This window comes from Rhizobium sp. P2_G9 (assembly GCF_056403475.1).
The window spans coordinates 1-54,851 of record NZ_JBFUFK010000056.1 but is presented as its reverse complement, the minus strand read 5'-3'; the positions used below and the strand labels follow the sequence as shown (position 1 = coordinate 54,851).

Sequence of the window (54,851 nt, the reverse complement as noted above, 5' to 3'; positions counted from 1 at the left end):
CCGCTGCACATGCGGGTGGAGATGGGCTTCCGGTTCCTCGACGACGAAAAACGTATGGTCCCGCTCGCCGTCCGTGACGAGCCGGTCGAGTTCAAGGCTCTTCAACGCGAGGAAAATCAGGTTTGCCGTGCCCAGACTGGCGTCCCCGATACCGCGCGCACCATTGTCGATCAGCAAGCGCAAGCTACGCAGCAGAGCATCGACCCGCGTGGGCGCCAGACCGAGCGTCAATGGGACCGCGTGCTGCTCGCCGGCGATCGCAATCAGACGCTCGCCTATCCGTTGCGCTGTAGCGACCACCTCGGCACGGCCCACCAGGTCGGCCTGCGCTTCGCTGACCAGCTCCTGAATTTCCTCCCGCGCATCCTCATCGAGCGATGTCGCCAACTGCTCGATCAACGGTCGCAGCGGCGAATTGCGCCAGCTCGCCAGATCCTTCTCAGCATCGCGCAGAGCGACCTGCACGTCGAGCGGCAGCATCCGGCGCAGCGAAGATCCGATCGACATCTCCGGATCGTCGCCGCCGAAAATGATATATTCGTAGTCGGCAAGACTTTCCGGATCGCCTCCAAGATTGGCTTTCGGTTGGAAACGGTAGGTCAGACGCGCGACCATCGGCGGACCTGGGTCCACGACGCAATCGCCCAGATGGGCCATCAATCGCGGATCGTCGGTGAAGTCGGTTAGCTCGACAGAAATCTCGATAGTCTCTCCGAGCTTATCCGCCCCCAGCCCATCCCAGAAATGTTCAAGCCCGAGCTGTCGGTCGCGCTCGGACAGACCGGGATCGAGGATCAGTTGTAGAGCGCGGATGAAGTTGCTCTTGCCAACCTTATTCTCGCCCACAATGACGATGCTGTCGCCAGTCTCTACGTCAAGGTCCGAAAAGTTGGCGAAGTTTTTAATTTTGATCCGCGAAATTCGCACGGCACCGTCCCCCCATATGTTCTTTTTTCAGCTCGCGGACGCTGTTAGCGAACTCGCGATGTCGATACATCTCCACGCGCAACCGCATGCCAGTACCGACCTCATTCGCTATGCCACTCATGGCTTCTCAGAGACGATTGATAGCACGGCCAGTTGGAAGCTGACCGGCACAAGTCCCGAGGTCCCCGGCGTCAGCCCCATAGGCGTCCTGCCGGTGTTCGGCTCGCTATAGAGCCGATGGGTGAGCGATCGGACCTGCATGGTAGTCACCGAGGCCTGCTGACCATGGGCTTGGAGAATATCCGCGCGCAGCAATGGCGTGTCCGGTGCCACACCTCGATCGCCGACCTGAAGGACACCACCGGGTCTCAGAACCGAATCGGCCAGTTCGTAGGTCGCATTCTGAACGTACAGCCTATGAGCACCGTCGCTGTCGATCCCATGCGCTAGCACGTTCACATTCTCTTGGCGAAGCATGTGGACGCCAGTCAACCAAATGGTGACCGCGTCGAACGGTCCCGAAGCCAATAGTGCCGGGATCAGGTGAGGATCATTGCAGACATCGGATTCGATGAGCACACATCCGGCGTCCGAAGAGAAATCCAGCGCCTCGGCGACGTGATCGTATCCTCTGGGTGTGCGAGAAATCGCCATGCGGGTGACGACTTGGGCCTCGACTCCGCGCCGCCCCAGTGTCTCGCGCGCTTCCTGCAGACAGGCCCGGTTCTCGTCGATCGCTACAATCTGAACGTCGGGGCCGAGTACCTCGCGCATCGCGAGTAGACCGTGACCGCTCCCGCATCCCACATCTAGGATGCGTTTCGGCTTCGAGTCTGCCAGCTGTTCCGCCAGCCAATGATAGACTTGACCATCGAAGTGATGCTGCGCCGTTCCCTTCCAATTGCGGGCGTACACTGCCTGTGATGCAGCATATTTCTGGTCGTCTGGCGCAGTATCAATTTGGTAATGGCAATGTTTGTACTTCCGCCGGCTTCCACACCAGCAGTCTTCGTTACGCTTTGGCGCCATGTGTCTGACCTCCCCCGTCGACGCGTCTTCTGTTCCAGCGCGCTTAAGCACGAGATATGGTCAGAGAAGCACCCCTATTCAATGCCGTTCAATTCGAGATCGACGGGAAAGACCTTTTCATGAGGCTATCGGAGAGCCACTCGAAAAGTATCGTCATGGAACAGGTTAGCCTCGACTAAGACCGTGGAATCCTAGAACGATGTGATGGCAACGGAATGGCGTCGGGTAGAACTTCCCCACTGGAACATCTCGAGCGTGAAGCGTGCTTCGGTGAGGACGATTTGGGTCGATCGGCGTCGTCTCGGTGAAAGAGACGGCCAAGCGTTGAGCTATGTTCTCAAGCGCCTCGTCTGCCTGGCCATCGAGCAAGTAACCGAGCATAGCTCCAGAGCTAGAGAACGGTGCATACCGACACGTCAGGTACTGCTCGCGCACATCAGCAAGATAGTCCGCCAGAGCCTTGGCCGAGGTCAGGACTTTCGCCTCGGCCGGCCACATCACTCGCGGATCAGCCCTCAAAACGAAGGCCAGATCATATGCAGGTGGCTGGGCTGGCGGTGCGAGCATAGTCTCCCGCTCATAGGGGCCATGCTGCACGTAGTATGGAGCCTCTCCCGGCACGACATCGTCGATCGCGGCCTCCAACAGCTGTGTGATACTTCGCTCTAGGTCCCGCCCGTTAAACGAGGCGCTTAATTTCTTCAGCCGCTCGAAGCCGGCCCAAATGTGGTCGACGAACTCTGGCTCGGCATCCCCTATCCACCGGGTTGCCAAATCAATGAAGGCCGCGTCAGCAGGCGGCGTCCGTGACGTCCATAAGAATATTCCCTCCGTCATCGAGCGCTGGCGCTCCTGGAGGTCGCGGTCCACTGGAACAAATCGACAGCGACCTGATCGGCATCGTTCAACGCCATGCTGCGCGTCCAGTATCGCACCGCATCAGGCTTGAGCATGAAGATCGTCGGCGTTCCGGAACTGGCGTCGTAGAACCGAGCGAGGCGTTGCCCTAACAATCGACCGCTTCCGGCCGCGTCAGCTACGCTAAGGCGCCGCAGTTCGTCGATAAGCCCAATATGGCCGATTGGCTCTATGCGAATGCCACGCTCTTGCGAGCCGGCATCTAGCAACTGAATCGCTACGAGCCGATACGGAACGGGCTCGTCCACTGGGGATGCAAAGATCGTGGCGCCAAGTTTCCTGGATCCACCGAAGCCGGACTTCAACACCTTGAAGAAGGTCTGACAATAGAGAGTGAGAGTCTCCTCGCGGCCGGAAATATCGTGCGTTGTCCTCGAGCCAGGAGACGGACGATCCCCTCGAAAATCCGGAATGGTGATCGCGGCCATGTCCTCAACGAGAACTCGCTCAGCATCCTTCAAACCGAAGCCATCGAACACGGCCCGATCGATATCGCCTGGCGTCAGAGCGGACGTCCCATCCATGGCCTCAGACGGAGGAAGGGGCACGTCCAGGATTTCATGCACATTCGCTTCGGGGCGGTAAGCAGCCATGCGACCGCTCCGGAGCTGCATGAAGTACGTCGCAACCAAGCTGTTGTAAGTGAGACAGGCTGCTTTCATTAGCGGCAAGGGGCCTGTCGCGCTGATATAGCTCTTGCTGCAGATGACGCCCTTCCCTTCGCGATTCACGACCATCCGAGCTTGGAAGCGACCCAGTGAGGCCTGGAAGCCCTGTTTGATCAAAAGCTGCGGTGCGTCGAACGCGCGAAAATCCGTCGAATCTTTGGAGTGGACCTTAAGGTCCACGATCCGAGGAAGCTCGGAAGCGTCGAGTGCCAACGGCTGTCCTTCAGGGAAGTGCGTCGCCACAAACAACCGGCGCCCGTCCAGCTCAGGAACCAATCGCTTTTGATCGCCGAAGACCACACCCTGGCGCGTCCGGACGTCATCTTTGCCCCTCAGTGTCGCCAGCCTCGAGAAGCGGTCCAGCTTTCGCAACAACTGCGCGTCGCGCGGCGTCCCCCACATTAGTGTCGTCCAGATCGCAGGATCCTCGCGAGCGACGTCGACCGGTACGCGATGGATATGATGCGGCTCAATAACGATCGTGAAATCGTCAATCTGAAGGTCCAGCGACTTTGGACTTGCGTAGAGAAGCATGCCCTGGGCATGCGCATCAGCCGGACGTAGCACTACGACGCATGCGGGAGCGATTGAAGTCTTCGTCGTGTGCGTTTTTCGCTTGAAAACCTTAAAGCGCAAGGCAGATAGATTGAACACCGCGTCCACGCGGTGGCGCGTGAAGAGCTGACTACGGAAACGCCGTGCCGGTCCGCTCGCATTAAATAGAAGGGCGTTCGCCGACTGGATCATGGCGACGCGACCGCCGGGGTGAAGCAAGCGCGCGCCCTTGGCGAGAAATAGTCCCCCGATGTCTTTGTTCGCGACCTCCCAATCGTTCTTGGTCGCCCAACTATTCGACAGCACCGTGGCTAAGCCGTCACCCCAGGGGGCATTGCCAATCACGAGATCATAGTTGCCCGCAACCGAGGCGTCATCAAAGCCCTCGCCCGTATCGAAAAAGTCAGAGCAAATCAGTCGCCGGTCCCGCATGGTCGGAAAGCGGATTTGCGTCCAGTAGTGCCGCGGTTCTATTTCGTCGCACATGGCGAGATAGAGGCTGAAGCACGCAACGCGGACCGCGTGCGGATCCTTGTCCACACCCAACAGATTATCGGTCAGCAGCCGACGAAGAATCTCGGCTTTGATCGTCTCACCAGGATGGGCCTGCTTCCAGCGATGCACGAGACGTTGGAACGCTTTGACGAGAAATACCCCCGAACCACATGCCGGATCTAGGATCTTTAAGTTCCACTCTGTACCGCGCCACGGCAGCACTTGGTCCAGCACGAAATCGACGAGATGTGGCGGGGTGTAAAAGATTCCGTCTCTGGCAGCGCGCTCTGTAACAAAGGTTTCGTAGATGCTGCTGATGAATTCCAGCGGGATGACATCGAAAGAGTAGACCGGCCATAGGCACCCTTGGCCCAATGGCATATCCAGATCACCCCTGATGAAATCCGCCAATAGAGTCAGGTGGCGCGGCTTCACAAGTTCTTGCTCGCGAGCCCAGCCCGCCGCGCGCTCGTCAACGGTGTCGCCTTTCCCCGGAAAGAGATCGCCGTTGAAGCGCAGGTTCAACCAGGCGAACAGGCGATAGCTGTCGTCGTAATCAGACAGGATCGCTGCGAAAGCGTCGTAGGGCCGTGACAGGACGCCGTCGGCGTGCAGCCGCTTAAGGCTTTCGGCGTTGAGAGCCGGTTTCCCGTCAGCGTCGCGGCGGTCGAACAGGAATTGGACAAATATGACGCGCGCCAGCAAGTCATGGCAGACATCGTCGTCCTCAAGGCCTTCCGCTGCAAGGATTGCACGAATGTGCCTCAGGTTTCGGAGCAGGAGCTGATCGGCCCGGCCGTCGCGATCGAAGCGTGGGGCGCGTTGAGCGAAGAACTCGCCGGAGATGAGGTTCAACCAATGCAGCGCTCGCGCCGCATGCTGTTCCAAGGCGGTGCTCGCGCTTGCCAACGCCTCCGCACGTATCTCATGGACGATGAGCGGATCAATCGGCTGATCAGGCCCGGGCGGCACTTCGCAACAGGTCCAGACCCTAACAAGATCAGGTTCGATCGTAATGAGCGTCGGACTGTGGGAGAAATTCCAAGCAAGTCGATGCGCCTCGCGTAAAATCTCCGGGCCGGCGACCAAAGAGAACTCGATGACGATGGCCAGCGGCGTTTCGGTGCTCTCCGCTTCAGGGGCGGCGATCAATATCCCGGTGCGAAATGCACCGGGCGCCAGCAGGTGCGACAGTCCCCGTCCGATTTTCTGACGCGCAAGCTCTGCTAGAACGGACGGTCCGCCGCCCGTTGGTGCGAGAAGTATCTCGGCCTCAGGCCAATCCAGGCAGGCAGCTACATGTTCAAGCGAAAGCGGTTGCCTTTCCATGTCAGAGCCCCAGCCGCCCTTGCGGATTGCCACCAAAGCGGCCCGGCTCGGCCCCGCCGCGTGGCCGCTTAGCCGCTATGCGAATACGTGCAAATATGGGCTGGTGGTCGATAGCATTCCTTCGAAGCTCCGCGAGCAAAGCTGCGATTACGGCAAGATGTGTTGGCACCTCGCCTGCGCGCGCATAATTGGAGACGGAATTGGGGTGCATATGCACAAGCGCAGCGAACTCGCGCACCGTCAGCGCGGCCTGCTCCAGCTCAGCGAGAAACTCCCCATAGGTCAATGAACGCCATCTCTCGATCGAAGCACATGTCTTTATGAGACCGTACACATAAAATAGTGAGGTTCCAAGGCCGTTGCGCTGTTGTTGCATAGCGATATTCCCCGCGTGTCATCGTTGCGGAAGGCAGCAGCTCAGCATCCTCCCCGATTTGGCTTGACTCGTTTGCCCGAAAGATAGAACAAATAGAGAACATGATGCTGAACTCGCCCCCGGAGGTCAACGAAGAAGTTGCGGCCCGAGCCCGCCATAGAGTCGCTGCGCGCGCAGATCGAAAAGATCGAGGGCCGAAGCCGGCGCGCAAAATCGGTGCTCCCATTCGGAATCGCCGACGTCGACTCGCGCCTTCCAGGCGGTGGCCTGACGCTCGGCGCGCTGCACGAGGTCGCGGGCGGCGGTAACGGCGCTATCGACGGCGCGGCCGCCGCTCTGTTTGCGGCCGGCATTGCCGCCCGTACCAAGGGCAAGGTGCTTTGGGTGATCACTCGCCCGGACCTGTTCGCACCAGCGCTGGCCCAGGCGGGCCTTGCCCCCGACCGCGTCATCTATGTCGAGGCCGGCAACGACAAGACCGTGCTCGCCTGCATCGAGGAAGGTTTGCGACATGGCGGCCTCGGAGCCGTCGTCGGCGAAGTCGCAAGACTCGACATGACCGCGTCCCGACGGCTCCAGCTCTGCGCCGAGGAAAGCGGCACGATCGGCGTCGCCCTGCGCCGCTGGCGGCGACAAACCGATGCGGCCGATTTCGGCCAGCCCACAGCCGCATCAACGCGATGGCGTGTCTCAGTCATGCCGTCGGGCGTGCTGCCGGTGCCAGGCGTCGGCCGACACCGTTGGCTGTTGGAAGGCGAGGCGGCGCCTCCGGCTGAGGCGCCGCTCGCTCTGATAGGCCGTGACGGGAGAAAGCATGTGGTGCTGGCGGCGGACGCTGCGGCCCATCGAGCTGGCGTGCGCGTTGGAATGCCCGCCACGAAGGCGCGCGTCATTGTGCCCGGCCTGATCGTCCATGATCATGATGCGGTCGGCGATGCGGACGCTCTCGACCGGCTCGCGCTCTGGGTGCTTCAGCGGTACGCGCCGATCGTCGCCGCCGACTCCGGTGATGGGCTCGTGATCGATTCCACCGGCACCGACCATCTCCATGGCGGCGAAGAGGTCATGCTCGCAGGCTTGGTCGACCGCCTCGCGGCTTCAGGCGTGCGCGCCCGGGCCGCGATCGCCGACACCTGGGGTGCGGCTCACGCACTTGCGCGTTTTGACGCCCAGCCGGTTTTGGTGACCCCGATCGGCCATGGCGCATCGGTCCTCGCCGGGCTGCCGCTCGCGGCGCTGCGACTGCCGAGCGACACCGTCTCCGGCCTGCAGATCCTTGGCTTCGAGAGGATCGGAGATCTCCTCGCGCAACCGCGCGCGCCGTTGACGCTGCGCTTCGGCCCGCAGCTCGGTCGCCGCATCGATCAGGCGCTCGGTATGCTCAGCGAGCCCATCGAGCCCGTGCGGCCCGACGAATTGATAGAGGTGAGGCGGAATTTCGCCGAGCCGATCAGCGCGGCTGAAACTATCGCCCGCTACATCGGAAAGTTGGTCGTCCAGCTCTGCGCCGAGCTTGAGGCAAAAGGTCTTGGGGCCAAACGGCTCGACCTCATCTGCCATCGCGTCGACAACCTGAAACAGGCAATCCGCGTGGGCACGGCGCTCCCCGTGCGCGACGTCAAACGCTTGACCCGACTGCTTGCCGACAAGATCGAAACCATTGAGCCAGGCTTCGGCATCGAGATCCTCAGCCTTACCGCGACTCTGGCCGAACCTCTCGCCGAGAAGCAGACCCTGGCCGTTATGGTCGACGAAGGGGTTCCGGATGTCTCCGACCTGGTCGACACCCTTATCAACCGCGTGGGCGAGCGAAGCCTCTATCGTGCTGCGCCCGTTGCAACCGAGGTGCCGGAACGCTCGGTCTGCCGGATTGCGCCGATGGCTCCGGAAACGGGAGCTACCTGGCCAAGCCGCTGGCCGCGGCCCTCGCGGCTGCTGGCGCCTCCCGAGTCGATCGACACCGTCGCGCTTCTGCCAGACCATCCGCCCGTTTCCTTCACCTGGCGCGGTATCCGTCGGCGCGTCCGCCGGGCCGATGGCCCAGAGCGCATCCGTGKCGAATGGTGGCGGCGCGACGCCGAGCTGGCCGCGGTTCGCGACTATTTCAGGGTCGAGGACGATGCGGGCGAGCGCTACTGGATTTTCCGCTCAGGCGACGGCGAGGACCCCAACACCGGCTCGCAGCGCTGGTTCATGCATGGGGTGTTCGGATGACCGTGCAGCGGTATGCCGAGCTGCAGGCGACGTCGCATTTCTCTTTCTTGAGGGGCGCGTCCTCTTGCGACGAATTGTTCGCGCAGGCCGCTGCGCAAGGCGTCGAAGCGCTGGCCATCGTCGACCGCAACTCGCTCGCCGGCATCGTACGCGCCTTCGAGGCCGCCAAGGCGACCGGCGTGCGACTGATCGTCGGCTGTCGCCTCGATCTCGCCGACGGCATGTCGATCATGGTCTATCCAACCGACCGCTCGGCCTATGGACGGCTCTGCCGCCTGCTTTCCCTCGGCAAGAAGCGCGGCGGCAAGGCCAAGTGCATTCTCACCTGGGAGGATGTCGTCGCGTACGGCGACGGCCTCATCGCCATCCTCGTGCCGGACGAGGCCGACGAAACCTGCGGCCTCCATTTGCGACGCCTCCGGGACGCTTTCGGCGACCGGGCCTACATGGCGCTGACCCTTCGCCGTCGGCCGAACGATCAGCTCCGCGTTCACGAGCTATCGAACATGGCGACGCGAATGCGGGTGCCAGCCGTCGTCACCAACGACGTGCTCTACCACCAGCCGGCGCGGCGCATTCTCCAGGATGTGGTGACCTGCATCCGCCACGGCATCACCATCGACGAGCTCGGCGATCGCCGTGAATTTGGCGACCGCTACCTCAAGCCGCCGGAGGAAATGTACCGGCTCTTCCCCCGCAATCCCGAGGCGGTCGCGCGGTCGATCGAGATCGCCGCGCGTTGCCGCTTTGATTTGAAGGAACTGGCCTATCAGTATCCCGAGGAGCGCGACGACCCGACGCTCACCCCGCAAGAGACGCTGGAAAAACTGACCTGGGAGGGCGCTGAGACGCGCTATCCTGAAGGGTTGCCAGACAGCGTACGGGCTTCGCTCGACCACGAGCTTCGCCTCATTGCGAAGCTTGAGTATGCGCCCTACTTCCTGACCGTAAACAGCATCGTCCGCTTTGCGAGATCCAAGGACATCCTGTGCCAGGGCCGCGGCTCGGCAGCCAATTCGGCCGTGTGCTACGTCCTCGGCATCACCTCGATCGATCCGGGCCGCAACGACCTGCTTTTCGAAAGGTTCGTCAGCGAAGAGCGTCGCGAACCGCCGGACATCGACGTCGACTTTGAGCATGCCAGGCGCGAAATTGTCATGCAGTGGGTGTTCGAGACCTATGGCCGCGACCACGCCGCGCTGTGCTCGACCGTCATCCGCTACCGAACCAAGGGCGCGATGCGCGATGTCGGCAAGGCGCTCGGCCTCACCGAAGACCTTATCAAGACGCTATCGAGCCAGGTCTGGGGCTGGTCGGAAGGGGTCGAAGCCAAGCACGTCGAAGCTCTCAATCTCAATCTTGGCGACCGCCGCCTGCGCCTGGCGCTGGATCTCGCGCGGCAGCTCATGGGCGCCCCCCGTCATCTGTCACAGCATCCCGGCGGCTTCGTCCTGACCCATGACCGCCTGGACGAGTTGGTCCCGATCGAGCCCGCGGCGATGGCCGACAGGCAAGTGATCGAATGGGACAAGGACGACATCGACTCGCTCCGCTTCATGAAGGTCGATGTTCTGGCCCTGGGAATGCTCACCTGCATGAAGCTCGGCTTCGACATGCTTGCCGATTACAAAGGGATCAATCTCGATCTCGCTTCCATCCCGGCCGAGGACCCGCGCACCTACGCGATGATCAGAAAGGCCGACACTCTAGGGACCTTCCAGATCGAAAGCAGAGCGCAGATGTCGATGCTCCCGCGGCTGAAGCCCCGAACCTATTACGACCTCGTGGTCCAGGTCGCGATCGTCAGGCCCGGCCCCATCCAGGGCGACATGGTCCATCCCTATCTGCGCCGCCGCGAAGGCTTGGAGCCCGTCGTCTATCCCAAGCCCGAGCTGGAAAAGGTGCTCGGAAAAACCCTCGGTGTTCCACTTTTTCAGGAGCAGGCCATGAGGGTGGCGATCGAGTGCGCCGGTTTCACGCCAGGCGAAGCCGATTTGCTGCGCAAGTCGATGGCGACGTTCAAGTTCACGGGCGGTGTCTCATCGTTCAAGGCCAAGCTGATCGACGGCATGGTCGCTAACGGGTACGAGCGCGATTTCGCCGAGGCGACCTTCAAGCAACTCGAAGGCTTTGGAAGTTACGGATTTCCGGAATCGCACGCAGCCTCTTTTGCGCTGATCGCCTACGCCAGCGCCTGGCTGAAATGCTGGCATCCCGACATCTTCTGCGCAGCGCTCCTCAACGCCCAGCCGATGGGCTTCTATGCGACTGCCCAGATCGTGCGCAATGCGATCGAGCACGGCGTCAAGGTCCGTCCCGTTTGCGCCAATGCGTCAAGATGGGATTGCACGCTGGAGCCGACCGAGGACGATAGCCGCTTTGCCGTCCGTCTCGGACTGCGCATGGTCAAGAACCTTGCCAATGCCCATGGTGCGGCGATCGTTGCGGCGCGCGCCGACCAGCCGTTCGCGTCGATCGATGATCTCTGGCTCCGCGCCGGCGTTCCGTCTGCAGCGCTTGTGCAACTCGCGGAGGCTGACGGATTCCGGCCTTCCTTCGGGCTCGCCCGCCGCGAGGCGTTATGGGCGATCAAGGCCTTGCGGGATGAACCGTTGCCGCTTTTTGCAGCCGCCGCCGCTCGTGAGAATGAAATCGTGCCCGAGGTAAACGAGCCCGCCGTTGCGCTCCGGCCCATGACCGCCGGCAGCGAGGTGGTCGAGGATTACGGCCATGTCGGGCTGACCTTGCGTGATCATCCGCTTTCATTTCTCCGCGAGGACCTGCGGCGCCGCCGCATCGTGACGTGCGCCGACGCCATGGCAACGCGCGACGGCCGCTGGCTCGAGGCCGCCGGCATCGTCCTTGTCCGCCAGCGGCCTGGCAGCGCCAAAGGCGTCATGTTCATCACGCTGGAAGATGAGACCGGCATCGCCAATCTCGTTGTCTGGGCCAAGGTCTTCGAGGCCAATCGGCGTGCCGTCCTATCGGCCAGCATGATGGCGGTACGGGCCGTATCCAGCGTGAGGGCGACGTCGTTCATCTGGTCGCTCAACGCATCACGGACCTTTCGGCCGATCTCGCCAGCGTCGGCAGCCGCGATGCGGCCTTTCCTCTTCCCCACGGTCGCGGCGACCAGATCCGCAATGGAGGTTCCGCTCCAGATTCGCGCGAGCTGCCTCCAACGGGGCTGCGCACGCGCGACATCTATATTCCCGACCTGCACATCGACACGATCAAGGTGAAGAGCCGCAACTTCCACTGACCATCCTCGCCAAGGACGGACGAGACGCTGAGATTGGCAACCGCCTCAGGCAGTCGATGCCCTCTACGCCTTGTTCTTGAGCTGCCATTGGCTGCGTTCCGACGCCATGCGCCGATAGCCGGACCGCTCGAACAGCGCGGCGACAGCTTCCCCCGCCTCGAGCAGCAGCGTCGCCGGGGGATTTTCATTGGGGATGTAGAGGACATATCCGTCGTCAACATTGTTTCGTGTCACCGGCGTGATCGCATGGAAGGTCGCGATCGCATCGGCAAGCAGCGCTTCGTCTGTGCAATTAATTTCAACGAACAGGTCACGATCGTCATCATAGACGTACAGGCTTGCGTCGTAGATGAATGAACTGAGTGAGTCGCTGGACGGGTTGGAGAATTTTGCCGCAAACAGCGTGTCGCTGTAGCGGCCGGGATAGGCGCCGTGAGTGCTGAACCCAAACTTCTCCGCAGCGAGATCCACTGCCGGCTCGATCGACAACAGACTCATATAGCCGGTCTCCACCGGCATATCGCCCTGGCCCAGGCTCTCGGTCACCAGCGCCAGCGCGGTGCCGGACTGATCGAGCGCCGCTCCTCCGCTGAATCCACCGCGCGCCATGGCCGACGCGATGAAATGCAGGACCGGAGAATGACGCACACGCACCACGGCGTTGATCTGTCCAAGCGTGACGACCTGGCTGGGAATCGTCGTAAACGGGATCGGCGGATAGCCGATCACGAGAATATCGGACAGCACGAGGTCGTTCTCTCCCAGCGACGCGTCCGTATGTTGGCTGACGGCGATCGCCGGCAGCGGCGCGTCGCCAAGATCGACGCGGAAAACCGCGACGTCGAGGCCGTCAGGACCAAAATAGGGTCCGTCGACAATCTCCAGTCGGCGCGGCGGGGCCGTCTTGCCACCAGCTTCTTCGTTGAGACGCGCCGACTTTGTCGTCGCGATCTCCTTGATCGTAGCGCCTTCGATCACATGCCGGGCCGTGACGAAAATTCCCTGGCCGATGTGGAACGCAGAACCGATCCCCTCGTCCCCCTTTCCATCAACGACGGTGACGAACGCCACGGCTCCTGCCGCGCGCATGTAGGTCTCTTGGAACGCGCTCTTTTCAGTCATCAGTAGGTATCTCTCAATTCAACCTCGGCCGGATCCCACTGATCGACAGCCATAGCCGTACATTCGGCAATAAGCAGATCCAGAACTGCCTCGATCTTGCGAACGTCATATGAGCCATCGCTCAATGACCCAGGGGTCTGTTTCAAGAACTCCTTGATGTAGGACTCCTTGAATTCCAACGCCCCCTGATAAATGCCGAGACCCTTCTTGTAGTTGGTCCACAGCACCTTGGCTGGCGGGTAACCGCCGACGTCAAGATCGAGATAGCATTCGATCGCTGCGGCGCGGCGATTGATGTCCGAACTGTGCAAGCCCTCCGGTCCCTCGGCCGGAAAGGCGCGAAACGCGTCGAGTTCGGGCAGCATGATCCGGCGCATATTGGCAGGAAGGGTGAGAGCCGAAAGCTTCTGATGGGCGTCGAGCCCCTCGGCATCGTTATCGAAAACAAAGACAACCTGGTTCTGGACGTCGATTTTCGCGAGGCCTTCGGCAAACTTCACCAGATTGCCGGTGCCGGAAAACGGATGGCTCTCGCTGACGTCGATGAAGCGAAAGAAGTCCGCGATGCCCGGGCGCAAGAGCGCGAGGGCGTGCTTCAAGATATGCACGTCCGAACTGCCTTCTGTCGCGATCAGGAACGTCTCGGTCCGCCGGGCGTGCGGCACGAACTCGCGCTCCGGCGCATAGCCGCCTTCGACCAACGGCCCATACTGCCAGACAACCGGCGCATCGCCGTTCGCCTCCGCCAGTATTCGCAGGACCGAATACGGGTGCAGGATATCGACTAAACCGCCGAAAAAGGTCCGCTCCGAATAGGCCTGCCTATCGTACGGTCGATAAAAGGGAAACCGTTCAAGCTGCATCCCACCAAAGCGACCCTGAATCTTCGCTTCGCTTGCGTCGTCCGAGCCCGAGATAAATGTGTCGTCCAGACGTTCGAGCGGATGCGCTTTCACAAACTCGGCGAACTCCACAAAGCTCATCACATCTGGTGTGGGCTCGTCCTCCTCATCCCGAAGAGACTGCCTCTCCTCCAACCAGTTTTGGACGACGGCGTCGTATTCGCGCCGAACGCGCTCCAAATTAAAGCCCAGGAGTTCTAGCCGGGGAACGACATGACTCAGCGGCCGCGTGAACGCCATTTCGGAAGCTGTGGGATCCTCGCCTTCTGTCTCATACCAATCGTAGTCGAGTTGATCGCTCTTCACCGCCCTCCGATCTCGCTCCTGGAAAATAGATCCGTGATCAATTCCGCGGTGGTTCTTGCTGTACGTAACCGACACCCCGGCCACGTCGAGTGTAATCTCAGTTCCCAATCTCTATCCCCCCGGACCGACCCCTCGCGCTAGTCGATGCTACCACGTCGCTCCATTAGCCTACCTGCTCGACCTTGAGCGATCCTGACGGTAAGGGCTTGATAAGGTCGCGCGCTGAAACGGATGGATCGAGCCAGTCAGCCCAAGCCTCGCGCTCGAGAACGACAATCTGCCGATCATGATATGGCGCGATATCGGGCCCGGGCTCCATGGTCAGCATGGTAAAGGCTTCGCCTGCATCCTTGGTCTCGCGCCAGATGCCCGCGATGCACATCAGACGCTCATCGCTTTTCTTGAAAAGCCACTTGTCCTTGCGCTTCTTCCCCTTCTCGACGGGATCGGTGAATTCATAGAAGCCGTCGGTGACAATCAGGCAGCGGTTCGAGATGAACTCCCGGCCCTCCGATCGGAAATTATAGACCGGCCGTTTGTTCTGGCCCGGCCAACTCCATCGCCGCTGTACCAGGTCACCTTCTCCGCGTACGCCGTCGACCGTCCGAATGATCGGCCCGATATCAGTGATCTTGATGTCGTCGCGTGCCTCGATGTTCGGTGCGCCTTCGCCAAAGCGGATTTTGATCTTCAGGTCGGCGAAGTCCTCAACGATCGAGGCAATGTCCACCTTCAGCCGATAATCATTGCACATGGGTCCTCCGTCTCCGTCGCGCTTGCCGCGCGACCATGTTCTTGGTATGTTCGCAGATCATGAGCGCAACGGTATTCGACTCTGATGCATCGCTCGACGAACGCCGTATCGTCATAAGGCGCGACGGCGGCGATGTTGAGATAGTGGAGCTGCCCTGGGGACTTCAACCCCGTGAAGCTGAGGGCCCCTTCACTGTCGTCCGCGCAGAAGGCAGAACGTTTCCCAGTCATCGCTGCCTGATACCGGCTTCCGAATTCCGCCATCGTAGTCACGGCAAACACTATAGCTTCTCCCTCTCCAACGGTGACTGGTTCTACTTCGCGGGGATCTGGCAGCCTGCAACACGTCAATGGCCAGAGGCCTATGCGATCCTTTCGACGACGGCGAATGACGATGTCTCCCCGTACCATGATCGGCAAATGGCGCTCTTGCGGCGAGACCAGCGAATGGATTGGCTCGATCTCACCGTGCCCGAGAATGAACTCCTGCGACCGCTGCCTGCCGGAAGCTTCAATGTCGCACGCCTGCAAGAGCACAACGCCCAAGACGCACTCGCGTTCTGAAATCCGGATGTCCGCTTTTACGGTTCTACGGTTTTGCGGGGGAAAGCCTTCCCCTGCGCCCGAGCCCCGCGGTCTCGGTCGACCCCTTCTGCGGGGCCGGCTGCCCCGCAACGCCCCGCAGAGTGAGAGTGCGGACGGGTTTGCCGTGACGGGTTGAGGGCTGGGAGAGAGGCTTCCGGCGCCCGTCGCGGAGATCCGCGATGACCAAGCATCAGCGCCAGACAGCCCCAGATCGGGCGAGCCTCTACGACGACATCACGACCAAGATCATCGGCGAACTCGAAGCCGGCCGGCTTCCGTGGGTTCAGCCCTGGGGCACAGCGGCCGCCAAAGCGCCGCTCGCCCTGCCGCGAAACGCCTCGACCGGAAGGGCCTATTCCGGGATCAACGTCCTGATCCTTTGGGGCGCGGTCATCGAGCACGGCTATCCGAGCCAGACCTGGCTCACCTTCCGCCAGGCGCTATCGCTTGGCGCCAACGTCCGAAAGGGCGAACGCGGCACGACGGTTGTCTACGCCGACCGTTTCGTGCCGGACGACGAGAAGCGGCGCGCCCGCGAAACCGGCGAGGATGCCCAGGCGATCCCGTTCCTGAAGCGCTTCACCGTCTTCAATACAGCCCAATGCGACGGGCTTCCCGACGAACTCACGACACAGGCGGCGGCGCCGACGCCCGACCTCATCGAGCCTCGTGTGGAAGCGCTTATCAAAGCGACCGGGATCGACTTCCGGATTGGTGGCAATCGCGCATTCTATGCGCCCGGTCCCGACTTCGTGCAGGTCCCCCCGCCGCAGGCCTATTTCGAGCCCATTAACTGGCACCGCACGGCGCTTCACGAACTCGGCCATGCTACCGGCCACGCATCTCGCGTCGGGCGTGATCTCTCGGGCTCGTTCGGCACCAAGAAGTACGCCTTCGAGGAGTTGGTCGCCGAGATCAACGCAGCCTTCTGCTGCGCCTCGATCGGCATCGTGCCGACCGTCAGGCATGCCGATTATGTCGGCTCCTGGCTTGAGGTCCTGCGCGAGGACAACCGCGCCATCGTGCGCGCCGCCAGCCAGGCCAGCAAGGCGGCCGATTATCTGCTGAGCTTCCTCCCCCCGGAGGACCAGGCCTCAGCCGCGTTTTCCCGAGCAGCCTGACTTTCCACGGGCTTGAATCGCGACCGGACCTTGCCCATCTGTAGCCCATAGGTTACAACGGGGGGAGGTTCGGGAGCGCGGATGGCTATAGTCAAAATCAATCCGATCAAAATCGAGGGCCGCTGGCACTCGGGAATTGCGCTGGATCTTCATACCACCAGCAGCACTCCGACCGGGCCAAATGAATTCGGACATATGCAGTTCGATACTGTGCGGCCAGAGATCGCCCAGCTTCTCTATCTCCTGAAGAACCGCGCGGACAAAGATGCGGCAGGACCGATCATTGAGACGGTCGCCGATTTCCTTTCCGCCAACCGCGACAAATTCGACTGCATCGTTCCGGTCCCCCCGTCGCATCAGCGCGCTTTGCAGCCGGTCATTGTCCTCGCCGAGGGCATCGGTGCCGCGCTCGGCGTTCCCGTGCTGACCTGCATCACCACGACACGCTCCACGTCCCAGCTGAAGAATGTGACTGATCCCGAGGAGCGAAAGAAGCAGGTCGAGGGCCTCTATCAGGTCGACGCGACGCAGACCCAGGGGCGCAGTATCCTACTCTTCGACGATCTCTTTCGGTCGGGAACCACGATGAACGCCATCACGGATGAGCTGCTCGGCCCAGGCAAGGCCGCATCGGTCCGTGCCCTCACCATCACCAAAACACGGAGCAACCATTGAACACGATCTTCATAGGCGGCTCGCGACACGTATCCCGGCTTCCCCCCGAGGTTAAGAAGCGGCTCGACAACGTCGTCGCGAGCGGCCACCGCGTCATCGTCGGAGACGCCAACGGCGCCGACAAAGCGGTCCAGAAGCACTTCCTCGACAAGCACTATGACAAGGTCACAGTGTTCTGCTCGGGCAGCGCGCCACGCAACAATCTCGGCCCCTGGGTCATCCAACAGGTCGATGCGCCCAAGAGCGCCAAAGGCTTCCAGTTCTACGCGGCCAAGGATCGCGAGATGGCGCGCGAAGCCGATTTTGGCCTGATGATCTGGGATGGCAAGAGCCCGGGCACCGTCCTCAACGTCCTTCGCCTCGCACTCGCCGGAAAGATCGCCGTCCTCTTCAACGTTCCCGACAAGGATGTCGTGAATATCAAGTCCGTGGATGCGTGGAGAAACTTCATCGCACAGTGCAGCGACGAGCTGCGCAAGGATGTGAAGGAGCGCGCGACCCCCGATGAGTGGCGGCTGGTCGAAACCAGCAGTCAGCCCACCTTTCTGTCCTCGATGGAGGAGGCACCTACGGCTGAAGCGGAGGGAGCACCCCCGGCTGAAGCGCCAGAGGACATCGCGGCCGAGGCCGACCCAACCTCGCATCCCGATGGGCCCTCACTCGACGATGTCGTCAAGGCGCTCAATGATGCGCTCGCGCGCGCGGATACGAGCGCGATCAAGGAGACGCTCGGTCAATTCGCACGCGACCGCGGCATGAGCCAGGTCGCCCGCGAAACCGGCCTCGCTCGCGAGAGCCTCTACCGATCGCTCGATTCCAAGGGAAATCCCGAGTTCACCACGATCCTGAAGGTGCTGTCCTCGGTCGGACTGCGTCTTGAAGTGAAGCCCGACGAAGGGAAGACGGAAACCCAGCCGGCCGAACCCGACGCCGAGCCGAAGCGCACCCGAACAGGCGTCGCCGCGCGATAGAGGGAGAGGAGTGACGGGATTTTCGTGACGGGTTGGAGGTCGAGAGAGAGTCTCCCGGCCGCCCGTCGCGGAGTACATCCCGATGGCTACTGCCGTTCAGAAGATCACCCTGTCGTCCTCGCGCGACATTCCCTTCAACAAGCTCATTCTCTCCCAAACCAACGTCCGGACCAGAAAAGACGGCATCTCGATCGAGGACCTGGCGGCCTCGATCGCCCGTCGTGGGCTGATCCAGAGTATTCACGTGCGCCCCGTTCTCGACGCCGACGGCGCCGAGACCGGCATGTTCGACGTTCCCGCCGGGGGCCGACGCTACCGCGCTCTCGAACTCCTGGTGAAACAGAAGCGCCTCGCCAAGACCGCGCCGGTCCCATGCGTTGTTGGCGACGCCAAGAGTCCGATCCTGGCAGAAGAGGTCTCCCTCGCCGAAAATATCGACAGGCTGCCGCTGACACCGCTCGAACAGTTCCGCGCATTCGCCGCGATGCTGTCGAAGGGCATGTCGGAGGAAGAGATCGCTTCGGCCTTCCTGGTTCAGGTGCAGGTGGTCAAGCAGCGTCTCCGGCTCCTCACTGTCTCGCCGGCGCTGTTGGAGGTCTACGAGGCCGACGACATGACGCTTGAACAGCTTATGGCTTTCGCGGTCTCCAGCGATCACGCCCGACAGGAGCAGGTCTGGGACGCCATCAAGAACGCTTGGTCAAAGGAGCCATACCAGATCCGGYGCATGCTGACCGAGCAAACCGCGCGCGCTTCCGACAAGCGGGCCGTGTTCGTCGGCCTCGATGCTTACGAGGCCGCCGGCGGCGCGATCATGCGGGATTTGTTCGAGGACGATGACGGCGGCTGGCTGCAGGATGTCGCGCTTCTCGATCAGCTTGTCACCGAGAAGCTCAAGGTCGCAGCCGAGGAGATCGCGCGCGAGGGCTGGAAGTGGGTCGCGGTCGCCGTCAGCTTTCCCTATGGCGCCGCGAACGGCCTGCGTGAGCTGGTCGGCCTCCCCACCGATCTCACTGTCGACGAACAGGTGGCGATCGAGGCCCTGAAGGCGGAATACGACAAGCTCGAAGCCGAGTTTGAAGGGGCCGTCGAGTTGCCCGACGATGTCGACCAGCGCCTTGGCGAGATCGAGACGTCCCTTGCGACCTTCGACAACCGCCCCACCCTCTACGACGCAACCGAGGTCGTGCGCGCCGGCGTCTTCGTCAGCATAGACACCAACGGTACGCTCGATATCGACCGAGGTTATGTCCGCCCCGACGACGAAGCGCCCGCGGAGCCCGTAGGAGAGCCCGTCGAACCCGGCACGGAGACCGGAGCCACCGAGACCACAGTCCAACGCGCGGTCATCACCATCGGCGGTGCGCCCGTTGAGCAGGAGGACGACGATGACGATGTCATCAAGCCGCTCCCCGAGCGTCTGGTGACCGAACTCACCGCTTATCGAACCCTCGCGCTCCGTGACGCAGTCGCCGGCAATCCGCACGTGGCCATGACGGCGCTACTCCACAAGCTCGTGACCGACACCTTCCTTCGAACGTCCGCGAGCGGCGGCTGCCTGGAAGTGTCGGTCCGCCACGTTTTCTTTCCCGCCCAGCCGGACGACCTCAAGGACAGCCGGTCCGCGAAGTCGGTTGCCGAGCGCCATGAGGCTTGGAAGCTCGACGTGCCGATCGACGACGACTCGCTGTGGGACTGGATCGCGGACCTCGACGACGCCAGCAGGATGGCGCTGCTTGCGCACTGCGTCAGCTATGGCGTCAACGCGCTGGTCGAGAAGGTCGATCGGTACGGCGGCGCCGGCCTGTCGCAGCATAGCCTCGATCGCCGCGTCGGCCAGGCCGACAGGCTTGCGCGGGCGGTGAGCCTCGACATGGCCGAGGCCGGCTGGCGGCCAACCTCCGGCAACTACCTCGGCCGCGTCACCAAGATCCGCATTCTCGAAGCGGTTCGCGAAGGCGCCGGCGAGCAGGCCGCCCAGCTCATCGACCACCTGAAGAAAGGCGACATGGCCAAGGAGGCCGAGCGCCTTTTGGCCGACACCGGCTGGCTGCCTGAGCCCATGCGCTTGGTCGCCGACGAGCCGAGCGCTGTTCACCTCTCTACGAGCGAGGTCGACGCGGCAATCGAGCTGCCGCAATTCCTCTCCTCCGACGAGGAGGACGCGGAGGCGGCCGATGCAGAAGAGGACCCGGTCGCCTTGGTCGCCGCGGAGTGACGTTCGCGGGGCGGTTTCGGCCGCCCGTCCACTCTTCTCGCGATCGGGCCCTTGACAAATCCGGCTTACCGTACCACCTTCTTTCGTACCACCATACGACATACCACCCTATGATGTCCTAGATTGCGAGGATCGCCCATGACCGACAAGAAGCCGCTCTCCCGCGTCCAGAAGCAACGCGAAATCCGCGTCGCTGCTGGATGGCAGGAGGTGAAGGTGTGGGTCCCGACCGAAAAAGACGCCGATGATATCCGCAACCTGGCCGATGAGCGTCGAAAGAAAGCCGAAGCGCTCGAAGGCCTCCACGACGAGGTAAAAACAGTGACACCAGAAACCCAGACCCGCATCGCCCAGGCGATCGCGGAGCACGGCTCGGCCGCCTACACGCATTCTTCCGGAGCGGTCCTCGACCTGATGACGAAGCTCGCCGACGAAGACGATCTCCAGAGCTTCTCGCGTGCCTTCATCATCTTGGCGCGCGCAAAGCCGACCAATGCCGCATCGGTCGCGAGCTTCATCCCGGCGAAGATCAGCAACTTTCTCATCAAATATCGGGGCGTCGATCCGCGTATGATGATGGACTGGACTCACGCTCATCCCGAATGGACGGACCGCCTCAAGGACGCGGTTCGCGATCCCGAGCAGTTCGAGCTGGTCGTCGAGGCCATAGCGCAAGAAATGAAGCGGCCTCACTGACCGCGGCAGATCCCAAAGGAGGCCCGGCGAAAGCCGGGCTTTATGGAATGGCTCGCCCCTTACCCTCGGCGCAAGATTGCGTCGGCCGCACATGGCACGGAGGTGAGCCGATGAATGAGATCAGGGTTCTGGGAATCGATCTTGGCAAAGACGTTTGCAGCGTGGTCGGTTTCGACAGCGCGGGGCAGGTGCTGCTGCGTCGGCGGATGCGACGCGACAGTATCCTGAAGCTGGCGTCAGGAATGCCGAGCTGCGTCATGGCGATGGAAGCATGCTGCGGCGCCCATCATCTTGGCCGCCTGCTTCGCGAGCAGGGTCACGATGTGCGGCTGATGTCGCCAGAGTATGTTCGCCCGTACGTGAAGGCTCAGAAGAATGACGACCGTGACGCCGAGGCGATCGCGGAAGCGGCAACCCGCCCGACGATGCGCTTCGTCGATCTCAAGAGCGACGAGCAACTCGACATGCAGAGCCTGCATCGGGCGCGGGATCGGCTGGTTGGCGAGCGCACGACGCTAATCAATCAGTTGCGAGCGATCCTTCTGGAGCGCGGGATCGTGATGGCGAAGGGACGGCGCAAGCTCGAACTTCGACTGGATCAACTCCTTGCTGGCGAGGTGGCGATCAGCCGTCGGATCAGACAGCTCGTCGAGGACATGCGGGCCCAGTGGCGCGCCCTTGACGAGCGGATCGGCGCCTTCGATGCCGAGTTCGTTGCGATCGCACGCGAGGATGCCGCAACGAAGCTCCTGGCGACGATCCCGGGGGTCGGCCCGTTGAATGCGACCGCCTTCGTCGCCTCGGTGGGAAGGGCGGAGACGTTTGGCCGGGGCCGGGATCTTGCCGCCTGGCTCGGCCTGGTACCTCGCCAGATGACGACCGGCGGCAGACCTAAGCTTCTCGGGATCAGCAAGCGCGGCAACGGCTACCTTCGCAGGATGCTGATCCACGGCGCGCGAGCGGCATTGCCGTCCCTGGCGAAGGGGCGGACGTTGCTCGGCGAATGGCTGCGGGGATTGCTCGCGCGAACGCATATCAACACCGCCGTGGTCGCGCTCGCGGCGAAGATGGCCAGGATCATCTGGGCCGTGTTGAGAAGCGGGCGCCCCTTCCAGGTGGAGGCGATGCCATCGGCTGGATGATCAGAGTTCGGCCTTAGGGGAGCGTCCTTCAGGCCAGCGTTGTCTGTGAGTGGATTGGAAAGATGGCCTGACAGTCGAACGGCGTGCCGTGATCCTGATCAAAAAAATGGCGTTAGACGCCGACGGCTTTATGAGGATCGGTACGCGCGAAAGCTCCATCTTGGCCGAGGCACGACCTCGAGACCGGATACGTTGGCGCAGACTGAAGAGCCGGAAAGAAATCCCTTGCAGGCGGGGCGAGCCATACGTTTTTTATGCCCGCGGCGGGCGGTGCCCAACTCGGGGAGTTCGAGAGCAAGAGGACGGCCAGGACGGGTTTGAGCCCGTCCGGTCGAGAGAGAGCGCCGGGCGGGCTCGACCGTGTCCTGCTCTCCGAGGTTTCCTCCATGCTCCACTCCCTGATCCCCGCCGTCGAGCCCGCGGCCCCGCTTCGGCTCGCGCCCGAAGCAGTATCGGCCGCTGTCCTGCTCGCCGCCGAGCACCTCGTCCCCCATCTCGAGCAAGGCCGTCCGGTTGACGCAGCCACCCTGCGCGCCGCCATGGCGGTGGCTTTCGGCGCGTCCGACGCTGCCGGCACCTGGGACTGGAAAACGGCCTATGACGCCTGCGAAGTCGCGATGGTCCTGTTCCTGCGGAAATACGGAAAGGCGCTTTTCCGCAAAGCCGCTTTGCCGGCTTCACGTCTTTCCGCGCTGACCAAAGTCGCCAACCTTCTGCCGACGCACACGCGTCGCTCCGAGGAAGCGCAGGCTTTCCAGCAATTCTCGACGCCGGTCCCGCTCAGTCTTGCCGCCCTGACCGCGGCATCGCTGACTTCGACCGACCGCGTGCTGGAGCCTTCGGCCGGCACCGGTCTGCTTGCGATCCTCGCCGAGATCGCCGGTTCCGCGCTCATGCTCAACGAGATTGCCGACACGCGCGCCGATCTCCTCACGTCACTCTTTCCGGCCAGCCCTGTTACGCGCTTCGACGCCGCCCAGATCAACGATCACCTCGATCGGACGGCCGTTCCCAGCGTCATCATCATGAACCCGCCGTTCTCGGTGATGGCCAACGTCACCGGACGGATGGCCGACGCTGCCTATCGCCACGTCGCCTCGGCCCTGGCACGCCTTGCCGATGGCGGCCGCCTGGTCGCGATCACTGGCGCAAACTTCTCACCCGACGCCCGTGCGTGGCGCGACGCCTTTATCCGCCTGCAGGAGCGCGGACGGGTCGTTTTCACGGCCGCCGTCGCGGGCTCGGTCTATGCCAAGCATGGCACAACCATCGAGACGCGCCTGACCGTCATCGACAAGGCGCCGGCCGAGGACGCCATCCGCTTTCCGGACTCTCCCGGCCTCGCACCCGATGTCGCGACGTTGCTCGCATGGATCGACAAGCAGATTCCGGCCCGGTTGCCGGTATCGGTCCCTAAGACGATCGCCGATGCGCCTGGCGCGCCGCGCACCGTGCGTGGCTTTCTCGCCCGGGCCGCGTCCGCAGCCCCTGCGCGCCGCATGGCCCAGCCCGAAGGCGTGCCCCTCGACTATGAGACGATCGACTGGACGCCGCCGGAAGGCGGTCGCCTGTCGGATTCGATCTATGAGACCTATGCGCTCCAGTCGATCCGCATCCCCGACGCTCAGCCGCATCCCACGAAGCTGGTGCAATCGGCCGCGATGGCGTCGGTCGCGCCGCCGAAGCCGAGCTACCGGCCGCTGCTCCCCACCCACATCGTCAGCGACGGCGTGCTGTCCGACGCCCAGCTTGAGACGGTGATCTATGCCGGCGAGGCCCATGGCGACTATCTCGCCGGCGCCTGGACCGTGGACGAGACCTGCGACCTCGTCTTGGCCGCGCCGGACGAGGCGAAAAATGCCGTCCGCTTCCGCAAGGGCTTCATGCTCGGCGATGGCACCGGCGCCGGCAAAGGCCGCCAGTCGGCCGGGATCATCCTCGACAACTGGCTCCAGGGCCGGCGCAAGGCGGTCTGGATCTCCAAGTCGGACAAGCTGCTGGAGGACGCCCAGCGCGACTGGTCCGCTCTCGGCATGGAGCGGCTGCTGGTCACGCCCCTGTCGCGCTTCCCCCAAGGCACCGCGATCCGTCTCGCGGAAGGCATCCTTTTCACCACCTATGCCACGCTACGGTCCGACGACCGCGGTGAGAAGCTTTCGCGGGTCAAGCAGATCGTCGAATGGTTGGGCTCCGATTTCGACGGAGTGATCATTTTCGACGAAAGCCACGCCATGCAGAACGCCGGTGGCGGCAAGGGAGAACGGGGCGATGTGGCCCCATCGCAGCAGGGCCGTGCGGGCTTGCGCCTCCAGCACGCGCTGCCGAACGCGCGCGTCGTGTACGTGTCGGCAACCGGTGCGACCACCGTCCACAATCTCGCCTATGCCCAGCGGCTCGGCCTCTGGGGCGGCGCGGATTTCCCCTTCGCCAACCGGGCCGAATTCGTCGAGGCGGTCGAGAATGGCGGCGTCGCGGCCATGGAGGTGCTGGCGCGCGATCTGCGCTCGCTTGGCCTTTATACCGCTCGGTCGCTCTCCTATGACGGCGTCGAATATGAGCTGCTCGAACACCAGCTCACGCCCGAGCAGACACGCATCTACGATGCCTATGCTGGCGCCTTCGCCATCATCCACAATCATCTCGACGCGGCGATGCAAGCCGCCAACATCACCGGCGACAGCGGCACGCTGAACCGGCAGGCGAAGTCGGCAGCACGCTCGGCCTTCGAGTCCGCGAAGCAGCGCTTCTTCGGCCATCTGCTGACCAGCATGAAAACCCCGACGCTGATCCGCTCGATCGAGCAGGACCTGGCCGATGGCCATTCGGCTGTGATCCAGATCGTCTCGACSGGCGAAGCGCTGATGGAACGGCGTCTCGCCGAGATCCCGACTGAGGAATGGAACGACGTCCGCGTGGACATCACACCCAGGGAGTATGTCCTGGACTACCTCGCGCATTCTTTCCCGGTGCAGCTTTACGAGCCGTTCACCGACAGCGAGGGCAATCTGTCGTCGCGTCCGGTCTACCGGGACGGCCGGCCCGTCGAGAGCCGCGAAGCCGCCGCACGGCGAGACGAGCTGATCGAACGGCTGGCGTCGCTGACGCCCGTGCCCGGCGCGCTCGACCAGATCGTCCAGCGTTTCGGCACCGACACAGTGGCCGAGGTGACGGGCCGCTCGCGCCGCGTGGTACGCAAGGGCGAACGCCTTGCCGTCGAGAACCGAGCTGCTTCCGCCAATCTCGCGGAAACAGCCGCATTCATGGACGACCAGAGGCGCGTACTCGTCTTCTCTGACGCTGGCGGCACCGGGCGCAGCTATCACGCCGATCTCGCGGCGCGGAACCAGCGCCTGCGCGTCCATTATCTGCTCGAACCGGGTTGGAAGGCCGACGCCGCCATCCAGGGCCTTGGCCGCACCAACCGAACGAACCAGGCGCAGCCTCCACTCTTCCGGCCGATCGCCACCGACGTGAAGGCCGAGAAGCGCTTCCTCTCGACCATCGCGCGCCGGCTCGACACGCTCGGCGCGATCACACGTGGCCAGCGCCAGACCGGTGGACAGGGCCTGTTCCGACCCGAGGACAATCTGGAATCGCACTATGCGCGCGATGCGCTCCGCCAGCTCTATCTCCTTCTGGTGCGCGGCAAGATCGACGGCTGCTCGCTCAACCGCTTCGAGTCCGCCACCGGCCTGAAGCTGATGGACGACAACGGTATCAAGGACGAGCTGCCGCCGATCACCACCTTCCTGAACCGGCTCCTGGCGTTGACCATCGATCTGCAGGGCGTGCTCTTCACGGCGTTCGAGCAGCTCCTCACCACTAAGATCGAGGGCGCGATCCGCAGCGGCGTTTATGATCTCGGATTGGAGACGCTGCAGGCCGAGAGCTTTATCGTCACGGACAGCCAGGTGATCCACACGCATCCGGGCACCGGCGCCGAGACGCGGCTGCTAACCATCGCGCGGCGCGAGCGCAATCGCCCTACCACGCTCGACATGGCGATCGACCATCTCGCCGATCCCCGCGCGCAGCTCCTCGTCAACGGCCGATCCGGCCGGGCCGCTGTGCAGATCCCAGCGCCATCGATGATGCTCGACGATGGTGAGATCGAACGGCGCGTCTGCCTGATCCGGCCGATGGAGCAGCACTACGCGCCGCTGCGCATGTTGGACGAGAGCCATTGGGAGGAAGTCGACCGTCCCACCTTCGCAGCCGCCTGGGGAGCCGAGCTGGCCGAGGCGCCGGAGTTCTCCGACAGCATCATCCACATCGTCGCCGGTCTGCTACTGCCGATCTGGAAGCGGTTGCCCAACGAGTCAACGCGAGTCTATCGGCTCCAGACCGACGCCGGCGAGCGCATCATCGGTCGCCGCGTCTCGCCCGCCTGGGCCGCAAACGCCGGCGCCATGGGCGCCAGCACCCTGAGGCCAGAAGCCGCCTTCACGGCGCTGATCGACGGCACGACCACCCTCGATGTCAGTGAGGGCATGCAGTTGCGCCGCGCCCGTGTGATGGGGATCAACCGCATCGAACTATCGGGCTTCACCGACGCGATGCGTGATCGGCTGCGCGCCTATGGCCTCTTCAGCGAGATCATCTCATGGAAGCTGCGCTTCTTCGTGCCCGTTGATGCATCAGGGCCCGCCATCCTCGCCAAGCTACTGGACACCTTCCCCGTTGCGCGCATCTCCGGGCGGAAGGCTGCGTGATGGCCAGGCAGGACGCTTCCGACCTTGCGCACAGTCTCGGCCGACAGGCCGAGGCGGTGTGCCGGCACTATCTCTCCAGCGGACGTCGCGAGGGCCGATACTGGTTGGTCGGCGACGTGCGCAACACGCCGGGCCGCTCGATGTATGTCCGGCTGAAGGATTCATCGAAGGGCGTCGCAGGCAAATGGACCGACGCCGCCACCGGCGAGCATGGCGATCTCCTTGACGTCATCCGGGAAAGCTGCGGCCTGACCGACTTCAAGGACGTGGCCGACGAGGCACGGACCTTTCTCAGCATGCCGCCGCCGGAACTGGAGCCACGATCGCACGAGCCTCGGAGCCCCGCGCCGAGCGGCTCGCCGGAAGCGGCGCGGCGTCTCATCGGGATGTCGCAGCCGATAGCGGGCACAATCGTGCAAGCGTATTTACGGGAACGCGGCATTACGGATTTACGCGGAACCGGAAACCTTCGCTTCCATCCACGCTGCTATTATCGGCCCGACGAGCACGCGCCGACCGAGACCTGGCCGGCGATGATCGCCGCTGTCACCGATCTCCACGACAAGATCACGGGCGCGCACCGAACCTGGCTCGATCCCCGATCGCGTAACAAGGCGCCGATCGACACGCCGAGGCGAGCAATGGGCGACCTGCTCGGCAACGCGGTGCGCTTCGGCATCGGCGGCGAGGTCATGGCGGCCGGCGAAGGCATCGAGACCGTCCTGTCGCTCCGACAGGTGCTTCCCGACATGCCGATGCTGGCGGCGCTCTCGGCAGCACATCTCGCCGCCATCCTGTTCCCCGATACGCTGCGACGGCTCTACATCGTGCGCGACAATGATCCGGCCGGTGACGGTGCGCGTGACAGCTTGATCGAACGGGCCAACGCCGTCGGGATCGAGGCGATTGTCATCTCGCCGGCGCTCGGCGACTTCAACGAGGATCTCCGCACCCTCGGCATCGAGCATCTCCGGCAGCAGTCGCGGATGCAGATTGCACCCCAGGATGTCGCAAGGTTCATGGCGCTGGCGGGATAGCCCGGCACGGGAGACCGACAATGGCGGTGCGTCGTCGTGCTCGCAGATGCACCAACCGTCGGAGGGGGACCGCGCCTCGGCCTTCGAGAGGGCGATCGGCCAGCAAACGGGCCTGCCCAACAATGGCTGCGGCCGACGATTTTCCGGCGGCGCGTGCCGCGCCTTTCCATCGCGAGACAAAATCGCCGGCCTCCGCCATCCTCCGCTGACGCTCCGGCCCTGCGCCTTGCTCCGGGTGCAGGGCCGGCCCGCCCGCCGGCTTTCGTCGCCATGAAGGCCGCGACGGTCGCGGTCCACCGACGGAGCATCCCATGAGCGAGCACGACGACTTCGAACCGCCTCACGCCTCATCACCGACCGACCATGTCCTCACCGAGCTTCAGCTCCACGGCTACCGTCCCTTCGAGGATGAACCCGACCAGCGACTCCTCCCAGACGGCAATGCGGTTGCAGGCGCCATCGCCGACATCTTCGACGCCCTGATCGGAACGCTGGAGGACACTCGCCTCGAACCCGACCTCGACGATCTCCTCTGGTCGACGGTCAACGTCTTTCACCGCGCCACCGACCGGATCGCGCGCGAACTCGACGACAACGAGCAGGCGCAACGCCGCGGGCAACGTGAACAGGACGGCAGCGAGGTAAAGGCCGTCGAACTCGAGCGCCACATCGCCGAAGGCCAAACTCTGATCGAACGCCAGAACGCCTTCGAACTGATGCGCGACCAGGCGGCCGAACATTACGAACGCCACGTCGGCAAAACCTGGCTTCCGCGCAGCGGGTCAAGGGTCAACCACCGCAATCTTACGTCGGCGATGATCGACAGCCGCGACTTCCTGGCAGCGAAGCGGCGCGCCGAGCAGACGATCCTTCTTCCGCCTGGTCCGAAGATCCTCGTCACCGGCGGCCTCGACTTCAACGATCACCGGCTGATCTGGGCCAAGCTCGATCAGGTGCTCGAAAAGCACCCGGACATGGTGCTGATGCACGGCAAGTCGCCGAAGGGCGCCGAGAAGATCGCATCGCTTTGGGCGACGAACCGGAACGTTCCGCAGATCGGTTTCGCACCGGACTGGACGAAGCACGGCCGCGCAGCGCCGTTCAAGCGCAACGACGAGATGCTGGAAGTTCTGCCCAAGGGCGTGATGCACTTCCCCGGCACCGGCATCAACGACAACCTCGCCGACAAGGCCAAGAAGCTCGGCATTCCCGTCTGGAAATTCGGTGGCGCGTAAGCGCCGCCGCCACTGTTCACTCGGAGGCCGGAAAGCTATAGAATCGCGCCGATGGCCACGCCATTGCAAAACACACAATGCGCGAAGTGGTCAGATGAGCAGCTTGCAAGAAATCCGGAACGAATACGAAAAACTTACCGGCCTGTCGGCCGACGCTGACGGAAATGCGAAGCGGCGCCGAGGCTATGATTTCGAACGACTGTTGAACAAGCTCTTTGTTCACGACGATCTAGAGCCCCGCACCGGATTCAAGCCTGCGGGCGAGCAGATCGACGGTTCGTTATATCTCGACGGGCGAATCTACCTCCTCGAAGCCAAATGGCATGCGGACCCGCTGCCCGCATCGACGCTGTATCAGTTCAAGGGCAAGGTCGACGGCAAGCTTGCCGGCACCATAGGAATCTTTATCTCGATGTCTGGCTATGCCGAAGATGCGGTCGATGCGCTCATTCTCGGCAAGGCGCTCAACATCGTCCTGCTCGACCAACGAGACATGGACGCGGCGATCGTCCGCGGTAGCGGCTTCAAGAACGTGCTGAAGCTCAAGCTTCGCAAGGCAGCCGAGGAAGGTGCAATCTACTTCCCGATGGAAGGAAAACTCGTCACAGCCGAAAAGACCAGCACGGTCGAAATCGACCTTTTGCGCTACGACCACGCCACTGGTGACGTCATAGCGACCCAGCCCGCACAACCCGCCGCAGCGGACCTGTTGATCGTTTGCGAGGGCGATTCCGATCGTGTGGTCATTGCTACGCTCGCCGAACGCATCCTTGCCACCGCCGGCTCGGGACGCTCAATCAAAATCCTGACCGCCATGGGGAAAGTCACCATTCCGCGGGTCGCCAATGCAATGTGGAACACCTTCCACTCGGAATCGAAGGTGTTGATAGTAGTCGACGGCGACAACGACCCAACCGGCACGGCCACAATGCTTGGTAAGGGGCTGGAGTTCGAAGAGTGGATCGCCGCGATCCCCAACCCATCGATCGAAACCTGGCTCAACCTCGATCCTGAAACACTACGTCGCCGGGGCGGCAAAATCGAGCAGTCCCGTAGAGCCGCCGAAACCCTCGACATCGAGGCGCTGCGGCAACGGGATGAGCAGTTCGCGAAGCTCTACAACGCTATCCTTGGAGCTTGATCGCTTCCGCGCTCCACACGAAAGACTACCTCGGGATCTCGGCCTGAAAATTCGGCGGCGGGTTATTGCGACACGACTTCAAACAACTGATCGCAATCTGGAAAGGTCGGCCCAAAGATGAAGTCTCACCGACAGGAGGCGTATCCGGATCTTGACCACATTCAACTTGCCGCGCGCGATGCGCCGCTGATCATCGCATGGCCATCGCCCGGGCTCCCCGGAGGGATGATCCAATTCAACCAACCCGATGAATGGCGACGGTTCATCATCGGCCTCGGCATCGACGCCCGCATACCCGACATCGTCCAGTTCAAATTCAGACGCGCGCAGGCGCTCTATCTTCTCGGCTGGATCGATCTCGATGTGCTGAAGGCCGGCGAGCTCGCGGCGCTCATCGCCCTGGAGCTGACGTTGATGGACAGGTACGGCGGCCAGATTCCGAAAAAGAAGCGCTCGTTCGCCACGCTGCTGAAGCACTTGGTCGATGTCGACGGCCTCGACGACACGCACATCCCGATGATCGTCCGCACCGGCGGCACCGCGATCGGCTTCGTCACCGGCGCGTCCAAGCCAAGCCTCAACCAACGCCGCAACGGCATGGCCCATGGCGATCCGTTCGACGGTTTGCCGGTCGGCGGGCTGCTCGAGTTGGTCCGTGACCTCATCAACTACGCCTACCGGGATTTCATCGCCAACGCGCCACCCGGGCTCCGTTCGACTCACCTTGGCTGACCGGGAACACGACCGGCTCTCGTCGCCGAGCACCACCCCCGCTTTTCTGCGCTGATCCTTGGTCCGACTGATCGCCTGACGCCATCAACCCGTAAAGGGTCGGCTATGCGAGCATGCCGCCGCTTCGGCTGCGCCTGCGCGGTGATTGCAGCGTTCAGTCCGACACTTCGGGCGCCTGTCAGCGGGGGATGGTCCTCCGCTCGAAACAGGAGCCGGATCGATGTCCCTCAACGACGCCAACGCCTTCGCCTTCAGCCTCGCCACCACGCTGATGGCCACCATCATCATTTTCCAGGCCGGCGATGGCACGCTGTCGGTCACGCCCGCCAGCGAGTACGACGGCGACATGGCCGCGATCGTCCATGAGATCGATCCCTTCGCCCCATAACCGGGGCGAACCGGCGTCGTCGCGCGGAAGTCTCACGCGATTTCCGCTCCCGGCGCAGTCGATTTTCAGCTATAGTTCGAGCGCGCCGTGGTGGTGGTGGAGGCGCGACCGTCAGACTTTTTCTCACGGAGGCCACCACCATGATCATCCTCGGAATACTTGCATCCCTCGCAGCCATTGGCCTGCTTTGCTGGCTGCTGTTCACGCTGGCCGTCTTCGCGCTGCCGGCGTTCGTCGGCGTGACCGCGGGCGCCTGGGCGCACGGCACCGGCGCCGGCATCCCTGGCGCGGTCCTCGTCGGGGCGGTCGCCGCCGCCCTCACGCTAGCGACCGGTCACCTGCTGATCACCTTCGTCCGCCCGATGTGGCTGAAGCTGATCGTGGCCATCGCCTTCGTCGCGCCGGCGGCCGTTGCTGGCTTCCACGCCACGCATGGCATTGTGAAGCACCTTATGCCGTCCGAGGGATGGCAGATCACCTTCTCCATCATTGGTGCGATCGCGGTTAGTATCACCGCTTTCGTGCGGGTCGCTGGAATGGCGGCGGCCCCAGCCCCGTCCGGCCGGGACCTCGCGCGCGTCTGATCGTCGGCATCGCCATCGCGAGGGCGACCAGCGATGGGGGGCGACCGCCCATGCCGTCTCAGGCCGTTGCGATTGATGCATGGAGCGCGGATCAGCTCGGGCCCGGAGAAGCGGCCCTCGGTGGAGCGGTTGCCGTGGCGGGGCACCTCTCGGCTGCACCACCGAACATCCGGCGTGGCGATCTCCTAATCGGCGGTTGCGGGTCAGGATGCAGCACCGATGCCCTGCGGGGAGGAAACGAAGCCTGTGAGTATTGCTCCGACGCCGGTTTGCTGGTGCGGGACGGCCGCCATTTTCTCCGTTCTCTGACCGTGCCTCAACCGCTCCAAACGGCCTCTTCAATGGCCTGATCTGGCCGAACGCCGGCTGACGCCTCGATCGCCTATGACGCAACAGCCGCATCAAACTTTCATCCCCTGCCGGCTGCGCCGCCATTCCTCGCGAGACAAGAAAGCCCTCCTTGGCTGTCAGGCCCCTTCGGGGTGCGCCGTCGATCGCCTCCGGCCCGCCGATCGCCATCGAGGCCGCAATGGTGCGGGCTCGGGAACGGAAAACGGAGATTTACAATGGCGACCATCGGCACCTTCAAGAAGACCGGCTCGAACGAGTTCACCGGCGAAATCGTCACCCTCAGCGTCCAGGCCAAGAACGTGCGCATCGTCCCCGACCAGCGCGCCACCGGCGAGAACGCCCCCAGCCACCGGGTCCTGGTCGGCCGCGCCGAGATCGGCGCCGCCTGGTCCAAGCGCTCCAACGAGGGCCGCGACTATCTGGGCCTCAAGCTCGATGATCCAAGCTTCAACGCTCCGATCTACGCCAACCTCTTCGACGATGAAGAGGAAAGCTTCTCCCTGATCTGGTCCCGCCCCAACGGGCGGCGTGGGGACTGAGATCTGCTCAAGGGCCCCAGCCGGAAGCTGGGGCCCTTGGTTTTTGCGGCGACCGAATCAGTTGCRGCCTTTATCGCTCGAAGAGAGCGTGCAGAGGCACTTCCAGCTAGAAGATCGCGCCAAGAACGACTATTATAGCCGTAGTTCTGGCGTACGCGTAGGTCCAAATGGGAGGTGATCATGCATGATCACCGCCCGACAATCGAGGGCCGCACGCGCGTTGCTGGGTTGGACGCAGGAGACGCTCGCTGACAGGGCCCGGGTATCTTTGACCGCGCTGAAGCGCCTCGAAGCCGCAAGTGGCCTCGAGGTGTACGAGAGCACGCGCGATGAAGTTCGGCGCGCCTTCGAGCGTGGCGGTATCGTCTTCCTGAGCTCCGACCAAGGCGTGGGAGTGATGCTTGTCAACGGGAAGAAAGAAAGCTGACGTATCGACGGGGGGGCACACCGCCYGGCCCTCGTGCGACGCCACTGCCGATGGGCAGCGCATCCAAAACAGCGTTAACAATCCCCTTCAAAATGGATATATTTCTCGTCGGGGGATACCGTGACCAAAGAAGACTTCCTCGACCAGCCACCTGGCGGCGCAGCGCTAACCGCCTATGACCAAGCGCATTTGAAGCTGTACCTGCGCTTGCTCGACGCGGACGCTGAAGGTGCGGACTGGAAAGAGGTCGTCGAAGCGCTTYTCGGAATCTGTGCCAAAGCCGAACCAGAGCGCGCCGCGAGGGTCCACACCGCCCATCTCGCCCGCGCAAAATGGATGACAGAAAGCGGCTTTTGCGAGCTCATCGGACCGCGCCTGCACTGAGTGATGCAAAACCTGCATCACGTTGATCAGACTTCGTTCTTCCCACGCCAAACTCAACTTGGAATCGTGACGGGCGATCAACTCGCGTTGTGTCATGGTTACGCGGAGGCGTTGGAGGATGTCCGAAGATGAAAGCTGGCGGTCGGGGACCGCCTATGACTACATCGACAAATTGACCCCAGGCGATATTGCTTGGGAATTCCTGCGCCGAAACCCCAACTATAGAAAGACCTATCAGGAACTCATATCTTCCGGCCGAACGCCGCTCGAGACGGCCGAAGAATTTGCCCAGCAATGGGGGTTGTGTTTTCGGGGCCGATCCAAACACCACCGCTCTTGCCCAGCCGATCTTCTGGACCCCACAAACCGATCCGGCTGCAATCTGCCTCGAAGGGGGTCCGCCGCGGTCCGATGGCTTCCGCCTTACCGCTGACGATCTGCGTGTCCACACCATCCTCGAACAGGACCCCGCGCTCGTTCGGCTGGACATGCGCGGCGAGCGCTTCGATATCACCATTTCCGATAGGCCAGACGGCGAAGCGCTCGCCGCGTTCATTGTTCTCGATGAGCTCACGCCGGACCGCCTGACCGCTGTGGCGCGTTTCTGGGCGGCTGTCAGGGGAAAGCACGTGCCGCCCGACCCGCGCATTACTCCGCAACGGCGTGAGCGCGCGCGGCAGATGCTGCGCGCCATCGACGGCCGCGCTACCGGCGCCACCTATCGCGCTATCGCCGAGCACGTCTTCCCTCAACACGACAATAATCCAGCCACTTGGGTCGGCAGCGCCATCCGAGAAACCACCATTCGACTCGCCCGCGACGGCACGAAACTCGTTCGCGGCGGCTACCGAACGCTGTTACGCCGTCCAAGGCGTGAACGCTGACCCCACAAGGATGTCGAATTTAGCGACCTTACTTCGACATCGTCCGAGGCGCCGTTTTCGCGCCACCGTACTCGCAACCCGCCGCTCGTTCGCAGCGGCCTCCCGCGAGACCACGGAGGTTCGATCATGGCCGAAAAAGCCGCCAATATACCGCCACGCTACCTGCGCACGCAGGAGGCGGCGCGCTTCCTCGGCCTGTCCGAACGCACCCTCGAAAAGCACCGCACCTACGGCACGGGTCCGACCTATCGCAAGCTCGGCGGTCGCGTCGTCTATTCCGTCGATGACCTGCAGGCCTGGGCGGATCGCGGTCTAGTTACCTCGACCTCCGACCCGCGCGGCGGCACGGTGCTGCCTGCCAAACGCCAGACCGCCTTGCCCGCCACGGCCGGCGCCCGCTTCCCGCGCTGAGACGACCGGCCATGTCGTCCCACCCCCACCATCGCGAGGAGCGCGCGCAGCTCGATCTGTTCCGGGCGCTGCCCGGCGATCTTGCGCCGCGCGATGCGCAGGATCTCATGGCCTATCCGTTCTTCTCGCTCGCCAAGTCAAAGCGCCTGGCGCCGATCGACTTCAAGGCGGGCTCGGTGAAGATTCGTGTCGAAGCCGTGCCGGAACATGGCATGGCCACGATCTGGGATGCGGACGTCCTCATCTGGGCCGCGTCGCAGATCGTTGAAGCGCGCGATGTCGGCTTGCGGCCGTCACGCCTGATGGCGACCACCCCCTATGAAATTCTGAACTTCATCGGCCGTGGCGTGTCGCTGCGCGACTACGACCGCCTGAAGGCCGCGCTCGACCGGCTGCAATCGACCACAGTCGCGACCTCGATCCGCCAGCCAACCGAGCGGCGGATGCACCGCTTCTCCTGGATCAATGAATGGAAAGAGCGCGCCGATCACCGCGGCCGTCCGCTCGGCCTCGAGTTGATCGTCCCCGACTGGTTTTACGGCGCCGTTCTGGACGACGCGCTCGTACTGACGATCGACCGCAAATACTTCGATCTCACTGGGGGGTTGGAGCGCTGGCTTTACCGCCTGGTGCGCAAGCACGGCGGCAAGCAGGAATTCGGCTGGAGCTTCGACTTCCCGCACCTCCACGCCAAGTCCGGCAGCCTCTCCCCGCTCAAACACTTCGCCTACGACCTGCGCGACATCGTCCGCCGCCAGCCGCTGCCGGGCTACCGGCTCACCATCGAGCAATGCCTCGGCGGACCTGAAATCCTCTCCTTCGCACCCACCGATCCCGACGCGCTCGGCATCCCACGCCGCCGTCGCCGCTCGACAACTCGCCCTGGGGATAAGCTGTGAATAGTCTCGTGCTATCAGGGACCGGCGCTATCGTGCCATCGGGGACCGGACTCTCGTGCTATCGGGGACCGAAATCGTCGATTCCTCGCGCTGAATCAGCAGCTTGCGAGCCCCGTAACTTATCTAACCTAGATTCCTACGGAATCTTTCTAACGGACCCGGCTTTTTCGCGCCGTGTGGACGAGTCCCCGATCGCCGGGAGGCCGTCATGATCGTCGCGCTCCTTAACCAGAAGGGCGGCGTCGGCAAGACGACGCTGGCGCTCCATCTCGCCGGCGAATGGGCTCGGGGCGGCAAACGCGTCACGCTGATCGACGCCGATCCGCAAGGCTCGGCGCTGGACTGGTCGCAGCAACGTAGCCGGGAGGGCTTGCAGCGGCTGTTCGGTGTTGTCGGCTTGGCCCGCGACACGCTGCATCGCGAGGCGCCGGAGTTGGCCCGTAACGCCGATCACGTCGTCATCGACGGTCCGCCACGCGTCGCCAGTCTCATGCGCTCGGCCTTGCTCGCCGCCGATCTTGTCCTGATCCCGGTGCAGCCGTCCCCGCTCGACGGCTGGGCGTCGGCCGAGATGCTGACGTTGCTCAGCGAAGCCCGAATCTATCGACCGGACCTCAAGGCGCGGTTCGTGCTGAACCGCTGTGCGGCCCGCACGATTCTCGCCCGCGAAACMGCCGAGACACTCGCTGATCACGACCCGCCATTGCTCGCGACCACCATCGGTCAGCGCATCGTCTTCGCCGACGTTGTGCAGACCGGCCGGATTGCAGCCGAGCAGGACGAGGATTGTCCGGGCGCGCGCGAGATCGCCGCGCTCGCGGCCGAGATCATGAGGATCGGTTTATGAGCGAACGATCCCCCAAGCGCGGCTTCGCGTCCAGACCAGGCGATCCGGAGAGCTGGATCAAGGCGCCCGATCGCCAGGTGCAGCGACCACAGCCCGCCGACGACTTTTCGGCCCGACTGACCATCGACGTCACCGCCGACATGCGCGGYCGGATCAAGATCGCGGCCTTCCAGCGCGGCCAGACCGTCGCCGACATGCTGCGCGCGCTGTTCGAGCGCGAATTCCCACCAGCCCAAGGAGACGCCCCATGACCGGCCTTGCCCCCGCATCCGCGCGCGCTGGCCGCACCCTTCACACGCCGCCGGATAACCTCACCCAGGTCGAACTCGTTTGGATCGAGAAGCAGATCGAGCACTGGATTCGCTTCGGTCGCGGGGTGCGCGAACAGATCATCGACCGTCGCCGCCGTATCCTCTTCTTCCCTCCCGGCACGACCTTTGCGCTCGTGCGCTGGGCCGCGAACGAACACGGCACCGTGCTCTCGCGCCTCGACATTCTGCGCGCAGTCGCTTTCGGCGAACCCTCCCAGACGATCCCGACCGTGACGCCCGGCGGCGACATCCTGCTGCGCGTCGACGGCTGGCCGAAGGTGGAGCGCATGCTCCAACTCATCGAAGCGATCGAGGCGATCGGCATCGATCCAGTCGATGTCTCGCCCGATTACTGGCGGCACGTGCACAACCGTCTGGCCGCCGGGGAGGCGCCACGCGCCTACACAATGCAGCGCCATCGCGCCTTTCTCCTACGCCAGGAGATCGGCGCATGACCCGGCTCGGCTACGCCATCACCACGACGGCTGCGGTGTCGTTGCTCGGCATCCTGTCACTCGTTTCCTTCGCGCCGAAGCTGATCTGGAATGCGTCCGCTAGCACGCCGATCGGCCTCTACGCCGTCGCGCCTGAACGGTTCCCGGAAGTCACCGATCTGGTCGCCGTACGCGCGCCCGAGCCGCTCGCGAGCTTCCTCGCCGAGGGCGGGTATCTTCCACGCGGCGTGCCGTTGATGAAGCGCGTCGTGGCGCTTCCTGGCCAACGGGTTTGCAGGACCGGCCTCACCATTACCGTCGACGCCGTGCCGATGGGCGACGCGCTCGATCGCGATCGTCGCGGCAATCCGCTGCCTATCTGGCAGGGCTGCCGCATCGTCGCCCAGGGCGAATTGTTCCTGATGAACTGGCAGGTCCGCGACAGCCTCGACGGCCGTTACTTCGGACCGCTTCCCGCCTCCGCCGTGATCGGCCGGGCCATCCCCCTCTACACCGACGAGGACGGCGATGGCCGCTTCGTCTGGCGCGCGCCGGCGCGGTGACGACGTGCCCATTCCCAACCTCACCGCACATCCACGGAGGCAATCATGTCCCTGATCGGTCAATTCAGCCGCACCACGTCGGGCTATACCGGGCGAGTCAAAACGCTCGCGCTTGACGCCGAGCTGGTGCTCGTGCCCGCCGAGCAATCCGACGCGGAGAACGCGCCGGATTATCGCGTCCATCTCGGATCCGACGAGGATGGTCCCGAAGTTGGGGCCGGCTGGAAACGCACTGGCGAGAAGGCGGGCGAGTACGTCTCGCTGCAACTCGACGATCCAACGTTCGGTCAGCCGGTCCGCGCTAATTTGTTCCAATCGGCCGACGACAAGTCTGCCTGGGGTCTGCACTGGAATCGCCCGCCCCGGCGCAGCGAGCGAGACTGAGCGATGCCGGCCCGCCGCAATCGCGCTGTCGTCGGACGGTTTACCATCGTCCGACGTGCGGCCCTCCTTCTCCTTTCCGGCCTGCTGATCGCCCTGCCGCTCTGCGCCAACTCGAACGCGCAGACCGTGTCGGCCGAGCGGCCCTCTCGCGTTGAGCCCTACTCCGCCTTCATCGCCGAGGCCGCGCAACGGTTCGGCGTTCCCGAGCACTGGATTCGCGCGGTCATGCGCGTCGAGAGCCGCGGCGAGGTCCGCGCGATCTCATCGGTCGGCGCGCTGGGCCTGATGCAGATCATGCCGGCCACCTGGGCGGAGCTGCGCGTTCGGCACGCTATCGGCAACGACCCCTACGACCCACGCGACAACATCCTCGCGGGCGCGGCGTATCTGCGCGAGATGCACGATCGCTACGGCTCGCCGGGCTTTCTGGCGGCCTACAACGCCGGTCCCGGCCGCTATGAAGAATATCGCGCGACCGGGCGCCCGTTGCCGGCCGAAACGCGCGCCTATGTCGCCGCTCTCGCACCGATCGTCGGCGGCGGCGATCTTACCGCCCGCGTCACGGTGGCGACCGCCGATCCGCTAGCCTGGACACGTGCGCCGCTCTTCATCGTGCAGGCCGATAGCACGCCGCGTGCAGATCGGCGGCAGCCCGACGGCGATCCCGCTGCACAATCTACGCAGCAGACCCCACGCGATCCGACACTGCCTGCATCGCGATCCGATGGCCTGTTCGTGGCGCGAACCGATAGTGCGGGGCCACGATGATTGGCATCGCACTCCCTGCGGCATTGTCGGGCTTTGGCGCGGAATTGGCGTCAGGGGCGGGAAAAGCAGGCAGCACAACCGCACGATGGCGAGATAAAAGCGCGCGATGTGCGGCTTGGTGCGGTCGTGTGTTTTCAGAGACTTATGGCGCATTCGCGCGAGGTGCGCCTGATCGGCGCAGCCTGCGCTATTGCGATTTCCGCAAGGATTTCCTCGGCTTTGCGCGATGTGCGGGGCCTCGGCCATGAGCGGCGACGACGATTTCCGCATCCGGCCAGGCCGCATCCGCTCGACCCGCGCACAACAGGCCCGCCCCTTTATCGCTCAGGCGCTCGCTGCCGCCCAACGTGCTGGTGGCAGCGTCTCGCGCTCCGGCAAAATCAGCTCGGGCAACCGCTCCCGGTTCGGGCGCGGCCAGCGCGCGACCGTGCAGGCCAATCGCCTGCTCACCAGCCGATCGCGCAACACCGTCATGAAGACGCGCGTCGTCCGTCATGGCGCTCAGGCCGCGCCGCTCAGCGCGCACCTCAGCTACCTGCGGCGCGAGGGCGTCACCCAGGATGGGGAGAAGGCCCGGCTGTTCGGCCCGGAGATCGAAGACGCCGATCCCAAGTCCTTCGCCGAGCGCACCCAGGACGACCGGCACCATTTCCGCTTCATCGTCTCGCCGGAGGACGCGGTCGAGATGTCAGACCTCAAGACTTACGCCCGCAACCTGATGGGGCAGATGGAGAAGGACCTCGGCACCAAGCTCGACTGGGTCGGCGTCGATCACTGGAACACCGATAATCCGCACGTCCATATCATCCTGCGCGGGCGCACCGATGACGGCCAGGACCTCGTCATCTCCCGCGACTACATCAAGGAAGGCATGCGCGCCCGCGCGCAGGATCTCGTCACCCAGGAGCTAGGGCCGCGCACCGATCACGAGATCCGCCGCAATCTGGTGCGGCAGATCGAGGCGGAACGCTGGACCAACCTCGACCGCCAGCTTTCGCGGGACAGCTACCGTACCGGCATCGTCGATCTCGCCCCGCACCCCGACCGCCAACCCGACGAGTTTCACGCGATGAAAGTCGGCCGCCTGCGGAAGCTGGAGACGCTCGGCCTCGCTGATCAGGTCGGCCCCGGCCAATGGGTCGTGTCCGAGACTGCCGAGGCGACCCTTCGCGAGCTGGGCGAGCGTGGCGATATCATCAAGCGCATTCATCGCGGCCTGACCGAGCGCGGCATCGAACGCGGCGCCGCCAGCTATGTGCTCGCCGGCGAGAGCATCAACGATCCTGTCATCGGCCGTCTGGTTGATCGGGGCCTCGACGACGAGCTGAAGGGCACGGCCTATGCCGTGGTCGATGGCACCGACGGGCGAACCCACCACATCAAGCTGCCCGATCTCGACGCGGCCGGCGACAGCGCGCCGGGCTCGATCGTCGAGCTGCGCAAATTCGACGACGCACAGGGACGCAGGCGGGTCGCACTCGCCGTCCGCTCCGATCTCAACATCGAACGGCAGGTCAACGCGACCGGCGCCACCTGGCTCGATCGACAGGCGATCGCCCGCGACCCAGTCGCGCTCGGCGGTGGCGGCTTCGGCGCTGAAGTTCGACAGGCGATGGACAGGCGAGCCGAGCACCTCGTTGGGCAGGGTCTCGCCGAGCGGCAAACGCGTGGCGTCAGCTTCTCGCCGGGGTTGATCGACAAGCTCCGGCAGCGCGAGGTGGAGGCCCTAGGCGAGAAGCTCGCGGCCGAGACCGGCCGACAATTCTCGAAGGCCGCAACGGGGGAGTATGTGGCGGGCACTTACCGCCAGCGCTTCGCGCTCGCCTCCGGCCGCTTCGCCATGATCGACGACGGCCTCGGCTTCCAGCTCGTACCTTGGTCGCCATCCCTCGAACGTCAGATCGGTCAGCACGTCTCCGGCGTGTCGCGCGGCGCCGGCGGCGTCGACTGGAGCTTCGGCCGCAACCGTGGCCTCGGCGTGTAGCCCAATCAAGAAAGGAGTGCCCGCCATGTCGGCGACTAAAATCCTCTGGGGCCAGATCCTCACCGTCTTCCTCATCGTCGTCATGACAACCTGGGCGGCGACGCAGTGGACGGCCTATCGGCTCGGCTTCCAACCGCAGCTCGGACTCCCCTGGTTCGAGCTGGCCGGCTGGCCAATCTACTATCCACCGGCCTTCTTTTGGTGGTGGTATTTCTACGATGCATATGCCCCGCCGATCTTCATCGAGGGGGCCTATATCGCGGCGTCAGGCGGCTTCATTTCGATCGCCGTCGCAATCGGCATGTCCGTTTGGCGGGCGCGTGAAGCCAAGAACGCCGAGACGTTCGGCTCCGCCCGATGGGCCGTCGCCCGCGAAGTAAGCGCCGCCGGCCTGCTGGGCGCGGATGGCGTCATCCTAGGGAAGTTCGATCGCGATTATCTTCGCCATGACGGGCCCGAGCATGTGCTCTGCTTTGCGCCCACGAGATCCGGTAAGGGTGTCGGCCTGGTCGTGCCGTCGCTGCTGACTTGGCCGGGTTCGGCGATCGTCCACGACATAAAGGGTGAGAACTGGACGCTGACGGCGGGCTTCCGATCCCGGCACGGCCGTGTACTGCTGTTCGATCCGACCAACGCAAAGTCGGCCGCCTACAATCCTCTGCTCGAGGTCCGTCGCGGCGAATGGGAAGTCCGCGACGTCCAGAATATCGCCGACATCCTGGTCGATCCGGAAGGCTCGCTGGAGAAGCGGAACCATTGGGAGAAGACCAGCCACGCGTTGCTGGTCGGCGCCATTCTGCACGTTCTCTACGCCGAAGCCGACAAAACGCTGGCTGGCGTCGCCGCCTTCCTCTCCGATCCGAAGCGGCCGATTGAGTCGACGCTGGCAGCCATGATGAAGACCGCCCACCTTGGCGAGGCCGGCCCGCATCCGGTGATCGCCAGCGCCGCGCGTGAGCTGCTAAACAAATCGGACAACGAGCGGTCTGGCGTGCTGTCGACCGCGATGTCGTTCCTCGGCCTCTATCGTGATCCCGTCGTCGCTGAGGTCACCCGCCGGTGCGACTGGCGCATCGTCGATATCGTCGGTGGCAATCGTCCGACAACGCTCTACCTTGTCGTGCCGCCGTCCGACATTAACAGGACGAAGCCGCTGATCCGCCTGATCCTCAATCAGATTGGCCGCCGCTTGACCGAGGATCTGCAGGCCAAGAGCGGTCGCCATCGGCTGCTGCTCATGCTCGACGAGTTCCCCGCGCTCGGTCGGCTCGACTTCTTCGAGAGCGCTCTCGCCTTCATGGCGGGTTATGGCCTCAAGGCGTTCCTGATCGCCCAGTCGCTCAATCAGATCGAGAAGGCTTACGGCCCGAACAATTCGATCCTCGACAACTGCCACGTCCGCGTCAGCTTCGCCACTAACGACGAGCGGACGGCCAAGCGCGTGTCGGATGCGCTCGGCACCGCGACCGAGATGCGGGCGATGAAGAACTATGCGGGCCACCGGCTTTCGCCCTGGCTCGGCCACATGATGGTGTCGCGGTCGGAAACGGCCAGGCAGCTGCTCACCCCAGGTGAAATCATGCAGCTTCCGCCCTCCGACGAGATCGTCATGGTCGCCGGCACGCCGCCCATCCGCGCCAAGAAGGCCCGCTACTATGAGGATCGGCGGTTCCAGGAGCGGGTATTGCCGCCGCCGGCACACGCTAAACCGAAACGGGCTTCGACCGATGATTGGAGCAATCTGGCCCTGCCGCTCACGCCCGAGATCCTGACCGCCGCGCCAGCAGCCAGCCTCGAGGACGAGGACACAACCGAATCCGAGCGCCGCCACCAGCCTGAGCTGAATCGCATGCAGCCGATGGAGAAGAAGGCGCCGATCGAGAACGAGTTCGAGATCGACCCGACAGACGATCCCGACGACGACGTCGCTCGCAACAGTCGCATGCGTGACGCCATGCGGCAGGCGGCGCGGCAGGCCTCGCTCGATCCCGGCGACGGCATCGAGCTGTAGGAGGCCGCCGTGACGAAATCACCGAAGAAGCAGCGGCTCTCTGTCTATCTCGAGCCTGACGTGATGAAGGCCCTCTCCGCGCATGCGGCTCGGCGCGGCCACTCGCTTTCGCTGGTCGCGGAGGCAGGTATCGCGTCCTTCCTGTCTCCCGATGCCGCGGAGCGCCAGGAGGCGGTGCTTGTCAAGCGGCTGGACCAACTCGACCGGCGCATGGCCCGGATGGAGCGCGATGTCGGTATTTCCGTCGAGACCCTGGCCATCTTCGTGCGCTTCTGGCTGACAACGACGCCGGCATTGCCGGAGCCCGCCGCTCAGGCTGCTCGCGCCAAAGCTGGGGAGCGGTACGAGTCGTTCATCGCGGCTCTGGGTCGTCGACTCGCGAGCGGGCCGAAGCTTCGGCAGGAGATATCAGAAGATCACGCGGGCGAAGAGCAATAATGTCGGGCCGAGCAAAGACCATTCCAGCGACGGCCAAAAGTTCGCCAGCGTCTCCTGCTTGGACGGAGCCGACGTCAAGGCGTCGCCCCGCTATCGCTGGGTGTTCTGGCGCCAGACAAGGCTGGCCTAGGCAGCATCCTCAATGTCGAAGCGAGCTACTTTCCCCGCCCGGAAGCGGAAAACGTGTCCGACTGTTTTGTCTTTGAGCCCGTGCGTCTGATCCTGAAGCGGTTTGCCTTCAAGATCAAAGATCGTCTGCCGGACTCTTGCTTTGATTGCGCCATCCTCAGTGGGATGGAAGTCCACGGGTTCGACATGGGGACTGACCACGGTCCACTGCCGGGTCCAATACTCGCGGACGGCTTCATGCCCCTGAACGTGCCCGCCATCCATACCATTGGCCCAGGCGACATCATCCGTGAGCTCGGTCAGCACGCCGTCTATGTCTCGAGCGTTGAATCGATCGTAGATGCGCTCAAGAACTCCAACATCATCCTTCATTGGTTCTTTCCTTCAAATAAGCGTGGCGCTTAGATACATATGCACGTATATATCTGAGGCTTTGAAGGCGCAAGGGAGACGCAAGATGGATCAAGATGCGCTTTCGACGCCCGGGCATCTGATAAGCTTGGCGGCCCGCGGATTTGCCCGCCTCAGCGAAGCGCGGCTCAAGCCGCTCGGCTTCGGTGTCGGTCATCTGCCGGTGCTCATTGCCCTTCGGGATGGCCGAGCGAGCACGCAGCGTGACCTTGCCCGTTTCGCCAAGATAGAACAGCCACCGATGGCCCAGATGCTCGCCCGCATGGAACGGGACGGACTGATTCAGCGAGTACCTGACCCAGCCGATGGACGCAGCAGCCGCATCACACTGACTGAGATGGCAAAAGCGCGCTTACCCGATGCCGTTGTTGCCTTGCTCCGGGGCAATGAAGAGGTGCTGAGTGACTTTACGAATGAGGAGGCCGGACTACTCGCTGACCTTCTAAAGCGCCTGCTCGCAAACCTCGATCGGATCGCGGGCGTCGAAGCATCGCCCAGCCAACCGATTCACGCCGATTCACGCGAACCGAGCTGACCGACCGGTCTGAGCCGCTCTTAGCGGTGAGTGGGTCATGCAATCCGTTGGTCCGACGCAAGTCGGCCGCCCGCAGCAGCAACGTTGCGCTCAATGCGTGGGTTCCCATTGTTGGCATCGGGGCGCATCCGATCGGGCAGCAAGTGTGTACCAACAGCATTGGTCTCCGGCTCAACCTTTCGCCAGCGCCCATATTGCCGAGGCGAGCAGCCCATGACGCGTTTGAAGGCCGTGCTGAACGCGCTTTCCGATTCATAGCCGAGCGAAGCGGCAACCGCCGAGACGGGATCGCTTGAATTCTCCAGCCTGTCGCAGGCGAGAAGCATCCGCCATCGCGCCACATACTGCATCGGCGGCTCGCCCACGTGCTCCTTGAACCTGAGTGCGAATGTCGAGCGCGACATGGCGGCGACCTCACCAAGCTCTTGCAGGGTCCATTGATAAGCGGGTTCGGCATGGATCGCCTTGATCGCGGCACCGAGCTGTTTATCCGCTAGGGAGAAGAACCAGCCGACACGGTCGCCGTCACCCGTGTCCAGATGCACACGCAGAGCCTGCACCAGCATCAGATGAGCCAGATGCTGCACCACGAGGGCGTTGCCTGGCTGCTCTTCACGCAGTTCCCTCATCATTTGCTCGACGGACCAGCGCAGGGCTGCTCGCTCATGCTGCTCTCGAATGTGCACGATCGGGGGAAGCAGGCCGAGCAGCATGTCGGCGTGATTGCTCTTCACGCCGAAGCGGCTTCCCACCAGAAACAATCCGCCGCCGCCGTTGAGCGTGACGACACCGCCCCTTCGCGCGACCGGGAATATCTCCCCTGCTCCGACCGCAGGCCCATTGATGCTGCTGCCAAGCCGAAAGGGCCGACCAGTCGGCAGCACGAAGCAGTCGCCGGCCTCCAAGCGCACTGCATCGCTAACACCCTCGACGGTCAGCCAGCAGCCACCCGACACGACCGCATAGCATTTGATGAGCTTATGCTGATCGCCGAACTGGACAGCCCAGTCGCCGCCGGCGTCGAAGCCGGAGGACACATAAGCTTGCGGTTTAAGCAGCGAGAGGACGTCTGAAAGCGGATCCATGGGCTCATCTCGGACGATTGCGAAGATATAGCGGACTATCCCGCATAGACCGTCCTAAAGCAACCGCCTACGTTCCAGCAGAACATGAACGCAGGCGACGGCACATCTGCTCGGCCTGTCATCGCATCGGCCGCGCTTCCGCCTTCAACACCGGAGTAAAACATGATCGTCGTAACCGCCCCGACCGGCGATATTGGTCATCAGGTTGTCCAGAACCTTCTCCAATCGGGAGCGCCAATCCGCGTGATTGCGCGCGATCCATCTCATCTGGGCGACGAAATACGAAACAGCGTCGAGGTCGTCGAAGGCTCCCATGGGGACGCTGGCGTCGTCAACGAAGCGTTCAGCGGCGCCGACACGGCATTCTGGCTCGTGCCTCCCGACCCGAAGGCGGCTTCCGTGATGGCGGCCTATGTCGACTTCACCCGTCCCGCAGCAGCCGCCTTGAAGGCGCAAGGCGTCAAGCGCGTCGTTGCGATCACGGCGCTCGGGCGCGGTTCGCCGGTGGCCGACAGAGCGGGCTTCGTCACCGGCTCGCTGGCGATGGATGACATGATAGTCAGTACGGGCGTCGCATTCCGCGGCCTGGCCAACCCGTCCTTCATGGACAACATCGCCCGGCAGGCGACCGCGATCCGCGATCAGGGCAAATTCTTCATGCCGATCTCGGGCGACCTCAAGCTTCCGAGCGTCGCAACACGCGACATCGCCGCCGTCGCGGCACGCTGGCTGCTTGATGACAGTTGGACGGACCAGAGCGAGGTGCCTGTTCTCGGCCCCGAGGATATTTCGTTCAACGACATGGCCGAGATCATCTCCGATGTACTCGGCAAGGCAGTCACCTACCAACAGATCAGCTTCGACGCGTACAAGGCTCGCTTCCTGCAGTTCGGCTTCTCCGATGCCATGGCGCAGGGAATGACGGACATGGCCTGGGCCAAGGATCAGGGCCTCGACCTGACTGCGCCCAGGACGCCGGAAAATTCAACGCCGACGAGCTTCCGCGAGTGGTGCGAGGAGACGCTCAAGCCCGCCGTCCTCGGCTGAGCCGGCCTTCCGATACGCCCACAGTAGGAGCATCGCGCCATGAATTTGACGGGTCGAACCATTCTCATTACCGGCGGCACGAGCGGCATCGGCCAGGGGCTCGCCGAGACGTTCCATCAGCGCGGCAACCAGGTCATCATTGCCGGCCGTCGTCAGGCCCTTCTGGACGAGATCACCGCGGCGCATCCCGGGATGCATGGCCTGCAGGTGGATATGCAGGACCCGGCGGCGGTTGCCCGCCTGGCCGAAGAGATTCAGTCGCTTTTTCCCGACCTCGACGTTCTCGTGAACAACGCCGGCATTTCCCGGCTCGAGGCGTGGGATGGCGATGCGATCGACATCGACACATCGCTCTCGATCATCGAGACCAACATCATGGGCGTCCTGCGGTTGACGGCGGCTCTGCTGCCGACACTCGCGAGGCAGCCATCCGCGACCATCATCACCACCACCTCGGGTCTCGCCTTCGTACCGCGCTTCAACTACCCCACCTATTGCGCGAGCAAGGCGTTCCTCCATTCGTGGCTGCAATCCCTGCGCCACCAGCTTCGACATAGGCCCATCGAAGTCATCGAGCTTGCGCCGCCTTATGTGCAGACCGAACTCGCAGGTCTTCAGCAGGCGAGCGATCCCGCCGCCATGCCGCTGGCCGACTACATCGCCGAAGTCCTCGAGCTTCTCGGAGAGCCCACACCGGCCGACGGCGAAATCATGGTCGAGCGGGTCAAGGGTCTGCGCATGGCGGAAAGGCGCGGCGCCTATCCGGAAATCTACGCATACCTCAACCCGGCATAGAGGTCGGAGCCACCGCACGGCGGGGATTGCTCAGCAAAGCTCGATCCCGCTCAAACCTCTTTTTGAGACCAACGAAAGGAGACTTCACGATGGGCAACGCACATGTTCAGGAAACGGCGCAACTGCAGTCGCAGGCAGATCATGGCCGGCGGCGTGGCAAATTCATCCTTTGGACGGTCATTGCTTCCGTGGTCGCGGCCTTCGCCGCCTGGCTCAGCGCGGCCCTCAACCTCGAGGTCTGGGTGATGTTCGCAGGTTTCATTGCGTGGTTCACGCGGCCGACATCCCTGAAGAACAGCATGGCGGCCATGCTGTGCCTCTGGCTCGGCATCGCGATCGGCGCCGTCTCTCATATCGTGACCGGCGCCCTCTTCCCTTTGCTCGATCATATGGCGCTGCCTGTCGTCGTGTTTCTCGTCGCGRTCCTGATCGTCGGGCTGCGCAGCCACCGTATCCTGGGCAACATGCTGGCATGGTTCCTCGGCATGGTGACCTTCTTCGCGGCCGAACTTGATCTTGCCACCGCCTCCTTCATCCATCTGGCCGTCGCGACAGGGATCGGCGGACTTGCCGGCTACACCTGCCAGACCTTGAATCGACGCTTCGCCGAATAGTCTCGCATCCCGAATTGCGAAGGACGGCCCGGCGCAACAGGCCTGAGCACAAGGTCGTTTGTGTTTTGTCGCATATTTGAAGCAAAGCATCTGAGATCCAGATTGGCGCTAGCCTGAGCGCGGCGCACGTCGGAGCGAGAGTGTCCACCTCAGCGCCTTAGTCTCGGTCCGGAACCTCACAAGTATAAAGCTATTCCGCCGTTTCCCTGTCTTTGTACGCCACAGTACGACGACCACATTATGGTTGTTGTCAGGCCATGATTTCTACCTCTTCTACTCATCCCCGATCCAGGGCCGCATGTCGCGGGCCCGCACGAGAACGGGGACGACGTGGCGGCCACTCACCAGAAATCGGAGGCGATCCTTCGCGGCGCCCGCATGCTGCGCACGGCCCTCGGGCCGGCGATCGCCCGCTTTCTGGAAGACCCCGCGATCGTCGAGGTGATGCTCAACCCCGATGGGCGGCTCTGGGTCGACCGGCTTTCCGAAGGGCTTTCCGACACGGGTGAGTTGCTGTCGCCTTCTGACGGCGAGCGGATCATCCGTCTGGTCGCCCACCATGTCGGCGCCGAGGTTCATCCCGGCGCACCGCGTGTCTCGGCCGAACTGCCCGAGACGGGCGAGCGGTTCGAGGGGTTGTTGCCTCCTGTGGTGTCCGCGCCGGCCTTCGCGATCCGCAAGCCCGCCGTCGCCGTGTTCACACTCGACGATTATGTCGCCGCCGGGATCATGGCGGCGGATCAGGCCGAGACGCTGCGCCAGGCCGTCGCCGACCGGCGCAACATCCTCGTCGCCGGCGGCACATCCACCGGCAAGACGACCCTCACCAACGCGCTGCTCGCGGAAGTCTCCAAGACCTCGGACCGCGTCGTCCTCATTGAGGACACGCGTGAACTGCAATGCGCCGCGCCGAACCTGGTCGCCATGCGGACCAAGGACGGCGTCGCCTCGCTCTCCGACCTCGTCCGTTCCTCCCTTCGCCTGCGCCCCGATCGCATCCCCATCGGCGAGGTGCGCGGCGCCGAAGCGCTCGACCTGCTGAAGGCCTGGGGCACGGGCCATCCCGGCGGTGTCGGCACCATCCACGCCGGCACCGCCATCGGCGCGCTGCGTCGCATGGAACAGCTCATCCAGGAAGCCGTCGTCACCGTCCCGCGCGCCCTGATCGCCGAGACGATCGATCTGGTCGCTGTGCTCTCCGGCCGCGGTGCACTGCGCCGTCTCGCCGAACTCGCCCGCATCGAGGGCCTCGGCTCCGACGGCGACTACCGCGTCACTCCCGCAAGCCAGCCCCTCACAGGAGACCCGTCATGATCCAACATGCTTTGCGCATCCGCCGCCGCCTCGCCACGGCGGTATCCGTCACCTTCGTGACGCTGGCGCTCGCGCCTGCGGCTCACGCATCCGGATCCCAGATGCCGTGGGAGGAGCCGCTTCAGAAGATCCTGCAATCTATCGAGGGTCCCGTTGCCAAGATCATCGCCGTGATGATCATCATCATCACCGGCCTGACGCTGGCCTTCGGCGATACGTCGGGCGGTGCGCGAAAACTGATCCAGATCGTCTTCGGCCTGTCGATCGCCTTCGCTGCATCCAGCTTCTTCCTGTCGTTCTTCTCGTTCGGCGGCGGGGCGCTGGTCTGATGGCCGGCGACGGCGACCATGGCGGCGAGCTACCGGGCTTCTCGGTCCCGGTCCATCGGGCGCTGACCGAGCATATCCTGCTCGGCGGCGCTCCGCGCTCGCTCGCCATCCTCAACGGCACGCTGGCAGCCGCGCTCGGCCTCGGCCTGCGCCTCTGGCTGGTCGGCCTCGGCCTCTGGGCTCTCGGCCACTTCGCGGCCGTCTGGGCCGCCAAGCGCGATCCGCAGTTCGTCGATGTCGTGCGCAAGCATCTGCGCATCCCCGGCCACCTGTCGGTCTGAGGAGGAAAGACGATGATGAACCTCGCCGAATATCGCAATCGCAACACCCGGCTCGCCGACTTCCTGCCCTGGGTCGCTCTGGTCGGCGAAGGCATCGTGCTGAACAAGGACGGCAGCCTGCAGCGCACCGCGCGCTTCCGCGGCCCCGACCTTGACAGTGCCGTGCCGGCCGAGCTGGTTGCCGTCGCCGGCCGCCTCAACAACGCCTTCCGTCGACTCGGCTCCGGCTGGGCGATCTTCGTCGAGGCGCAGCGCCATGGCGCTGCGACCTATCCGGCAAGCATGTTCGCCGACAGCGCGTCCGCCTTGGTCGATGTCGAACGCAAGGCCGATTTCGAGGAAGCCGGCGCGCATTTCGAGTCCAGCTACTTCCTGACCTTCCTCTATCTGCCGCCGGCCGAGGACGCCGCGCGTGCCGAAACCTGGCTCTATGAGGGCCGCGATCACGCCGGCGTCGATGCGCACGAGATCCTGCGCGGCTTCGCCGACCGCACCGATCGCATCCTCCAACTCATCGACGCCTTCATGCCGGAATGCGCCTGGCTCGATGACGGCGAGACGCTGACCTATTTGCATTCGACGGTCTCGACGAAGCGGCATCGCGTCCGCGTCCCCGAAACGCCGATGTATCTCGATGCGCTGCTCGCCGATCAGCCGCTGACGGGCGGGCTGGAGCCCCGGCTCGGCGATGCCCRTCTGCGCATACTCACCATCGTCGGCTTTCCGACCGCGACCACGCCAGGCATCCTCGACGAGCTGAACCGGCTGGCCTTTCCGTACCGCTGGTCGACGCGGGCCGTCTTGCTCGACAAGACCGACGCCACCAAGCTGCTGACCAAGATCAGGCGGCAATGGTTCGCCAAGCGCAAGTCGATTGCCGCCATCCTCAAGGAGGTGATGACCAACGAGGCCTCGGCGCTGGTCGATACCGATGCCGCCAACAAGGCGGCCGACGCCGATATGGCGCTGCAGGAGCTGGGCGCGGACTATGCCGGCCAAGCCTATGTGACGGCGACGATCACCGTCTGGGACGATGATCCCCGTATCGCCGCCGAGAAGCTGCGGATGGTCGAGAAAGTCATCCAGGGCCGCGACTTCACCGCGATGCCCGAGACGATCAACGCGGTGGACGCCTGGCTCGGCTCGCTGCCCGGCCATGTCTACGCCAATGTCCGCCAACCTCCGATCAACACATTGAATCTCGCCCACATGATCCCGCTGTCGGCGGTGTGGGCGGGACCGGAACGGGACGAGCATTTTGCGGCACCCCCACTGCTGTTCGGCAAGACCGAAGGCTCGACCCCGTTTCGGCTTTCCATCCATGTCGGCGACGTCGGCCATACGCTGATCGTCGGTCCGACCGGCGCCGGCAAGTCTGTGCTGCTGGCGCTCATGGCGCTGCAATTCCGGCGCTATCCGCAAAGCCAAGTCTTCGCCTTCGACTTCGGCGGATCGATCCGGGCCGCCGCGCTCGCCATGCGTGGCGACTGGCACGATCTCGGCGGTGGCCTCACCGAAGGCTCAGACGACAGCGTGTCGCTTCAACCGCTCGCGCGCATCGAGGATGTCGCCGAGCGCGCCTGGGCCTCCGATTGGCTGCTCGCGATCCTGATGCGCGAGAGCGTGCCGGTCACGCCCGAGGTGAAGGAGCATCTTTGGTCGGCGCTCTCCTCGCTGGCGTCGGCACCCGTCGCCGAGCGCACGCTGACGGGATTGTCCGTGTTGCTGCAATCCAACGATCTCAAGCAGGCGCTCCGACCCTATTGCGTCGGCGGTCCCTATGGGCGCCTGCTCGACGCCGAGGCCGAGCATCTGGGCGAAGCCAATGTTCAGGTCTTCGAGACCGAAGGACTGATCGGCACTGGCGCGGCTGCCGCTGTGCTCGCCTATCTCTTCCACCGTATCGAGGATCGCCTCGACGGGCGCCCGACACTGCTGATCGTCGACGAAGGCTGGCTCGCGCTGGACGACGAGGGTTTCGCCGGGCAACTCCGCGAATGGCTGAAGACGCTGCGCAAGAAGAACGCCAGCGTCATCTTCGCCACCCAGTCGCTCTCGGATATTGACGGCTCGGCGATCGCGCCGGCCATCATCGAAAGCTGCCAGACCCGCATCTTGCTCCCGAACGAGCGCGCGATCGAGCCGCAGATCACGGCTATCTATCGCCGCTTCGGGCTCAACGATCGCCAGATCGAGATCCTCGCGCGGGCGATGCCAAAGCGCGACTATTACTGCCAATCCCGGCGCGGCAACCGGCTGTTCGAGCTGGGCCTGTCGGACGTAGCGCTCGCGCTTTGCGCCGCATCATCGAAGCAGCATCAGGCGCTGATTGCGGACGTTCACGCCCGCAGCGGCACGGACGGGTTCCTCGCGGAGTGGCTCGCCGAAAACCGGCTTGCCTGGGCCGCCGACCTCGTCGCCGACCTCACCAACGTCATCCCCCAAACCGATCCGGAGGTACGCCCATGACTCGTTCCGTTCGTTCCCGCTCACGCGCCGCTCGGCTCGCCTTCTCCATTCTGGCGGCGCCTTTGGCGCTGTCACCGCTGCTCACCGGGCCGGCGCACGCCATCATCGTCTACGATCCCACCAATTACGCGCAGAACGTTCTTCAGGCCGCCCGCGCGCTCGAGCAGATCAACAACCAGATCACCTCGCTGCAGAACCAGGCACAGTCACTGATCAATCAGGCGCGAAACCTCGCGAGCTTGCCATACTCGTCACTGCAGCAGCTTCAGCAGTCCGTGCAGCGGACGCAACAGCTCCTCACTCAAGCGCAGAACATCGCCTACAATGTGCAGAACATCGACCAGGCGTTCCGCACGACCTACGGCAACGCGTCGATGACCGCCTCGGACCAGCAGCTCGTCGCCGGCGCGCGGGAGCGCTGGCAGAACACGGTCGGCGGCTTGCAGGATGCGATGCGCGTCCAGGCCGGCGTCGTCGGCAACATCGACACGAACCGGACCCAGATGTCGGCRCTGGTGGGCCAGAGCCAGGGCGCTACCGGCGCGCTGCAGGCGACACAGGCGGGCAACCAGCTTCTCGCCCTGCAAGCGCAGCAGCTCGCCGACCTAACGGCTGTGGTCGCCGCAAACGGTCGCGCGCAGAGCCTGTCCGAAGCGGAGCGCTCAGCCGCGGCCGAGCAAGGTCGCGAGCAGCGCCGTCGCTTCCTGACGCCGGGCAGCGGCTACCAGCCGGGCAACGCCCGCATGTTCCCGAACGGCAACTGAGGGCGCGGCCATGGACGGCAAGATGCTCGCCCGACTCGGCACCGTCATTTTTGTCGCAATCGCAGTGACTGCGACCGCGATCGAGATGAGCCGGAAAGAGGAAGCGCCCGAGGCGTGGCCGTCCGGCCGCGCCGCCGTGACCGCGGCCGACCCGTTGCGCGACGAGCTGATCCGCTGCCAGGCGCTCGGCGAAGCCGGTCCCCGCGACCTCGCATGCCTGCGGGCTTGGGCTGAAAACCGCAACCGCTTCCTTGCGCCCGGCGCGCGACCTGCCGAGCGACTGCCGGACATGCCGCCAGCGCCGCGAAACGACACCACTCCCCAACCGGGCCGCACCGATCAGCCAGCCGTGGAGCCCGCCGCGCCGATCGCGCCGCCGCAGCTCGACGAAGCGAGATAACATCATGGGCGGCACCGGCGTCATCGACCATTTCCTCGAGGTATTTACCCGCTACATCGATAGCGGATTCGGGTTGCTCAGCGGCGAAGTCGCCTTCATCGCCACCACCCTGATCGTCATCGACGTGACGCTGGCTGCACTCTTCTGGAGCTGGGGCGCCGACGACGACATCATGGCTCGCCTGGTGAAGAAGACGCTGTTCGTCGGTGTCTTCGCCTACATCATCGGCAACTGGAACAACCTGGCACGCATCGTCTTCGAGAGCTTCGCCGGCCTGGGATTAAAAGCCAGCGGCACCAGCTTCACCACGGCCGATCTCTTGCGCCCCGGCAAGGTGGCGCAAACTGGTCTCGACGCCGGCCGGCCGCTCTTGGAGTCGATCTCTGGCCTGATGGGCTACTGGTCGTTCTTCGAGAACTTTATCCAGATCGCCTGCATGTTCCTCGCCTGGGCGCTGGTCCTGCTCGCCTTCTTCATCCTCGCCATCCAGCTCTTCGTCACGCTCATCGAATTCAAACTGACGACGCTCGCGGGCTTCGTGCTGATCCCCTTCGGCCTATTCGGGAAATCGGCCTTCATGGCCGAACGCGTGCTCGGCAACGTCATCTCTTCCGGCATCAAGGTTTTGGTCCTCGCCGTCATCATCGGCATCGGTTCGACCCTCTTCTCCGAATTCACTTCCGGTTTCGGCGGGGCAACCCCCACAATCGACGAAGCGATGGCGATCGTACTCGCCGCGCTGTCGCTGCTCGGCCTCGGCATCTTCGGTCCCGGCATCGCCAGTGGTCTCGTTTCCGGCGGCCCGCAGCTCAGCGCCGGCGCAGCGGTTGGCACGGGCATGGCCGCGGGCGGCATGGTCGCGCTCGGCGCTGGCGCCGTCGGCGCCGCCGCCTCCGGTGGTGCTGCGCTGGCGGGTGGCGCCGCCGCCGCCGCTCGCGGCGGTGCTGCGA

52 protein-coding genes and 1 pseudogene are annotated in these 54,851 nt (G+C 63.8%); 43 read left to right on the top strand and 10 right to left on the bottom strand.

Annotated features, from left to right (window positions below):
* The 5 genes from AC1DYF_RS34215 to AC1DYF_RS34195 all read right to left on the bottom strand — a co-directional run.
* Positions 1–927 (bottom strand): ATP-dependent nuclease (locus AC1DYF_RS34215; protein ID WP_477882550.1); only part of this gene is annotated, 927 nt, incomplete at its 3' end.
* Positions 928–1,044: 117 nt separating this feature from the next.
* A complete protein-coding gene (locus tag AC1DYF_RS34210) occupies positions 1,045–1,956 on the bottom strand; it encodes a methyltransferase domain-containing protein (RefSeq protein WP_477882548.1) in 912 nt (303 codons plus the stop codon).
* Positions 1,957–2,121: 165 nt separating this feature from the next.
* On the bottom strand, positions 2,122–2,793 hold the full coding sequence (locus AC1DYF_RS34205; protein WP_477882546.1) for a hypothetical protein: 672 nt from the start codon (positions 2,791–2,793) through the stop codon (positions 2,122–2,124).
* Entirely contained in the window at positions 2,790–5,954 is a 3,165-nt protein-coding gene (locus tag AC1DYF_RS34200) for an HsdM family class I SAM-dependent methyltransferase (protein ID WP_477882544.1), read from the bottom strand. Before AC1DYF_RS34200 ends, AC1DYF_RS34205 begins: the two co-directional genes overlap by 4 nt.
* Complete coding sequence (locus AC1DYF_RS34195) at positions 5,923–6,297, bottom strand: XRE family transcriptional regulator (RefSeq protein WP_477882542.1); 375 nt, start codon at positions 6,295–6,297, stop codon at positions 5,923–5,925. The genes AC1DYF_RS34200 and AC1DYF_RS34195 overlap by 32 nt, the downstream gene beginning before the upstream one ends.
* Positions 6,298–6,993: 696 nt before the next feature.
* Here AC1DYF_RS34195 and AC1DYF_RS34190 point away from each other — a divergent pair.
* Entirely contained in the window at positions 6,994–8,511 is a 1,518-nt protein-coding gene (locus tag AC1DYF_RS34190; protein WP_477882555.1) for a Y-family DNA polymerase, read from the top strand.
* Positions 8,508–11,773: pseudogene (locus AC1DYF_RS34185) on the top strand (error-prone DNA polymerase). The gene AC1DYF_RS34190 and the pseudogene AC1DYF_RS34185 overlap by 4 nt, the downstream one beginning before the upstream one ends.
* 63 nt (positions 11,774–11,836) lie before the next feature.
* On the opposite strand, the gene AC1DYF_RS34180 reads toward AC1DYF_RS34185, so the two are convergent.
* Genes AC1DYF_RS34180 through AC1DYF_RS34170 form a run of 3 tightly spaced genes read right to left on the bottom strand, consistent with a single transcriptional unit; the run spans position 11,837 to position 14,857 of the window.
* Positions 11,837–12,895, bottom strand: coding sequence for a S1 family peptidase (locus AC1DYF_RS34180; RefSeq protein WP_477882540.1), 1,059 nt, complete (start codon positions 12,893–12,895; stop codon positions 11,837–11,839).
* The gene (locus tag AC1DYF_RS34175; protein ID WP_477882538.1) at positions 12,895–14,211 is read right to left on the bottom strand and encodes a HEPN/Toprim-associated domain-containing protein; all 1,317 of its coding nucleotides are present in this window, start codon (positions 14,209–14,211) and stop codon (positions 12,895–12,897) included. Before AC1DYF_RS34175 ends, AC1DYF_RS34180 begins: the two co-directional genes overlap by 1 nt.
* A 55-nt stretch (positions 14,212–14,266) precedes the next feature.
* Entirely contained in the window at positions 14,267–14,857 is a 591-nt protein-coding gene (locus AC1DYF_RS34170; RefSeq protein ID WP_477882536.1) for an SOS response-associated peptidase, read from the bottom strand.
* A 56-nt stretch (positions 14,858–14,913) separates the two neighbouring features.
* On the opposite strand from AC1DYF_RS34170, the gene AC1DYF_RS34165 reads away from it, so the two are divergent.
* The 30 genes from AC1DYF_RS34165 (at position 14,914) to AC1DYF_RS34020 (ending at position 43,728) form a co-directional block, all read left to right on the top strand.
* Positions 14,914–15,420, top strand: coding sequence for an SOS response-associated peptidase family protein (locus tag AC1DYF_RS34165; protein WP_477882553.1), 507 nt, complete (start codon positions 14,914–14,916; stop codon positions 15,418–15,420).
* Positions 15,421–15,620: 200 nt separating this feature from the next.
* Positions 15,621–16,562: an ArdC family protein gene (locus AC1DYF_RS34160; RefSeq protein ID WP_477882534.1), complete on the top strand. Its 942-nt coding sequence runs from the start codon at positions 15,621–15,623 to the stop codon at positions 16,560–16,562.
* Positions 16,563–16,643: 81 nt separating this feature from the next.
* Positions 16,644–17,237, top strand: coding sequence for a ComF family protein (locus AC1DYF_RS34155; RefSeq protein WP_477882533.1), 594 nt, complete (start codon positions 16,644–16,646; stop codon positions 17,235–17,237).
* Entirely contained in the window at positions 17,234–18,208 is a 975-nt protein-coding gene (locus AC1DYF_RS34150) for an addiction module antidote protein (protein WP_477882531.1), read from the top strand. Before AC1DYF_RS34155 ends, AC1DYF_RS34150 begins: the two co-directional genes overlap by 4 nt.
* A gap of 82 nt (positions 18,209–18,290) precedes the next feature.
* Positions 18,291–20,426 carry a ParB/RepB/Spo0J family partition protein gene (locus tag AC1DYF_RS34145; protein WP_477882530.1) on the top strand — a complete coding sequence of 712 codons (2,136 nt, stop codon included), beginning with the start codon at positions 18,291–18,293 and terminating at the stop codon, positions 20,424–20,426.
* 138 nt (positions 20,427–20,564) lie between these two features.
* Positions 20,565–21,122 carry a hypothetical protein gene (locus AC1DYF_RS34140; RefSeq protein WP_477882529.1) on the top strand — a complete coding sequence of 186 codons (558 nt, stop codon included), beginning with the start codon at positions 20,565–20,567 and terminating at the stop codon, positions 21,120–21,122.
* A gap of 110 nt (positions 21,123–21,232) precedes the next feature.
* On the top strand, positions 21,233–22,264 hold the full coding sequence (locus tag AC1DYF_RS34135; protein ID WP_024343475.1) for an IS110 family RNA-guided transposase: 1,032 nt from the start codon (positions 21,233–21,235) through the stop codon (positions 22,262–22,264).
* A 386-nt stretch (positions 22,265–22,650) separates the two neighbouring features.
* Positions 22,651–26,976, top strand: a complete 4,326-nt coding sequence (locus AC1DYF_RS34130; RefSeq protein WP_477882527.1) for a strawberry notch-like NTP hydrolase domain-containing protein — start codon at positions 22,651–22,653, stop codon at positions 26,974–26,976.
* Positions 26,976–28,013 (top strand): DUF7146 domain-containing protein, encoded by a 1,038-nt coding sequence (locus tag AC1DYF_RS34125; protein WP_477882525.1) that lies wholly within the window; start codon positions 26,976–26,978, stop codon positions 28,011–28,013. Before AC1DYF_RS34130 ends, AC1DYF_RS34125 begins: the two co-directional genes overlap by 1 nt.
* 311 nt (positions 28,014–28,324) lie before the next feature.
* Positions 28,325–29,248 carry a DUF2493 domain-containing protein gene (locus AC1DYF_RS34120; RefSeq protein ID WP_477882523.1) on the top strand — a complete coding sequence of 308 codons (924 nt, stop codon included), beginning with the start codon at positions 28,325–28,327 and terminating at the stop codon, positions 29,246–29,248.
* 94 nt (positions 29,249–29,342) lie between these two features.
* On the top strand, positions 29,343–30,389 hold the full coding sequence (locus AC1DYF_RS34115; protein ID WP_477882521.1) for a TOPRIM nucleotidyl transferase/hydrolase domain-containing protein: 1,047 nt from the start codon (positions 29,343–29,345) through the stop codon (positions 30,387–30,389).
* A 225-nt stretch (positions 30,390–30,614) separates the two neighbouring features.
* Positions 30,615–31,121 carry a hypothetical protein gene (locus AC1DYF_RS34110; protein ID WP_477882519.1) on the top strand — a complete coding sequence of 169 codons (507 nt, stop codon included), beginning with the start codon at positions 30,615–30,617 and terminating at the stop codon, positions 31,119–31,121.
* A 220-nt stretch (positions 31,122–31,341) separates the two neighbouring features.
* Positions 31,342–31,509, top strand: a complete 168-nt coding sequence (locus tag AC1DYF_RS34105; RefSeq protein WP_477882517.1) for a hypothetical protein — start codon at positions 31,342–31,344, stop codon at positions 31,507–31,509.
* 140 nt (positions 31,510–31,649) lie between these two features.
* Positions 31,650–32,093 carry a hypothetical protein gene (locus tag AC1DYF_RS34100; protein WP_477882515.1) on the top strand — a complete coding sequence of 148 codons (444 nt, stop codon included), beginning with the start codon at positions 31,650–31,652 and terminating at the stop codon, positions 32,091–32,093.
* A gap of 566 nt (positions 32,094–32,659) precedes the next feature.
* Positions 32,660–32,983, top strand: a complete 324-nt coding sequence (locus AC1DYF_RS34095; protein ID WP_151606863.1) for a DUF736 domain-containing protein — start codon at positions 32,660–32,662, stop codon at positions 32,981–32,983.
* A gap of 184 nt (positions 32,984–33,167) precedes the next feature.
* A complete protein-coding gene (locus AC1DYF_RS34090; protein ID WP_477882514.1) occupies positions 33,168–33,410 on the top strand; it encodes a helix-turn-helix domain-containing protein in 243 nt (80 codons plus the stop codon).
* Between the two features lie 120 nt (positions 33,411–33,530).
* On the top strand, positions 33,531–33,794 hold the full coding sequence (locus tag AC1DYF_RS34085) for a DUF2285 domain-containing protein (RefSeq protein WP_477882512.1): 264 nt from the start codon (positions 33,531–33,533) through the stop codon (positions 33,792–33,794).
* A gap of 94 nt (positions 33,795–33,888) precedes the next feature.
* Entirely contained in the window at positions 33,889–34,227 is a 339-nt protein-coding gene (locus AC1DYF_RS34080) for a transcriptional regulator domain-containing protein (protein ID WP_477882510.1), read from the top strand.
* The gene (locus AC1DYF_RS34075; RefSeq protein WP_477882551.1) at positions 34,142–34,678 is read left to right on the top strand and encodes a DUF2285 domain-containing protein; all 537 of its coding nucleotides are present in this window, start codon (positions 34,142–34,144) and stop codon (positions 34,676–34,678) included. The genes AC1DYF_RS34080 and AC1DYF_RS34075 overlap by 86 nt, the downstream gene beginning before the upstream one ends.
* A gap of 126 nt (positions 34,679–34,804) precedes the next feature.
* The gene (locus AC1DYF_RS34070) at positions 34,805–35,089 is read left to right on the top strand and encodes a helix-turn-helix transcriptional regulator (protein ID WP_477882509.1); all 285 of its coding nucleotides are present in this window, start codon (positions 34,805–34,807) and stop codon (positions 35,087–35,089) included.
* 11 nt (positions 35,090–35,100) lie between these two features.
* Positions 35,101–35,988 (top strand): replication initiator protein A, encoded by an 888-nt coding sequence (locus AC1DYF_RS34065; protein WP_477882507.1) that lies wholly within the window; start codon positions 35,101–35,103, stop codon positions 35,986–35,988.
* 208 nt (positions 35,989–36,196) lie between these two features.
* A complete protein-coding gene (parA, locus tag AC1DYF_RS34060; RefSeq protein WP_477882506.1) occupies positions 36,197–36,835 on the top strand; it encodes a ParA family partition ATPase in 639 nt (212 codons plus the stop codon).
* Complete coding sequence (locus tag AC1DYF_RS34055) at positions 36,832–37,086, top strand: hypothetical protein (RefSeq protein WP_477882504.1); 255 nt, start codon at positions 36,832–36,834, stop codon at positions 37,084–37,086. Before parA ends, AC1DYF_RS34055 begins: the two co-directional genes overlap by 4 nt.
* Entirely contained in the window at positions 37,083–37,601 is a 519-nt protein-coding gene (locus AC1DYF_RS34050) for a DUF2840 domain-containing protein (protein ID WP_477882502.1), read from the top strand. The genes AC1DYF_RS34055 and AC1DYF_RS34050 overlap by 4 nt, the downstream gene beginning before the upstream one ends.
* Positions 37,598–38,143, top strand: coding sequence for a S26 family signal peptidase (locus AC1DYF_RS34045; RefSeq protein WP_477882500.1), 546 nt, complete (start codon positions 37,598–37,600; stop codon positions 38,141–38,143). Before AC1DYF_RS34050 ends, AC1DYF_RS34045 begins: the two co-directional genes overlap by 4 nt.
* 45 nt (positions 38,144–38,188) lie before the next feature.
* The gene (locus AC1DYF_RS34040) at positions 38,189–38,527 is read left to right on the top strand and encodes a DUF736 domain-containing protein (RefSeq protein WP_477882498.1); all 339 of its coding nucleotides are present in this window, start codon (positions 38,189–38,191) and stop codon (positions 38,525–38,527) included.
* A gap of 3 nt (positions 38,528–38,530) precedes the next feature.
* A complete protein-coding gene (locus AC1DYF_RS34035; protein WP_477882496.1) occupies positions 38,531–39,295 on the top strand; it encodes a lytic transglycosylase domain-containing protein in 765 nt (254 codons plus the stop codon).
* Positions 39,296–39,539: 244 nt separating this feature from the next.
* Complete coding sequence (locus AC1DYF_RS34030; RefSeq protein ID WP_477882495.1) at positions 39,540–41,279, top strand: relaxase/mobilization nuclease domain-containing protein; 1,740 nt, start codon at positions 39,540–39,542, stop codon at positions 41,277–41,279.
* 25 nt (positions 41,280–41,304) lie between these two features.
* Positions 41,305–43,290, top strand: a complete 1,986-nt coding sequence (locus AC1DYF_RS34025) for a conjugal transfer protein TraG (protein ID WP_477882493.1) — start codon at positions 41,305–41,307, stop codon at positions 43,288–43,290.
* Between the two features lie 9 nt (positions 43,291–43,299).
* Positions 43,300–43,728, top strand: coding sequence for a CopG family transcriptional regulator (locus tag AC1DYF_RS34020; RefSeq protein WP_477882491.1), 429 nt, complete (start codon positions 43,300–43,302; stop codon positions 43,726–43,728).
* Positions 43,729–43,854: 126 nt separating this feature from the next.
* Here AC1DYF_RS34020 and AC1DYF_RS34015 read toward each other — a convergent pair whose 3' ends face one another.
* Positions 43,855–44,229: a nuclear transport factor 2 family protein gene (locus AC1DYF_RS34015; protein ID WP_477882489.1), complete on the bottom strand. Its 375-nt coding sequence runs from the start codon at positions 44,227–44,229 to the stop codon at positions 43,855–43,857.
* 85 nt (positions 44,230–44,314) lie between these two features.
* Between AC1DYF_RS34015 and AC1DYF_RS34010 the strand changes: the two genes are divergently transcribed.
* Positions 44,315–44,803 (top strand): MarR family winged helix-turn-helix transcriptional regulator, encoded by a 489-nt coding sequence (locus AC1DYF_RS34010; protein WP_477882487.1) that lies wholly within the window; start codon positions 44,315–44,317, stop codon positions 44,801–44,803.
* Between the two features lie 35 nt (positions 44,804–44,838).
* On the opposite strand, the gene AC1DYF_RS34005 is transcribed toward AC1DYF_RS34010, so the two are convergent.
* Positions 44,839–45,888 (bottom strand): AraC family transcriptional regulator, encoded by a 1,050-nt coding sequence (locus tag AC1DYF_RS34005; protein ID WP_477882485.1) that lies wholly within the window; start codon positions 45,886–45,888, stop codon positions 44,839–44,841.
* Between the two features lie 162 nt (positions 45,889–46,050).
* On the opposite strand from AC1DYF_RS34005, the gene AC1DYF_RS34000 reads away from it, so the two are divergent.
* From AC1DYF_RS34000 to trbL, 10 genes are all read left to right on the top strand, one after another.
* Positions 46,051–46,935 carry an NmrA family NAD(P)-binding protein gene (locus AC1DYF_RS34000; RefSeq protein WP_477882483.1) on the top strand — a complete coding sequence of 295 codons (885 nt, stop codon included), beginning with the start codon at positions 46,051–46,053 and terminating at the stop codon, positions 46,933–46,935.
* A gap of 39 nt (positions 46,936–46,974) precedes the next feature.
* On the top strand, positions 46,975–47,730 hold the full coding sequence (locus tag AC1DYF_RS33995) for an SDR family oxidoreductase (protein WP_477882481.1): 756 nt from the start codon (positions 46,975–46,977) through the stop codon (positions 47,728–47,730).
* Positions 47,731–47,819: 89 nt separating this feature from the next.
* Positions 47,820–48,344: a DUF1097 domain-containing protein gene (locus tag AC1DYF_RS33990; protein WP_477882479.1), complete on the top strand. Its 525-nt coding sequence runs from the start codon at positions 47,820–47,822 to the stop codon at positions 48,342–48,344.
* Positions 48,345–48,674: 330 nt separating this feature from the next.
* Positions 48,675–49,658, top strand: a complete 984-nt coding sequence (trbB, locus tag AC1DYF_RS33985) for a P-type conjugative transfer ATPase TrbB (protein WP_477882478.1) — start codon at positions 48,675–48,677, stop codon at positions 49,656–49,658.
* Positions 49,655–49,987 carry a TrbC/VirB2 family type IV secretion system protein gene (locus AC1DYF_RS33980; protein WP_477882476.1) on the top strand — a complete coding sequence of 111 codons (333 nt, stop codon included), beginning with the start codon at positions 49,655–49,657 and terminating at the stop codon, positions 49,985–49,987. The genes trbB and AC1DYF_RS33980 overlap by 4 nt, the downstream gene beginning before the upstream one ends.
* Entirely contained in the window at positions 49,987–50,268 is a 282-nt protein-coding gene (locus tag AC1DYF_RS33975) for a VirB3 family type IV secretion system protein (RefSeq protein ID WP_477882474.1), read from the top strand. Before AC1DYF_RS33980 ends, AC1DYF_RS33975 begins: the two co-directional genes overlap by 1 nt.
* A 12-nt stretch (positions 50,269–50,280) precedes the next feature.
* Positions 50,281–52,737, top strand: a complete 2,457-nt coding sequence (gene trbE, locus AC1DYF_RS33970) for a conjugal transfer protein TrbE (RefSeq protein WP_477882472.1) — start codon at positions 50,281–50,283, stop codon at positions 52,735–52,737.
* A complete protein-coding gene (gene trbJ / locus AC1DYF_RS33965) occupies positions 52,734–53,501 on the top strand; it encodes a P-type conjugative transfer protein TrbJ (protein WP_477882470.1) in 768 nt (255 codons plus the stop codon). The genes trbE and trbJ overlap by 4 nt, the downstream gene beginning before the upstream one ends.
* A gap of 10 nt (positions 53,502–53,511) precedes the next feature.
* Positions 53,512–53,901, top strand: a complete 390-nt coding sequence (trbK-alt, locus tag AC1DYF_RS33960) for a putative entry exclusion protein TrbK-alt (RefSeq protein WP_477882468.1) — start codon at positions 53,512–53,514, stop codon at positions 53,899–53,901.
* A gap of 4 nt (positions 53,902–53,905) precedes the next feature.
* Positions 53,906–54,851, top strand: a 946-nt coding sequence (gene trbL, locus AC1DYF_RS33955; protein WP_477882467.1) for a P-type conjugative transfer protein TrbL, incomplete at its 3' end; no start/stop codon positions are given.

What these genes read in the sequence shown, in the direction of transcription:
- trbK-alt (WP_477882468.1), top strand. Translation starts at nt 53,512, where the DNA reads ATGGACGGCAAGATGCTCGCCCGACTCGGCACCGTCATTTTTGTCGCA.
- AC1DYF_RS33975 (WP_477882474.1), top strand. Translation starts at nt 49,987, where the DNA reads ATGGCCGGCGACGGCGACCATGGCGGCGAGCTACCGGGCTTCTCGGTC.
- AC1DYF_RS34000 (WP_477882483.1), top strand. Translation starts at nt 46,051, where the DNA reads ATGATCGTCGTAACCGCCCCGACCGGCGATATTGGTCATCAGGTTGTC.
- AC1DYF_RS34125 (WP_477882525.1), top strand. Translation starts at nt 26,976, where the DNA reads ATGGCCAGGCAGGACGCTTCCGACCTTGCGCACAGTCTCGGCCGACAG.
- AC1DYF_RS34095 (WP_151606863.1), top strand. Translation starts at nt 32,660, where the DNA reads ATGGCGACCATCGGCACCTTCAAGAAGACCGGCTCGAACGAGTTCACC.
- AC1DYF_RS34015 (WP_477882489.1), bottom strand. Translation starts at nt 44,229, where the DNA reads ATGAAGGATGATGTTGGAGTTCTTGAGCGCATCTACGATCGATTCAAC.
- AC1DYF_RS34100 (WP_477882515.1), top strand. Translation starts at nt 31,650, where the DNA reads ATGATCATCCTCGGAATACTTGCATCCCTCGCAGCCATTGGCCTGCTT.
- AC1DYF_RS33980 (WP_477882476.1), top strand. Translation starts at nt 49,655, where the DNA reads ATGATCCAACATGCTTTGCGCATCCGCCGCCGCCTCGCCACGGCGGTA.
- AC1DYF_RS34090 (WP_477882514.1), top strand. Translation starts at nt 33,168, where the DNA reads ATGATCACCGCCCGACAATCGAGGGCCGCACGCGCGTTGCTGGGTTGG.
- AC1DYF_RS34140 (WP_477882529.1), top strand. Translation starts at nt 20,565, where the DNA reads ATGACCGACAAGAAGCCGCTCTCCCGCGTCCAGAAGCAACGCGAAATC.
- AC1DYF_RS34115 (WP_477882521.1), top strand. Translation starts at nt 29,343, where the DNA reads ATGAGCAGCTTGCAAGAAATCCGGAACGAATACGAAAAACTTACCGGC.
- AC1DYF_RS34170 (WP_477882536.1), bottom strand. Translation starts at nt 14,857, where the DNA reads ATGTGCAATGATTATCGGCTGAAGGTGGACATTGCCTCGATCGTTGAG.
- AC1DYF_RS34105 (WP_477882517.1), top strand. Translation starts at nt 31,342, where the DNA reads ATGTCCCTCAACGACGCCAACGCCTTCGCCTTCAGCCTCGCCACCACG.
- AC1DYF_RS33995 (WP_477882481.1), top strand. Translation starts at nt 46,975, where the DNA reads ATGAATTTGACGGGTCGAACCATTCTCATTACCGGCGGCACGAGCGGC.
- AC1DYF_RS34030 (WP_477882495.1), top strand. Translation starts at nt 39,540, where the DNA reads ATGAGCGGCGACGACGATTTCCGCATCCGGCCAGGCCGCATCCGCTCG.
- AC1DYF_RS34160 (WP_477882534.1), top strand. Translation starts at nt 15,621, where the DNA reads ATGACCAAGCATCAGCGCCAGACAGCCCCAGATCGGGCGAGCCTCTAC.
- AC1DYF_RS34010 (WP_477882487.1), top strand. Translation starts at nt 44,315, where the DNA reads ATGGATCAAGATGCGCTTTCGACGCCCGGGCATCTGATAAGCTTGGCG.
- AC1DYF_RS34210 (WP_477882548.1), bottom strand. Translation starts at nt 1,956, where the DNA reads ATGGCGCCAAAGCGTAACGAAGACTGCTGGTGTGGAAGCCGGCGGAAG.
- AC1DYF_RS34205 (WP_477882546.1), bottom strand. Translation starts at nt 2,793, where the DNA reads ATGACGGAGGGAATATTCTTATGGACGTCACGGACGCCGCCTGCTGAC.
- AC1DYF_RS34110 (WP_477882519.1), top strand. Translation starts at nt 30,615, where the DNA reads ATGATCCAATTCAACCAACCCGATGAATGGCGACGGTTCATCATCGGC.
- AC1DYF_RS34035 (WP_477882496.1), top strand. Translation starts at nt 38,531, where the DNA reads ATGCCGGCCCGCCGCAATCGCGCTGTCGTCGGACGGTTTACCATCGTC.
- AC1DYF_RS34025 (WP_477882493.1), top strand. Translation starts at nt 41,305, where the DNA reads ATGTCGGCGACTAAAATCCTCTGGGGCCAGATCCTCACCGTCTTCCTC.
- AC1DYF_RS34120 (WP_477882523.1), top strand. Translation starts at nt 28,325, where the DNA reads ATGAGCGAGCACGACGACTTCGAACCGCCTCACGCCTCATCACCGACC.
- AC1DYF_RS34135 (WP_024343475.1), top strand. Translation starts at nt 21,233, where the DNA reads ATGAATGAGATCAGGGTTCTGGGAATCGATCTTGGCAAAGACGTTTGC.
- AC1DYF_RS34045 (WP_477882500.1), top strand. Translation starts at nt 37,598, where the DNA reads ATGACCCGGCTCGGCTACGCCATCACCACGACGGCTGCGGTGTCGTTG.
- AC1DYF_RS34195 (WP_477882542.1), bottom strand. Translation starts at nt 6,297, where the DNA reads ATGCAACAACAGCGCAACGGCCTTGGAACCTCACTATTTTATGTGTAC.
- AC1DYF_RS34080 (WP_477882510.1), top strand. Translation starts at nt 33,889, where the DNA reads ATGGTTACGCGGAGGCGTTGGAGGATGTCCGAAGATGAAAGCTGGCGG.
- AC1DYF_RS34040 (WP_477882498.1), top strand. Translation starts at nt 38,189, where the DNA reads ATGTCCCTGATCGGTCAATTCAGCCGCACCACGTCGGGCTATACCGGG.
- AC1DYF_RS34180 (WP_477882540.1), bottom strand. Translation starts at nt 12,895, where the DNA reads ATGACTGAAAAGAGCGCGTTCCAAGAGACCTACATGCGCGCGGCAGGA.
- AC1DYF_RS34155 (WP_477882533.1), top strand. Translation starts at nt 16,644, where the DNA reads ATGGCTATAGTCAAAATCAATCCGATCAAAATCGAGGGCCGCTGGCAC.
- AC1DYF_RS34050 (WP_477882502.1), top strand. Translation starts at nt 37,083, where the DNA reads ATGACCGGCCTTGCCCCCGCATCCGCGCGCGCTGGCCGCACCCTTCAC.
- AC1DYF_RS34065 (WP_477882507.1), top strand. Translation starts at nt 35,101, where the DNA reads ATGTCGTCCCACCCCCACCATCGCGAGGAGCGCGCGCAGCTCGATCTG.
- AC1DYF_RS34070 (WP_477882509.1), top strand. Translation starts at nt 34,805, where the DNA reads ATGGCCGAAAAAGCCGCCAATATACCGCCACGCTACCTGCGCACGCAG.
- AC1DYF_RS34005 (WP_477882485.1), bottom strand. Translation starts at nt 45,888, where the DNA reads ATGGATCCGCTTTCAGACGTCCTCTCGCTGCTTAAACCGCAAGCTTAT.